We start from the raw sequence: 57,671 nt of genomic DNA on the forward strand, positions 1-57,671 counted from the left end.
TGGAAGATTGCATGTCTCCATGGCAGATTTGCGTTATGCGGCACTACCAGTGTTTAGACATCGAATTTTGCTTAATTTTGAAGGGGAAATTGCGGGCATTACGACTGATCAAATTATGGAAGATATTTTGGAAAAAACATTACGCATTGAAGCAGGGAAGGGAAGATGAAGAACTATCATTCCTTATTAGCAAGAATGAACCGAAAAAGACTGCAAGTTTCGACGAAGGGTGCAGGAATGCAGAATGGTCGAAGAAAATCTCATATTCACGGAACCTCCTTGGATTTTGCTGATTATAAAATCTATCATCCTGGTGATGATATTCGCCAAATCGATTGGAATGTATATGGCCGAACTAATAAGCCATATATTAAAAGGTTTCAAGATGAAAAGGAGATATCAGTTAGTATCTTCCTTGATGGGACTGCCTCAATGAAACAAATACCTTCCAAGTGGGAGCTAGCAAGAGAATTAGCAGCAAGCTTAGCTTATATCACATTATCCCATGAAGATAGACTGAGTTTTTCTGTTGTTTCTACAAAGCATTCCTTTCATCGCAAAGGTTCAGTTCATAATAAACGAACCTTTTATGAGATTGTTGATGTAAAGGAGCAGACGATTAATGAAAGCTTCACACAATCATTAAGCAGTTCTATAAAAGCGCCGACACAAATGATTATTTTGATAACAGACGGTTTAGAGGCTTTGCCATTATTTGAGGAAAGTTTTAAACGATTAAAATACCGCAATCAGCAAATATGGCTGATTCAATTACTAAGTGAGAGCGAGATTCATCCGAATCTATCTGGTGACATACAATTAGTCGATAGTGAAAATGGAAAAACCGTGGATGTAAGTCTAAATAGCTCGATTAAAACACTTTATAGAAAAAGACTCGATCAGCATAATCAAGAACTAGAAGTTCTTTGTGCTACAAATGGTATCCGTTATTGCCAAATCAGCGATAAACTGGATATCCAAACGATTATTTTACGAGAACTGGCGTTTGCTGGATTGGTTCAATAATTCTTTTTCATTACGAGCCAAAAGGAGAGACAAAATGCATTTAGCACAACCCTATTATTTTTTGCTGCTAATTTTTATTGGATTATTCATCCTAATATATTTTTTTCGCAAAAAATATACAAAACAAACTATCCCCTCCAATTTACTTTGGGAGGAAGTTCTTAAGGAAATGAGGGCATCCTCCTGGTTTCATAAATGGCAAAATAATGTTCTATTCTGGCTGCAGCTTCTATGCTTGCTACTCTTGATGTTTGCATTAGTAGGACCATATTTTGCTAAAGAAACGATGAAAGGGGAGCAAATCATATTCTTATTTGATACCTCGGCTTCGATGGCCGCGAATGGTAGTAGCTCTAACCGTTTAGAAGATAGTAAAAAAGAAGCACTCGAAATGATGAAAGGTCTTCAGAAAAATCAAGCCGTTACGATTTTAGAGGTAAATGATCGTCCTCAAATACTTCTGCATAATGAGTCAGAGCGAGATAAAATAAGTGCCGCAATCAAAGGGCTAGAACTTTCCTATACACATGAAGACTGGCAAAGTGCAACAGAGCTGACGGCAAGTCTAGCGAAAGAGGGTAAAACGGCCATTCATATTTTTTCGGATGGGGTAGAGAAGGAAAGAATAAAAAATATCGATTCTTTTTATGTAAAAGTACATAATCAAGAGCAGGAAAAAGCAGAAAATGTTTCAATTTTATCTTTTGGTGTATCAAAAAATGCCGATAAAATAGCGGGAATTGCGATGGTGGAAAACCAAACAGATTCCCAAAAAACAATACCTTTTCAAGTTGAAAGTGAAAAAACAGTGCTTTATCAACAAGATATTGAATTAGAGCCAAAGGAAAGAAAAGTAATTGCGATAAACGATCTTCCTGAGAAATCTTATTACAGTGCCCAACTTAATGTAACAGATGATTTTTTAGTTGATAATATGCAAACCGCTGTATTAAATAAACAGGCAACAACTATGTATACTGATAATGAAATGAATCCTTTTTTGGTAAAAGGATTTGAGGCGATCGGTCTTCAAGTTATCCAAATGGAGAATAAAGAAGATTTTCTCACAAAACAGGATGGTATTTTCCTATTATCTGGTTCTGCGTTACCCGAACATATCGAAGGCCCATTTGTTTTCTTCTTTACAGGTGGAAAAAAAGAAGAAGTGCAAACAGTGATAGAACCAAGTGAGGATGAACTACTTTTACATGTCGATATGAAGGATGTTTTTATCACAAGTGCAACGAAGCAGACAATGAAAACGATGAAACCCATTGTTAAAAGTGGAGAACTGCCGTTAATTCAAAAAGGTGAATGGAATAATCAGCCCGCTATAGCTATTCAATTTGACTTAAAAGATAGTGATTGGCCATTACATCCAAGTTTTCCGATCTTTTTATATAATATGTATCAATGGCTTTCTTCTCAATCCAATTATGTTGGTGATTTTCAGCCATTAGAATCGCGGACCATTCATTTAACAAGCAAAGAAACAGAGTGGGATATTTATAATGAAAGCGACCAATTAGTGAGAACCTTCTCATTGGATGATGGTTTCCAAGCACCAAAGCTGCCTGGTGTTTATCAATTGACAAATGGCTCTGAAATTCTTTATTTTTCAGTAAATCTAGATGATCGAGAGAAGACGACTGCTACGCAAAAGTCGTTTGTTCTAAATGAAGATAAACTAATAGGCAATGAAATGACAAAAACGCAGAATGATTGGTTATGGTATATTTTATGTTTGCTTGCGCTGATCACTTTATGTATGGAATGGGAGGTGTATCGACGTGCAGATAGAGTTTAAATACCCATTCATTCTATTAATTTTTCTTCCTATTGTCTTTCTTCTTTATCGGTACTGGAAACAATCAAGGATGATGTCAAATAGAAAAGAAAGACAAGTTATTCTCTTTTTAAGAAGCTTGATTTTTTCTCTATTAATTCTTGCGCTTGCCATTCCACAAATAGTTCTGCCGCAAAAAGAAAACCAAGTTGTTTTTCTGATGGATCGCAGTGCAAGTGTACAAGATGCAGGAGAGCAGCAGCTTGAATGGCTGGAAAAAAGCTTGCGATATAAAAAAGAAAAAGATCTCTATAGTGTTCTTTCCTTCGGAGAAAAAACAAATATAGAGCAAATGATGGGCAAAGATGAACTTCGTTTTCCGAAATGGAATGAGGAGTTAGGCAAAGACCACACAAATATTGAAGGGGCGCTTAACCTTGCCAGCAGTGTTTTTTCCAATAATAGCGGCGGTAGGATTATACTGTTTACCGACGGGAACGAAACGATGGGAAATCTTACTGAAGCGGCAAAATTATTAAAAAACCGCTCCATTGAATTAGACACTGTGCTGCTTGAGCCCTCTTTATATGAAGATACTGCTGTTACAGATGTAGAAGTGCCGTCCACTTTATTTGAAGGGGAACAAGCAAATGTTTCTGTAACAATTGAAAGTAATAAGGCGAAAACGGGATTACTACATTTTTATGAAAATAATCATAAAATTGTCTCAAAGTCTATCAAAGTGAAAGAAGGTACAAATGTAATCCCTATTCAGTTTCCTGTAAAACAGACTGGCTTGGTAACATATAAAGCAGAAGTTGAACTTATGAATGATGCCTATGCTGAAAATAACAAGCTTCAGGTTGTCAATATGGTTAAAACCATTCCGAAAATTTTAGTAGTGCAAAATAGTCCCAATGAAGCATTTGTTCAAGCATTAGAAGCTGCTGGGTATAAAGTAGAGGTTCGTTCCTCTATTCAGCTTCCTACTGTGCTTTCTGGCTATTTAAACTATCAGTCGATTATTTTTAATAATATTGCAGCAACAGATATTACGGAAAAGCAAATGAGTCTTATTGAAAAAAGCGTTAAAGACTTTGGTGTCGGTTTTCTCATGACGGGTGGAGAAAACAGTTTCGGGTTAGGAGGATATTTTCAAACCCCTATCGAAAAATTATTGCCTGTTGATATGGATATAAAAGGGAAAAAGGAAATGCCCTCACTGGCATTAATGATTGTTTTGGACCGTTCGGGAAGCATGGACGGATCGAAATTTTCGTTAGCAAAAGAAGCAGCAGCTCGGACTGTAGAATTGCTTCAAGAGACTGATACATTAGGATTTATAGCTTTTGATGATAAACCGTGGGTTATTGTAGAACCTGAACCTTTGAAAAATAAAGAGGAAGTTGTAGAGAAGATTCGTTCTGTCCCAGTTGGCGGCGGAACCGAAATTTATGGGTCATTACTGGAAGCCTATGAGCAAATCAGTGATTTAGATGTAAAAAGAAAACATATTATTTTGCTAACAGATGGACAATCTGCAACGAATAATAATTATGAAGAGTTAATTAATAATGGCAGCAAGAAAAACGTTACAATTTCAACAGTGGCTTTGGGGGCGGATGCAGATCGGAATTTATTAGAAGAATTAGCGGAAATGGGAGCTGGACGTTTTTATGATGTACAGGATTCTTCGGTAATTCCTTCGATTCTATCAAGAGAAACTGTTATGGCGACAAGAACTTATATTGAGGATAATCCGTTTTATCCTCAAATAAAGTCTGGCTACGGATGGGATTCCTTGTTTAGTAAAGGGGTACCAAAAATGAATGCCTATATCGCAACAACGCCAAAATCAGAAAGCACCGTTCCAATTGAGAGTACAAAAAAAGATCCTGTTCTAGCGGAATGGCAATACGGTTTAGGTAAGGCAATAGCTTTCACTTCTGATGTAAATGGTATGTGGGCAGGAGATTGGGCGCGTTGGAACCAATGGAGTAGTTTTATGACAAAAATGGTCGCAAATACCCTGCCACAGTACGATTCGGAAGCATATTCTTTATCCGTTGAAAAAGCGAAAGACCGAACCTATCTATCGATAACCGCTGATCATTTATCGATGCTTCCGATTGAAACAACCATTATTTCCGAAAGAGGAGATACGGTGGAAGGAAATACAAAAATGATTGCTCCAGGAAAATATGAAGTGGATGTTGACGATGATCCAGGTCTTTATTTTATTCATGTTAAACAAACAGATGAGGACGGAAACGTTACTGTTTACCAATCAGGATTTACCGTTCCCTATTCAGACGAATATTTAATTACCGGAGCAAATAAAGAAAAGCTTGCTGAGCTTCTGGCGATAACTAACGGATCTCAGCTGGAGAAAGAATCACAAGCGTTTCGTCCGTTAAAGGATCCAGTTAAACAAAAGCAGGAAATTACCGAAATCTTGCTGCTGATTAGCTTCCTGCTTCTATTTTTCGAAATTGCTATTAGAAGACTTGGATTACCAGTGAAATTTTTCCCTGTCTTTGAAAAGAGAAAAAGAGGTAAGCGTCAAAAGAATCGAATATCTTCTATAGAGAAGAAAAAAAGTGGAGCACCTAAAGAAAGACCAGTTGCTTTAAAGAAAGATGTTTCAAGCAGAGAACCGAAACAAAAGCAAGAAAAACCGCGAGAGAAGATAAAGACGGAAAAGGTAGACAGCGAAAATCATTTGGAACAATTATTACAAATGAAGCGGAAGAAAAAGCGATGAATCAGATTGGTATGAAACTGCAGACAAACTTTATTGATTGTCTGCAGTTTTTTGAGGTGGAAAAGGTAATAGAGAAGTACCATCTGTGACCGAGCAAGGGGCAAGAAGTCAAGTCCGAAATAATGTGTTAAATTCCTTAACTACAATGTTACAACTTAATTTAGATTCTTTTAATTCTAGGGTATAATAAACTAATATTGTAATATTTTGGAATAGAGGAAATGGTCAAAAAAAAGGAGAGAGACATGAGCAACAAACTACTATAGTTTATTTGGAGTTATCTAACTTATTCCTTCGAAGAGGCTATTGATGGAGCAGATTTGATAGCGGAAGTAAAAATAATGGTAGAACTACTGCAAAAAAACACCGTAACGGCTACACATGAACTAGGAAATGCAATTGGTATAGGCGATTTATATAGTGTAGTTAATAAAAACAAACTAATGTATGGGATAGAAAACAGAACTGAAATGCACCACAAACTGCTGATAAAACAGATGCAAAAGAGGCTACGAGATCATTGAAATTCTAGAATTATGAATCTAGCAATTTTTTAGAAATATTAATTTTAATATTCAAAGATAGAGTCCTCTAGAAAAGAGATATATGAAACGTTTGATTAGGCAGCTTTTATAAGGTGTCTTTTTTCTGGCTCATAATAGCCTTTAAGGTAATCACGTCGGTCGGCAGAACGTTCATAAGAATTGGCATTTAGATAGAGGTCACGCTCTTTTTCCATAAGTTCATTTAATACTAAAACGATAGAAGATTTCGTAATCGCTTCTATATCAAAATTAATTACGGATTCTTTTTACACAATTATATGGACTTAATCGGGAAAGAGGAGAAAAAGGTAACAGAGAAGCTTAGTAAAACCTATGTGTATTTTATGTCAAAAAAACTTATCTCATTTATAGATGCTCAGTAAGACAATTACCAGTTTGTACAACGATAACCAAGTCGCTTCCGCTTTTCGATTTGTCCGGCTCCGAGTGTCCAGGGGCTGATGGGCTTCCCGCCGCTTCCCTACGATAAGTCAACATCAGTTCACTGTCTTTCGCTGTGTTTCCTTTATCTCAGTAAGACACCTACCAGTTTGTACAACGATAACCAAGGCGCTTCCGCTTTTCGATTTGTAAAGATATTTTCTTGACATCTTTTTTGGGGGTGTGTAAAATAGTCGATGTAAAGGCTTTTGACTTAACACGGGGGTATTATTCGATGCTTGAGAAAACAACGAGAATGAATTATTTATTTGATTTTTATCAGTCGTTGTTAACACCGAAGCAACGAAGCTATATGTCTCTTTACTATTTGGATGATTACTCTCTTGGGGAGATTGCTGCGGAGTACAATGTAAGCCGGCAAGCGGTGTATGACAACATTAAACGTACGGAAGCAATGCTAGAAGAATATGAGAATAAGTTAGTGTTACTTCAGAAATTTCAGGAACGTCAAGTTCTTTTTGAAAAGATGAAAAAAATGCTAGAACATGATACCTTATCTATATCTGCGTTGCGAGAAGCAGTAGAGGAACTAGAGAAATTAGATTAAGGAGGCTGACGTATGGCATTTGAAGGTTTAGCTGACCGACTGCAGAACACGATGCAAAAAATCCGCGGAAAAGGGAAAGTAAATGAAGCGGATGTTAAAGAAATGATGCGTGAAGTTCGTCTTGCACTCCTTGAAGCGGACGTTAACTTTAAAGTGGTAAAAGACTTTGTCAAAAAAGTAAGTGAGCGTGCAGTTGGACAGGAAGTGCTAAAAAGCTTAACTCCTGGACAACAAGTTATTAAAGTAGTAAAAGAAGAACTTACTGAATTAATGGGTGGAGAAGAAAGTAAAATTGGCGTTAGTAAGCGCCCTCCAACTGTTGTTATGATGGTCGGACTACAAGGGGCAGGTAAAACAACAACTACTGGTAAGCTTGCGAATTTATTGCGTAAAAAACATAATCGTAATCCGTTATTGGTAGCTGCAGATATTTATCGTCCTGCTGCGATTAAGCAATTGCAAACTTTAGGAAAGCAGCTTGATTTTCCGGTATTTTCACTAGGAGATCAAGTTAGTCCAGTTGAAATTGCAAAACAAGCAATTGAAAAAGCAAAAGAAGATCATCATGATTATGTTTTAATTGATACAGCTGGTCGCCTTCATGTAGACGAAGCACTAATGGATGAATTAAAGCAGATCAAAGAACTTGCAAACCCAGAAGAAATATTACTCGTTGTCGATGCAATGACAGGGCAGGATGCTGTTAACGTAGCTGGCAGTTTTAACGAGCAGTTAGGATTAACGGGAGTTGTTTTAACAAAACTTGATGGGGATACACGCGGGGGAGCAGCACTTTCTATTCGTTCTGTTACAAATACACCAATTAAATTTGTTGGTTTGGGAGAAAAAATGGATGCGCTTGAAGCGTTTCACCCTGAGAGAATGGCTTCCAGAATCTTAGGAATGGGCGATGTCCTAAGCTTAATCGAAAAAGCACAAATTAATGTAGATGAAGAAAAAGCAAGAGAGTTAGAAAAGAAAATGAAGTCTGATTCATTTACCTTTGATGATTTTCTTGATTCCTTAAGCCAAGTTAGAAGTATGGGGCCGCTGGACGAATTATTAAAAATGATGCCAGGTGCGAACAAAATCAAAGGCTTAAATAATATGAAGGTGGATGAAAAGCAAATTGCCCATGTTGAGGCAATCATTAAGTCCATGACAAAGCAAGAAAAAGAGCATCCTGAAATTATCAATTCTGGCAGAAGAAAGCGTATTGCGAAAGGAAGCGGAAGAACGGTTCCAGAAGTAAATCGACTTTTAAAACAGTTTGATGATATGAAAAAAATGATGAAGCAAATGACCAATATGGGTCAAAAAGGCAAGAAAAAAGGTAAATTTAAATTACCATTTAACCCTTTTTAACAGCGATTATTTGTAAAAAAGAGGATCTGTTTGTCCATTGGAATGGCGCGGAGACTGCCTGTGAGAGGGCTTAAATAAAGATTTTTAACACTGACAAGAAAAAACACTTTACAAAGTGTTGGAGTATCTGATAATATACTATCTTGTGTGAAACTATTCGGAGGTGCAATATTAAATGGCAGTAAAAATTCGTTTAAAAAGAATGGGAGCAAAAAAATCTCCTTTTTATCGTATCGTAGTAGCAGATTCTCGTTCACCACGTGATGGACGTTTCATTGAAACAGTAGGAACTTACAATCCAGTAGCAAACCCTGCTATCGTGGAAATCAACGAAGATAAAGCTCTACAATGGTTACAAAATGGTGCAAAACCATCTGATACAGTACGTAACCTATTCTCTAACCAAGGTATTATGGAGAAATTCCACAATATCAAAAACGGTAAATAATATTTGATGCAATGAAAGAGCTTATAGAAACGATTGTTAAGCCCCTTGTTGATTTTCCAGAGGAAGTTGCTGTAACTGTAACAGAAGAGGATAATCGTATCACTTACTTGCTTTCTGTCAACGAGAATGACATTGGAAAGGTAATAGGGAAGCAAGGGCGAGTTGCTAGAGCAATTCGAACGATTGTTTATGCAGCAGGATCATTACAACAAAAGAAAATTATTGTTGATATTAGAGATTAAATGAAAAGGAAGGAGGGGGAACCCTCCTTCCTTTATTTTTTAGGGGAAATAGTAGCTTTGGCTGATAAAATGGAAATTTGGCTGAAAAGAGAGCGTGTTTGGCTGATAAATCGGAAATTTGGCTGATAAGAAAGCAGGATTGGCTGATAAATCGAGATTTTGGGCTGATGATCGCACTATAAATAGCTAATATAACTTCATTACCCTAAAAGGCAGAAACAAACGGCAGCTTTTCTGAAAAATAGTTGTAATTACGTTCGGAAAATTGATTCCCCCCTTTGTTTTTAGACGAAAACAGTAATCTGTGTTACTTTGTTAGTAGTAAGGACTAAAGTTGTCATCTGTTAGGAGGAAGTGAATGAAGATTCTTCAGTCTGTAACAGTAAAACAAGTATTAACCGAAACTACCAAAAAGTCGATTTCCGATCGATATAGGCAAGAAATACAGCAGTTAGAAAAAGAAATACAGCAGCTTCAATTTGAAGAAAGAAAACAATTGAAAAATAATCCTTCTATTTCGGAAATAAAAACTTTTTTTCGTAAGGAAGTTACAAATAAATTAGAGAAACAAAAAACGATAGAGTTTCAATTAAAGCAATTACATATACTACCGTTAGGGACAGAGATTAAAGAACAGGAAGTAATGGGACTTGTTGATGTTCAAGTGGGACAGGCTTGGGAAAGTACTAAGAAGACGATTGTTGTCAAAGATGGAATAGTGGTTGATATTCGATAGAGGTGAAGGTAATGGAAAAATGGTTTAATGTTGGAAAAGTTGTAAATACCCATGGGATAAGAGGAGAAATCCGCGTCATTTCTCGTACTGATTTTCCAGAAGAACGATATAAAATTGGAAACACCATTTATTTTTTTCAAAACGATAAAGCAAATCCCCTAGAACTGAAAATTAAAAGTCATCGTGAGCATAAGAACTTCAATCTACTTACATTTGAAGGCTATGATAATGTAAATGATGTAGAATTTATGAAGGGTGGTCTCCTGAAGGTTCCAGAGAGTTTTTTAGGTGAGCTTGCGGAGAATGAATATTACTTCCATGAAATTATTGGCTGTAAAGTAGTGACAGTTAAAGGAGAAGAACTTGGAGAAATCACAGAAATTTTAACACCAGGTGCAAATGATGTTTGGGTGGTAAAGGGTAAAGATAAGAGTGAAATTTTAATTCCTTATATTGAAGAGGTAGTCATGAAAGTAGATGTAGAAGAAAAAGTAGTTGTCATAGAGCCGATGGAAGGGCTGTTGTCTTAATGAAAATTGACGTATTGACTTTATTTCCTGAGATGTTTGAAGGCGTCCTTCATAGCTCCATTTTAAAAAAAGCACAAGAAGCGGAAAAAGTAGCTTATAAGATCGTCAATTTTCGCGATTATGCCGATAATAAACATCAAACCGTTGATGATTATCCATATGGAGGAGGTGCGGGAATGGTGTTGAAGCCACAGCCTATATTTGACGCTGTGGACGCTCTAAAACCAAAAGATAACAGAAAGCCTCGTGTCATCTTGATGTGCCCTCAAGGCGAAAGATACAGTCAAGCAAAAGCAGAGGAATTAGCACAAGAAGAGCATTTGATTTTCATTTGCGGACATTATGAAGGCTATGATGAGAGAATTAGAGAACATTTAGTGACAGATGAAATCTCTATTGGTGATTATGTCCTTACAGGCGGCGAATTAGGGGCTATGGTCGTTATTGATAGTGTAGTACGTTTATTACCAGGCGTGCTTGGAAAAGAAGCATCCCATGTTAATGACTCTTTTAGCACTGGTTTGTTGGAGCATCCTCATTACACTCGTCCAGCCGATTTTCGAGGAATGAAGGTACCAGACACGCTGCTTTCTGGAAATCATGCACATATTGATGAATGGAGAGAAAAGGAATCCTTCCGAAGAACGATTGAAAGACGACCAGATTTACTCGAAAATTATCCGCTGACTGAGAAGCAGAAAAAGTTGGTAAAAGAGCTAACAAATCAGCATCATCCAAGCTAATGGGGGATGGAATTGTTGATGATTTGATGAAGGAATCTATTAAGGAGCAAGGTAATACTATTATTTTCAGAAAAAATATTGCTGTTATGCTCCTTTTATGTTAAGATAACACTTGTGACTTAAACAGATGAATTTCTGTGAAGGGTCTTATAACGATGTTCCGCTGCAAGTGGTCTCTATCTATGAGTGCAAGAGCGTCTGTTGGAAGGAGTTGAAAACGATGCAAAAATTAATAGAAGAAATTACAAAAGAACAACTTCGTTCTGATCTTCCTGCGTTCCGTCCTGGTGACACTGTACGTGTACACGTGAAAGTTGTTGAGGGTACTCGTGAGCGTATTCAGTTATTTGAAGGTGTTGTAATTAAGCGTCGTGGTGGTGGAATCAGCGAAACTTTTACAGTACGTAAAGTTTCTTACGGAGTTGGCGTTGAGCGTACATTCCCTGTTCACACACCTAAAATTGCGAAGCTAGAAGTTATCCGTCGCGGTAAAGTACGCCGTGCGAAACTTTACTACCTACGTAACCTGCGTGGTAAAAAAGCTCGTATTAAAGAAATTCGATAATTGTTACCAAAAAAGAGCCTGTTCTTGTAACAAGCTCTTTTTTATATCCTTAAATGCTGCTTATAGAAAACTCGCATATTAGAAATAATAGTCCTATAATTCATCCAAAAATGAGGGGGATGCTGAGAAAGGAAACTGAAGTGGTCTTTAAATGGAATCACAACTTAGCAAATCTATTTCTAATCTATATGCGAATAATTGGAGTAATCTGGAACAAAAGTCCAACTGCAATCTTTCCAATTTTACTTCATCCGGAAATTCCGCTAAAATATTATCATGGTAGAGAACTTTTAACCATACATAAAAAAATACCTATATTGTTCAGTTAAGGATTGGTGAAAGGTATGGCAACTGAAAAGAAGAAGAAAAATGAAATTTGGGAATGGAGTAAAGCATTAATAATTGCTGTTTTACTTGCTGTTGTTATTCGCTATTTTTTATTTGCTCCAATTGTAGTTGATGGTGAGTCCATGCAGTCTACATTGCTAGATCAAGATCGAATGATTGTCAATAAGATAAATTACAAAGTAAGTGAACCGAAGCGTTTTGATATTGTTGTGTTCCACGCTCCAGAAGGTAAGGACTATATAAAAAGAGTAATTGGTCTACCCGGAGATACAATTGAATATCGCGATGATGTTTTATATGTGAACGGACAAGCTTATGAAGAACCTTATTTAGAACATAATAAAGAAGGCGTAATAGGCCCTCTAACAGAAGACTTTACAGCAACTGTGCCAAAAGGAGAATTATTTGTGATGGGAGATAACCGTCGCAATAGTAAAGACAGTCGTCATATCGGTACAATTGGCTTTGATAAAATTATTGGTACTACGAGTGTGGTATATTGGCCAATAGCTGATTGGAAAATAGTAGAATAATGTTAGTGGGAGAAATAGAGGTGCATGCATGACTATACAATGGTTTCCAGGGCATATGGCAAAAGCCAGAAGGCAAGTAACGGAAAAATTAAAGCTAGTTGATATTATTTTTGAATTAGTGGATGCGAGAATTCCGCAATCTTCACGAAATCCAATGATTGATGAAATTATCCAGCATAAGCCAAGAATTGTTTTGTTAAATAAAGCAGATATGGCAGATAAAGAACGAACGAAAGAATGGATTCGTTATTTTCAAAGTCAAGGGATAAGAGCACTTGCGATTAACTCTCAAGCAGGTGTTGGAATGAAAGAAATTACTGCTTTAGCAAAAGAAGTACTAGCAGAAAAATTTGATCGGATGAAAGCGAAAGGGATTAGACCTCGAGCCATTCGAGCGATGATTGTTGGAATTCCTAATGCAGGTAAATCTACTTTAATTAATCGGTTGGCAAAGAAAAACATTGCCAAAACGGGGAATACACCTGGTGTGACGAAAGCGCAGCAATGGATTAAAGTAGGGAAAGAACTGGAGTTATTAGATACACCTGGAATACTATGGCCGAAATTTGAAGATCAGGAAGTAGGCTTAAAGCTTGCATTAACAGGTGCGATAAAGGATACAATTTTGAATTTGCAGGACATTGCTATATTCGGACTTCGTTTTTTGGAAAAAGAGTATCCGCAACGTTTAAAAGAAAGGTACCAATTAGAAATAATTCCAGAAGATACAGTAGAGCTGTTTGATCGTATCGGTGAGATAAGAGGAGCTCTGTCGGGTGGCGGTATCGTTAACTATGATAAAGTAACGGAACTAATTATTCGTGACATTAGAGGTGAAAAGTTTGGTCCGCTAACTTTTGAAAGAGCAGACGAAATGTAAGGGAAAAACTGCAAGGAGAAGTGGCTAAAAACAGACACTTCTCTTTTTTATGTAATATATATTTACCTATAAATGATTAGGTCCAGCGCTTTGAATCATATGGGAGATAAGAAATGATATGAAGCATCCCACACGGAATAATAGGACCATTTATAGGACCGGTCTCTTGGAAGGGAATGTGATCGGGGCTATAAAAAAGGAAGCGATTGAACCGATATAACTACTGAGGTGTAAACAATGAAATTAGCAACAATGAAAGATATCAAAGAGGCGCTAGAAGCAATAAGGGAAGTAAATGACCCATTTATCCTTGAATTAGAAAAAGACGAGAGGAAAGGGGCTCAGAAGCTTTTAGAAGCGTGGAAGAAGCGGATAGAGAAGGAAGAAAAGCTCCATCATCACTTTCTATCAATGAACCACTATGAACAAATTATCAGAAAGCAAGGTTATACATATATAGCAGGAATCGATGAGGTTGGCAGAGGACCGCTTGCAGGGCCTGTTGTTACAGCAGCTGTCATCCTGCCAGAAGATTTCTATTTACCAGGTATCGATGACTCAAAAAAATTATCTGAGAAAAAAAGAGAATTATTTTACGAGATAATCCAAAAAGAAGCAATTGCCATTGGCGTGGGAATTATTTCACCTGCTGAAATTGATCGTATAAATATTTATCAAGCAACAAAAAAAGGGATGCTTCTAGCAATTAATGAACTTTCACAAACGCCAGACTACTTACTAATTGACGCAATGAAATTAACGACACCATATCCAAGTCAATCTCTTATTAAAGGAGACAGTAAAAGTGTCTCTATTGCTGCAGCTAGTATAATAGCAAAAGTGACAAGAGATCGTATGATGAAAGAGCTGCATCAAGAATATCCAGAATACCATTTTGCGACAAACATGGGCTATGGGACACAGGAACATTTAGCTGCTCTTAAAGAGTACGGAATTACCATTCATCATCGTAAAAGTTTTTCCCCTGTGAAAGAGATGGTAGAAAATAACTAGCTGAATCTGTAAGGAAGGAGGAAGAGAAAGATGAATGTGAACCATATTGTCCAAACTTTATTTCAAGAAAACCTTATGAGTAATAAAAGTCTGGAATTACGAGATGGACAACTAGTTTATGGGAAATTAACGAAACTTTTTCCTCAACAAATGGCAGAGGTACAAATAGGCTCACAAAAAATGCTTGCAAACCTAACGATTCCGTTAACTCTTGATAAAAGTTATTGGTTTCAAGTTTCCATTACAGATAACAAACCAGTTCTAAAAGTATTGCCGCAGTCATCAGAAGTTCCAGCTGCAAAGGGGAATATCAATGGATTACTTCAGCAGCTGCATCTTACCGATACGAAAGAAAATAAACTGCTTCTTCATTTTTTACTATCTAATAATCTACCAATTTCGAAAGAAGCGATAAGATCTATAGGTGAATGGCTGCCAAAATCAATAGGGAAACAGGAGCTTGCTACTATCGGTCTTATGATGGAAAGAGAGCTCCCTCTGACAAAGGAAGTATTTGCAAGTATTTCCGCCTTGCAATCCAATAAAGGAGTTAGTGTGCTGCTAAATGAACTTCAGCAGCAGTTGTCTACCTATCATATTAAAGAACCAAAGGTAGCGGATGTCCTTTCGGGGATTAGTGAGAGTGGAAAGGTTGCTCAAGATAATATCGTTGCTTCACTAAAAGCTGTTCTGCATAAAATGGGCTATTCGTTTGAAGCGGGATTGTTACAGCATACGCAAATAGAGGAGCAAACAACTAAAGAAATATTAAAACCATTGCTGCTAGGATTGATGGGAAAAGATATCCCTGATGTTGTGAAAGAAACTGCAGGTCAATTAATTGATAAAGTGACAGGGTATCAGCTTATCAGTCAGCAAACAGGTCCAATGATGCAAATGATAACAGAAATTCCTCTTCGTTTTTTTAATCAACAAGTGGATGTGACAATGCAATATAATGGCAGAAAAACAGCAGATGGAAAAGTCGATAGTAATTATTGTCGCATTCTTTTTTACTTAGAACTGGCTAATTTAAAAGATACAGTTATTGATATCCATATTCAAAATAGAATCATGAACATGATTATATTAAATGATCAGTCAACAAAAATAATGCCCTTAATTAAACAGGCAGAGGAGCCCTTAAAAGAAAAACTACGGGAATTAGATTATACCTTACTGTCTATTCATGTGAAAGACTTGTCAAAAGAAAACAAACCCATATGGAGTTCCCAACAAGCAGTGAAAGGAAATGCCTACAGAGGGGTGGATATAAAAATATGAATAAACACCATTCTTTAAAAAGGAAAGAAGCAATAGCATTAACTTATGAACAGCAAAAACACGCTTCCCCTACCGTTATTGCAAAAGGCAAAGGCGTGATCGCAGAACAAATTCTGGAACGTGCCAAAAAAGAGAACATTCCAATTCAAGAAGATCCCTCTCTTGTAGAGCTTTTAAGTAAATTAAATATAAATGAACAAATTCCTGAAGATTTATACATGACAGTGGCAGAAGTGTTTGCATTTATTTATGCTTTAGAGAAGGAAGTAACGGAAAAAGAGGGGGAAAAAGCAAAATAAGAAAGAAAAAATATTTTTAATTGTAAAATATTTAAAGATAAAAGCCTTTTTTATAGACAAAGAAAGGTTTTTTCCTTTAAAATGAAAGCGTGAACATATTTTTGTCTTTTCTAAATACATAAAATAATCGTAATTTGCTCTCGAAAAGAATATTAATACAGTGATAACGATACTTATGTTTTGGAAAAAACAAATGAATGGATGGGAAAAAGTTATTCATTCACGAAAGTCATCATGCAGTTGTCTCCAATTTTACACAAAAAGGGAAAATAAGGGGTGTGGAAGCTTGAATATTCATGAATATCAGGGGAAAGAGATTTTAGAATTAAATGGCGTCGCAGTACCAAAAGGAAAAGTAGCTTTTACAGTAGAAGAGGCAGTGCGAGCTGCAGAAACATTAAATAGTGATGTATGGGTAGTGAAAGCGCAAATCCATGCAGGTGGTCGCGGTAAGGCTGGAGGAGTAAAAGTTGCCAAAAGCTTAGATGAAGTACAAACATATGCTTCTGACATTCTAGGGAGCACATTAGTAACTCACCAAACAGGTCCCGAAGGAAAAGTTGTAAAACGATTATTAATTGAAGAAGGTTGCCGGATCAAGAAGGAATATTACATAGGTTTTGTTGTGGATCGAGCAACATCTAGAATCGTATTGATGGCTTCTGAAGAAGGCGGTACAGAAATTGAGGAAATTGCAGAAAAGTACCCAGAGAAGATTGTAAAAGAAGTTATTGATCCAGTGACTGGCTTAACACCATTTCAAGCACGTCGAGTTGCTTTCTCTATTAACATTCCGAGCAAGCAAGTTAATAAAGCGGTTGCCTTTATGACTGGATTATATAAAGTATTTGTTGAAAAAGACTGCTCTATTGCTGAAATTAATCCCTTAGTTTTAACGGAAGATGGAAATATTATCGCATTGGATGCAAAATTAAATTTTGATTCAAATGCATTGTATAGACATAAAGATATTGTTGCCTATAGAGATTTAGATGAAGAAAACGAAAAAGAATTAGAAGCTTCTAAATATGATTTAAGCTATATTGCCTTAAATGGAAATATTGGCTGTATGGTCAATGGTGCTGGACTTGCTATGGCAACAATGGATATTGTTAAGCATTATGGCGGAGAACCGGCCAATTTCTTAGATGTTGGGGGCGGTGCGACAGCAGAAAAAGTAACGGAAGCATTTAAAATCATTCTATCTGATTCTAATGTGAAGGGGATTTTTGTCAATATTTTTGGAGGCATCATGAAATGTGATGTTATTGCGACTGGAATTGTAGAAGCCGCAAAGCAAGTTAGTCTTCATGTACCATTAGTTGTTCGCTTGGAAGGAACAAATGTGGAGCTTGGCAAAAAAATTCTTCGTGAATCTGGAGTAGATATTGTCGCAGCAGAATCAATGGCTGATGGTGCTGAGAAAATTGTAACCCTAGTAGAACAAGGAGGGAATGCATAATGAGTGTTTTTATTAATAAAGATACAAAAGTCCTTGTCCAAGGAATCACAGGTGCAACAGCACTATTTCATACTAAACAAATGCTTGAATATGGAACTAAAATAGTTGGCGGGGTAACACCAGGGAAAGGTGGTACAACGGTAGAAGGAGTGCCGGTATTTAATACCGTTAAAGATGCAGTGGATGTAACCGAAGCAAATGCATCCGTAATTTATGTACCAGCTCCATTTGCAGCAGACGCTATTTTAGAAGCAGTTGATGCCGAATTAGACTTAGTAATCTGTATTACCGAACATATTCCTGTTCTGGACATGGTGAAAGTTAAGCGCTATTTGGAAGGGAAAAAGACTAGATTAATAGGACCAAACTGTCCAGGTGTAATTACCCCAGAAGAATGTAAAATTGGCATTATGCCAGGTTATATCCATAAGAAAGGGCATGTAGGCGTTGTTTCTCGTTCTGGTACTTTAACATATGAGGCTGTTCATCAGCTTTCTCAAGCTGGGATTGGTCAGTCAACAGCTGTAGGAATTGGTGGAGATCCAGTTAATGGAACAGATTTTATTGATACACTAAAAGCATTTAATGAAGATGAAGATACGTATGCAGTTATCATGATTGGGGAAATTGGTGGGACGGCTGAAGAAGAAGCAGCCCGCTGGGTGAAAGAAAACATGACGAAGCCAGTTGTTGGATTTATCGGCGGTCGTACAGCTCCTCCAGGAAAGCGTATGGGCCATGCGGGGGCGATAATCTCTGGCGGTAAAGGAACAGCAGATGAGAAAATTAGTGTTCTAACGGAATGTGGCATTAAAGTAGCCCCAACACCATCTGATATGGGGGCAACACTTATTGAGGTGTTAAAAGAGCAGTCGTTATACGAAAAATGTAAGACACATGAAGTGGTAGCAAAATAGAGAAAAGCTTAATCTAGCCTTATTCCACTAAATAAGGCTAGGTTTTTTCTTGATTTTTTTAAAGAGGATGGCATATGTAGCTAATCTATTAATTTACAATAGAAACAGTACCTCAATACTAGGAATTTTCAGAAAAACTAATTATAATGAAGGAAGATAATCCTTATTTAATTTATGTTTCTCTTTCTTTTGTATTTTTAGCTGATTTCTTTGTGAAAAGTAGAAAGCGAAAGGAAGAAAAGATGGAAATAATAAATAAATTATTAGTGAAATTACATCATTGTCAAGGAATCAGCTGGAAAATGATCGATCGTCTTCTAAAAGAAGATCCCACTCTTCAGTTGGAGAAAATCCCTTCCTTTATATCCTCGATGTCACCTACTATGGAAAAGGAAATAGTAGAAACAATCCATTCTCATCATGTTGAAGAACAATTAAACCAATATTGGTATAATCAAATTCATCCAATTACATTTTTTGATCCGTTATATCCGCCGTTTTTAAAAGAAATATATCAACCACCTTGGGTTCTTTATGCAAAAGGAGATCTTGAGCTGCTGCAATCGAAGAGAAAGCTTGCAATTGTAGGTTCGCGTTTAGCTACCAATTATAGTACCAAAGTAATAACAAGGTTGATGAAAGAACTAGTAGAGGAGAAAATCACCATAGTAAGTGGACTTGCACATGGGGTTGATTCGATTGCCCATAAGCTGGCAATCGAAAATGGCGGCAAAACCATCGGTGTTATTGCTGGAGGTATTTTTCATATCTATCCAAAAGAAAGCATAGAGTTAGCAGGAGAAATGATGAAACATCATTTAGTCATTTCCGAATATCCTCCGTTAACTAAGCCTCTAAAATGGCAATTTCCAATGAGAAATCGAATTATAAGCGGTTTAAGCAATGGAACACTTGTCGTAGAAGCAAAGAAAAAAAGCGGCTCCTTAATAACTGCTAATTTCGCTGTAAATGAAGGGCGGGATGTATTTGCTGTTCCTGGCAATATATTTAGTCCTTATTCAGACGGTCCAAATGAATTAATTCAACAAGGAGCAAAGCCGGTGCTTGAAGCAAAAGATATACTAGAAGAATGGAAGCATTTATCGAAGTAGGAAAAAGTAAACTAGAAATAGCTTTGCAGACAAATTTATTAAATAAAATAATCATTTTCACAGATAGTAAAATGAAAATAGTTTGCAATACAAAAGGAAAGTGATACGCTATAAGCAGCAAATTATTTAAGGAATTATCTTTTTTTAGTTCGGTCAGTGTGACTAACATCTCTGCCAATGAGAATTCACCGGAGGGGATTTAGCTGCAGTTAAGAAAGTAAAAACGCTATTCCAAACCAATGAGCAAGAAAAGTTGTTTCCATAAATTTGGAGTTTTTCATGAAAATTCAAAAAAAGTGTTGCTATTTTTATCATTTTGTTATACATTTTGCAACGTATAGATATTTCAAAGATAAAATTATGTAAATAAAGAGAGTGAAAACGTTTGCTAGTTATCGGAATGTTTGACAAATCAAAACATAGTATACAATAATAGTGAATATTTAAATCCCTCTTAAGGAGGACAGTTGATGTCAGATTTTTTAGTAATCGTTGAGTCACCAGCTAAAGCAAAGACAATAGAACGATATTTAGGAAAAAAATATAAAGTGAAAGCATCGATGGGGCATATTAGGGATTTGCCTAAAAGCCAAATGGGTGTTGATATAGAAAAACAATTTGAGCCGAAGTACATAACTATCCGTGGAAAAGGTCCAGTATTAAAAGAACTTAAAACAGCAGCAAAAAAAGCCAAAAAAATCTATTTAGCAGCTGACCCGGATCGCGAAGGAGAGGCAATTGCCTGGCATTTGGCAAATAGCTTAAATGTTGATATCGAATCAGATTGTCGCGTTGTTTTCAATGAGATAACAAAAGATGCTATCAAAGAATCATTTAAGCATCCTCGTGCGATTAATATGGATTTAGTAGATTCTCAGCAGGCTAGAAGAGTTTTAGACCGTTTAGTGGGTTATAATATCAGTCCATTATTATGGAAAAAAGTAAAAAAAGGGCTTAGTGCAGGAAGAGTACAATCAGTTGCAGTACGTCTCATTATTGAAAGAGAACAAGAAATTAAAGAATTTGTACCAGAAGAATACTGGTCCATTGAAGGAAGTTTTATAAAAGGAAAAAATAATTTCGAAGCATCCTTTTACGGTGTAAATGGAAAAAAAGTTGAGTTGCATTCAGAAGATGAAGTAAAAAAAATTACTAGTCAGTTAAAAGATAATAAGTTTACTGTCGATAAAGTGAGTAAAAAAGAGCGGAAGAGAAATCCTGCTGTTCCATTTACAACATCTTCTTTACAACAGGAAGCTGCCCGCAAATTGAATTTCCGAGCAAAGAAAACAATGATGTTAGCACAGCAATTATATGAAGGAATAGATCTTGGAAAAGAAGGAACAGTGGGTTTGATAACCTATATGAGAACGGATTCCACTAGAATATCAGAGGTTGCACAAAGTGAAGCATATGACTATATAAACAGTCAATATGGCAAAGAGTATACACGTGAAGAGAAGAAACAAGAGAAGAAAAATCCAAAGGTTCAAGATGCCCATGAAGCAGTACGTCCAACTAGTATAGGTCGTGAGCCTAGCAAGATGAAGGAATATTTATCCCGAGATCAATTTAGATTGTATAAGCTTGTGTGGGAAAGATTTATTGCCAGCCAAATGGCGCCAGCTGTTATGGATACGATGAGTGTGGATTTATCAAATGGTAACGTCCTTTTTCGTGCTAATGGTTCAAAAATTAAGTTCCCAGGTTTTATGAAGGTATATGTGGAGGGCACAGATGACAACGTTGATGAGAAAGATCGACAGCTCCCAGATTTAAAAGAAGGAGATGTTGTCTTAAATAAGGATATTGATACAAAACAGCATTTCACTCAGCCGCCTCCACGTTATACAGAAGCAAGATTAGTTAGAACACTAGAGGAATTGGGGATAGGAAGACCATCTACATTCGCACCAACTTTAGATACAATTCAAAAAAGAGGTTATGTGGCTCTTGATAACAAACGATTTATTCCAACGGAGCTTGGGGAAATTGTTTTAGAGTTAATTTTAGAATTTTTCCCAGAAATATTAAATATTGAGTTTACAGCCAATATGGAACAAGACTTGGATAATATTGAGGCGGGCAAGGTCAATTGGGTAAAGGTTATCGACGATTTTTATAAAACGTTTGAGAAAAGACTTGAAGTTGCAGAACAAGAGATGCAAACTATTGAAATCAAAGATGAGCCAGCTGGAGAGGACTGCGAAGAATGTGGTCATCCGATGGTATTTAAAATGGGACGTTATGGAAAATTTATGGCATGTAGTAATTTTCCAGAATGCAGAAATACGAAAGCAATCGTCAAGGATATTGGTGTGAAATGTCCGAAGTGTCATGAAGGGAATATAATTGAAAGAAAAAGTAAAAAACGCAGAATTTTTTATGGCTGTGATCGATTCCCAGAATGTGACTTCATTTCATGGGATAAACCACTACAAAGACCATGTCCAAAATGTGAAAATATGTTAGTGGAGAAAAAATTAAAAAAAGGCGTTCAAGTACAGTGCGTAAACTGCGACTATAAAGAAGAACCACAAAGTTAAAATAGCTAGAATAAATAAATTTATTTGAGGGTGAGCAAAAGCTCACTCTCTTGTCACGTTACTGCCCAAGTATTCTTTTTCAAGTATCCCCTAAATTAGATATATAATGGAAGAAAAATAGATATTTTGCGAAAAAATTATTAATTCGCTTAAAGTAGAAACTTTTCATTCTTTCAATCGTATAGTAAAATGCTATGAGTGAACATCATCCATACATTTTAGCAGAAATAAAAAATGACAATTTTTTTACATTTGTAGCTGATTCTAATTCTTCTGTGTTTAAAGCGATATACTCTAGAAGGAAAGTTCCATAATCATTTAGGATTATCTTAATCTCAAAAGGGAAGAGTGTAGAAACAATAGGTTGTGAAAGAAATGATGCGAACAATTCGGAACTTTGTGAAAAATATGTAAATTGATTGATTGTAGCTAAAAAGTATGATAATATGATGAAGCCATTGTGAGGTGAGGTTATGAAACAGGAATTAAACAATCATGTTCACGCATTTATTGCCTATTTGCAGATTGAAAAAAATTACTCACCATATACAATAGAATTTTATACACAAGATATTAACCAATTCTTTCACTTTATGAAAGATCAAGTAATAGACAAGTTAGAAGACGTAAGTCCATCTGATGTAAGAATATACTTAACAGAGCTGTTTTCAAAGCAATTAGCAAGAAAAACAATTGCTCGGAAAATCTCTAGTTTGAGAAGTTTTTATCGTTTTTTGCTTAGGGAAAAAATAGTAGAAAATAACCCATTTTCTGCTGTATCGATCCCAAAGCTAGAAAAGAGATTACCTGATTTTTTCTACGAGGAAGAATTGCAGCAACTCTTTTTATCATGTGATACGAACACGCCCCTAGGACTAAGAAATAAAGCATTGCTGGAATTATTGTATGCAACCGGCATTCGTGTTGGTGAATGTACAAAAATTCAGTTGAGCGATATTGATTTCAGTGTCTCTACTGTGTTAGTTAGGGGGAAGGGCCAGAAGGAAAGATATGTTCCGTTTGGTAGTTTTGCTCATAATGCTCTTGAAGCGTACATAAAAGCGGGTAGGAATCAGTTGATGAAAAATTCAACAGATCATTCTTATCTGTTTGTTAATTATCGCGGAGGAATGTTAACAGATAACGGAGTTCGTGATATCTTAAATAAAATGATGAATACTTCATCCTCACAAGGAAAAATTCATCCCCATAAATTGAGACATTCATTTGCCACGCATTTACTGGCAAATGGTGCAGATATGAGAACGGTTCAGGAATTATTAGGTCATGCATTTTTAACATCAACACAAATATATACACATGTCACAAATGAGTATCTAAAAAAGACGTATATGTCTTATCATCCTAGGGCATAGTCAATTGGTAGAAGGAGGAAGTAACATGTCTGAAATGCCACAATTTCATGCAACAACTATTTTTGCAGTTAAACATAAAGGGAAATCAGCAATGTCCGGTGATGGGCAAGTCACACTTGGAAATGCTGTTGTGATGAAACATACAGCCCGTAAGGTTAGAAAGCTTTTTAACGGGAAAGTAATTGCAGGATTTGCGGGATCAGTTGCGGATGCCTTTACTCTTTTTGAACTATTTGAAGGGAAATTAGATGAGTATAATGGGAACCTACAGCGCGCTTCAGTAGAGCTTGCGAAGCTGTGGCGCAGTGATAAAGTTCTTAGAAAACTTGAAGCGATGCTGATCGTAATGAATGAAACGGATCTATTATTGGTATCTGGAACAGGAGAAGTAATTGAACCAGATGATGGTATACTTGCAATTGGATCTGGCGGAAACTATGCTTTAGCAGCTGGCAGAGCACTAAAAACTTACTCAGGAGATAATCTTTCTGCATACGATATCGCTAAAGCAGCTCTAGAGATTGCTGGTGAGATTTGTGTCTATACAAATAATAATATCATCGTAGAAGAATTATAGGGGAGGATTTTTAATATGCAAAAAAGTGCTAGTTTAACACCTCGGCAAATTGTAGAACGACTTGATCAATATATAGTCGGACAAAAAGATGCAAAAAAAGCGGTGGCTGTTGCATTAAGAAACCGTTTTCGCAGAAGCCTTCTTGATGAAAAGCTAAGAGATGAGATTAGTCCGAAAAATATTTTGATGATTGGTCCTACTGGTGTCGGAAAAACAGAAATAGCTAGAAGAATTGCGAAAATTGTTAATGCGCCATTTGTTAAGGTAGAAGCTACTAAATTCACAGAGGTAGGATATGTTGGCCGCGATGTAGAATCAATGGTTCGTGATCTTGTCGAAACATCTGTACGCTTAGTAAAGGAAGAGAAGATGTTTCAAGTAAGAGAAAGAGCGGAAGTTGCGGCAAATAATCGTCTCGTTGAATTGTTAGTTCCGTCTGCTGCAAAGAAATCATCCAGTTATAAAAATCCTCTGGAAATGCTTTTTGGCGGCGGTGGGGCAGACACAGAGGAAGATGAGCCTACTGTAGAAGAAACTAGTAAATCAGAAAAGAGAAAAATAGTAAAAGAAAAGCTTGCTCTAGGTGAACTGGAAGATGAAGTGGTTTCTGTAGAAGTGGAAGAACAACAGCCTTCTATGTTTGACATGCTCCAAGGTTCTGGTATGGAACAAATGGGTATGAATATGCAGGATGCTTTAAGTAGTTTTATGCCGAAAAAAAAGAAAAAGCGCAAATTAACAGTTAGGGAAGCACGTACAATATTAACGAACGAGGAAGCTCAAAAATTAATCGATATGGATGAGGTTACCCAAGAAGCAGTCGTTCGTGCTGAGCAAATGGGAATGATATTTATCGATGAAATTGATAAAATTGCCAGCAAATCAAACAGCAGCTCTTCAGCGGATGTTTCTAGAGAAGGGGTGCAGCGAGATATTTTACCTGTAGTAGAAGGATCTACGGTTGTGACAAAATATGGATCAGTTAAAACAGACCATGTATTGTTTATTGCTGCTGGAGCATTTCATATGTCTAAGCCTTCTGATTTAATACCAGAGCTACAAGGAAGATTCCCGATTCGTGTAGAACTTACTAAATTAACAGTGGATGATTTTTATCGCATTCTTGTGGAACCAGATAATGCGTTGATTAAGCAATATCAAGCATTATTGCATACAGAAGGTATAGAAATTGAATTTTCTGACGAAGCTATTCGTAAGATAGCTGAAGTGGCTTATGAAGTCAATCAAAATACAGACAATATCGGTGCGCGAAGACTGCATACTATTCTCGAAAAATTATTGGAAGATCTTTCTTTCGAAGCACCAGAAATAACAATGGAAAAAATAACGATTACTCCAAAGTATGTGGAGGAGAAGTTAGGAGCCATCTCAAGAAATAAGGATTTAAGTCAATTTATACTCTAATGAAAGCCAATTGGAATTTAAACTCCTGCATTGAAAGGTATAAGTAGACATAGATTTATTTCAAGTGTTGGTTTTAGTTAACAGGAGGAATAAAAAATGGATTTATTAACAAAAACGAGAAAAATAAACGCAATGTTACAAAGAGCTGCTGGAAAACCAGTTAATTTCAAAGAAATGTCTGAAACTTTAAGCGATGTTATCGAAGCAAATATCTTTGTTGTTAGCAGAAGAGGAAAATTATTAGGTTTTGCAGTTAACCAGCAAATTGAAAATGATCGTATGAAAAAAATGCTTGAAGATCGTCAATTCCCTGAGGAATACACAAATAGCTTGTTTAATATTCAAACAACTTCTAGTAATTTAGAAATTGAAAGTGAATATACTGCTTTCCCAGTTGAAAATAAAGAATTATTTGCAAAAGGGTTAACAACTATCGTACCAATTATTGGTGGAGGAGAAAGATTAGGAACATTAATTCTTGCAAGATTACAAGAACAATTCCACGATGATGATTTGATTCTTGCTGAATATGGTGCTACTGTTGTTGGAATGGAAATTCTTCGAGAAAAAGCAGAAGAAATTGAAGAAGAAGCAAGAAGTAAAGCGGTTGTTCAAATGGCAATCAGTTCACTATCCTATAGTGAATTAGAAGCTATTGAGCATATTTTTGAAGAATTAAACGGAAGTGAAGGCTTGCTAGTCGCTTCTAAAATTGCAGACCGAGTTGGAATTACAAGATCTGTAATTGTTAACGCATTACGTAAATTAGAAAGTGCTGGTGTTATTGAGTCTCGTTCATTAGGAATGAAAGGTACTTATATTAAAGTACTTAACGATAAATTCTTATTAGAACTTGAAAAGTTAAAAACAAATAAGTAAGGATAAATTATTATCCATTGTAAAAAACCTTTTCCTTTTATAGAAAAGGTTTTTTTTACGTGACGAAAAATGAGAGTTTTTTTTAACCATCAATCGATAGCTAATAAGTTATGTACATATTATTCGACATAAACCGCATATTTTCCATTTATTTTTCATTTACATTACAGTATGACAAAAGGTATATTAAATCAGATAGAAGAAAAAGGGTAACGTTTAGTAAGTTATGACTATGAAAATAGTAACAATGATCCAGTGAAAAATAGCTTTTTATCCTTTTTTAAGAGGATTAAAACCAAATATTAACTAAAATAGGTAAAAAGAATCACTAAAATTCTCCTCTTTTCCATGGACATATTATTACAAATTAATTAAAATAAAAGCTATCATGTAAAAAAAACGTCATCAAAAAACAAAATTCAACAATTTTTTCTCAAAATGATTGCTCGAGGTGTGATGAAGTGAAACTTTTCTCAAATACAATAACTACTTTAGAAAATGCAATAAATTATTCGAATCAAAAGCAAAAAGTAATCTCACAAAATATTGCAAATGTTGACACGCCTAATTATAAAGCAAAGACTGTAACTTTTAAAGATTCGTTATCTAGTGCATTGAATGCTAATGTAACGAATAGTAAGCATATTCCTTTTTCTGCTGCTAATACTGCTTCATCAGCTGTCGTTACAAAGAATGGAGTTACTTACAATAACAGTGGGAATAGTGTCGATATGGAAAAAGAGATGGCAGACCTTGCGACAAACCAAATCTATTACAACGCATTAATAGATCGAATTAGCGGAAAATTTAGTTCCCTTGAAAATGTAATTAGAGGAGGTAAGTAATAAAATGACCATTTTTGCTAGTATAAATACTACTGCCTCTGCTTTAACCGCTCAACGGCTAAGAATGGATGTTATTTCATCTAATATGGCAAATGTTGATACAACAAGAGGCAGATTAGTAAATGGTGAGTGGGAGCCATATAAAAGAAAACAGGTAGTGTTTCAAGAACAAGAAGGATCATTTGCCTCTCATTTAAATGCTGCAAGAGGGAATAGCGGGAACCCTGCAGGTGGTGTGAAGGTATCACGTATTGTAGAAGATGATACACCGTTTGAAATGGTGTATGATCCGGAGAACCCAGAAGCGGACGCAACAGGATATGTTCGTATGCCCAATGTGGACCCTTTACGAGAGACGGTTGATTTAATGAGTGCTTCAAGATCGTATGAAGCTAATGTGACTGTTTTAAATGCATCAAAAAGTATGTTAATGAAAACATTAGAAATCGGTAAATAAAACAAAAAGGAGTACTTAAATGGAACCAATTAATTTTTCACCTGTATCATCTGCATTACCGTTAACAAATACGGCAACAAGTAATAAGACCTCTGCAGCAGATACGCAAAAAAGTTTTGCTTCGTTTCTAAAAGAATCAATTAACAATGTGAATCAAGCGCAAAATGAATCAGATGTGCTAACAAATAAGTTAGCAAGAGGAGAAAACGTTGATTTATCTCAGGTGATGATTGCCTCGCAAAAAGCAAGCATTACCATGCAAGCTACGTTAGAAATCCGCAATAAGGCAGTAGAAGCTTATCAGGAAATTATGCGAATGCCAGTTTAATGTAAGGCTGTTTTCTATAATGGTTACTTTTTACAAGAAAACGAAGGTGCTTCTCTGCTTTAGGCAATTAAGTGTCCATGCCGTTAAAGAGAAGACAGTTAATATAAAAGATGGGCGGTTTATACCTAAACAAATTACGGTAGCCGGGGGAAGAAAATGAAAGAGAATCTAAATAAAATATTTAATCCTTTAAAAGAGTTTTGGCAAAGTCGTTCTAAAAAGCAAAAGACTGTTATAACGGGCAGCGGACTTTTGCTTATTCTATTTGCTGTGTTTGCGACTTATTTTTTCACAAGAGTAACGTTAGTGCCGCTATACAGTAATTTAACACCTTCTGAAACGGGAGCTATTAAAGAGAGTCTAGATAGTAAAGGGGTAACTTCTGAAATATCAGGTGGCGGTACCGTGATTAGTGTTCCAGAGGAAGTAGTCGATACATTAAAAGTACAACTTGCAGCAGAAGGAATTCCAAAGTCCGGTAGCATTGATTATTCCTTTTTTAGTCAGAATGCGAGCTTTGGTATGACAGATAACGAATTTAATGTCTTAAAATTAGATGCCCTGCAGACAGAAATTGCTAATTTAATAAAGAGTGTGGAAGGAATTAATGATGCCAATGTTGTTATTACATTACCAGAAGAAAGTGTATTTGTTTCAGATCAAGGGGGAGAAGCTACAGCATCGATTGTATTAAATACAAAGCCTGGCTATAACTTCTCTGAAAATCAAATAAAAGGGTTATATACACTCGTGTCCAAAAGTGTACCAAACCTTCCTACAGATAATATCGTCATTACTAATCAAGATTTTGAGTATTTTGACTTAAATTCTTCAGATAATTCTGCGACAGATACTTTTACTGCGCAAAACAATGTGAAAAAGCAGATTGAACGTGATATTCAAAGACAGGTTCAAACAATGCTAGGGACGTTAATGGGACCAGATAAAGTTGTAGTGTCAGTTACTGCTGATATAGACTTTACCCAAGAAAACCGAGAAGAAAACCTAGTTACGCCAGTTGATGAAGAAAATATGGCGGGAATTGAAATAAGTGCACAAAATATTACAGAAACATATACCGGTGAAAATGCTGCCGGTGGAGTTGTACAGGCAGAAGACGATGCCGATGTAACTACTTATAATACAGAAACAGGATCGGGAAATGGCGACTATGAAAAAGTCGAACAAACCGTTAATAGTGAAGTTAATCGTATAAAAAAACAAATTGTGGAAAGTCCCTATAAAATTCGTGATTTAGGTATTCAAGTAATGGTAGAGCCGCCTGATGCAAATGATACTACTTCCTTACCACAGGAAAGTATTGATGATATCTCTAACATATTGGGGACAATTGTTAGAACTTCGATAGATAAAACATCAACAGGCGGAGAACTAACAGATGAGGATATCCAAAGTAAGATTGCTGTGTCTGTTCAACCATTTAAAGGTAAAAAACAAGCAACAGAGGTTGCTCAAACATCAATCCCGTGGTGGATTTATGCCGTTGGAGGAGGTTTACTTGCAGTTATTATTCTATTAATCTTCTTCGTTATGAGAGCGAGAAAGAAAAAACAGGAAGAAGAAGTAGAAGAAATTATTCAGCCAGTTACTTCAGTAGCAGATATTAATGAGGAACAACAAGAATCAGAAGGAACAATAAGACGAAAACAGCTTGAAAAAATGGCTAAAGAAAAACCAGAGGAATTTGCAAAATTACTTCGTACATGGATTACGGAAGATTAAGGGGTGATGTAGATGGCAAGAAAAGAATCAAATGAGTTAACTGGAAAACAGAAAGCTGCCATTCTCCTTATATCGCTAGGTCCTGATGTTGCAGCTTCGGTTTATAAGCATTTAAGTGAGGAAGAAATTGAGAAACTATCTTTAGAAATATCAGGAGTTAGAAAGGTAGAGAATACTTCTAAAGAAAGTGTTTTAGAAGAATTTCATAATATCGCACTTGCTCAAGACTATATTTCTCAAGGTGGTATAGGATATGCAAAAACGGTCTTAGAAAAGGCTCTTGGAGCAGAACAAGCATCCATTATTTTAAATAGGCTTACTTCTTCCCTGCAAGTAAGACCTTTTGATTTTGCCAGAAAAGCAGAGCCGAACCAAATATTAAATTTTATTCAAAATGAACATCCACAGACAATTGCTCTAATTTTATCTTACTTGGATCCCACTCAGGCAGGTCTCATCTTGTCTGAGCTTCCACAGGAAGTGCAAGCTGATATTGCAAGAAGAATTGCTGTAATGGACAGTACTTCACCAGAAATTATTAACGAAGTCGAGCAAATATTAGAAAGAAAATTATCGAGCACTGTTACGCAAGATTATACACAAACTGGTGGTATTGAAGCGGTAGTTGAAGTACTAAATGGAGTCGATAGAGCAACAGAACGCACTATTTTAGACGCACTCGAAATCCAAGATCCAGAATTAGCAGAAGAAATTAAAAAGAGAATGTTTGTCTTTGAAGATATCGTTACATTGGATAATAGAGCAATTCAAAGAATTATTCGTGATTGTGAAAATGAAGATCTTATGCTTGCACTTAAGGTATCTGGAGATGAAGTGAAAGAGATTGTTTATGGCAACATGTCTACTAGAATGGCTGAGTCCTTTAAAGAAGAGATGGAATTTATGGGACCTGTACGCTTGAAGGATGTAGAAGAAGCACAATCAAGAATTGTTGGGATTATCAGACGTCTTGAGGACGCTGGCGAAATCGTAGTTGCCCGTGGCGGAGGAGATGATATCATTGTCTAGATTAATAAAGTCAAGATACTCAAAGCCAGAGACTGCTACAGAGAAGGTTATTTCGATTAAATATATAGATACCTTCAATACGGAGATGGATCTTTCTAGGGAAGTTACACAAGCCGAGTACAACAGGATAGTAGAGTCAGCATGGGAAGAAGCAGAAGAGTTGAAAGCCCAAGCATTGGAAGAAGCCGAACTTATACGCATACAGCTTTCGGAAGAAAGACAGAACTGGGATATAGAAAAAGCAAGTTTAATAGAAGAAGCGAGGAAAAATGGTTTTCAAGCAGGTTACGAAGAAGGTCAAAATGTTGGATATAACGAAATGCTAAGTTTTATTCAACAAGCGAAAGACACAGTAACAGCATCAAAAGAGGATTACGAAAAATACTTACAATCTGCCGAAACTACTATTTTGGAGCTCGCGATTGAAGTTGCTGAAAAAATTATGAATAACAAGATAAAGGAAGAGGAAGAAAATTTCCTTTATCTTGTACAAAATGCTTTAAAAGAAGTAAGGAAACAGAAGGAAATACAGTTACATGTTAGTCCTATCCATTATGAAATGCTAGTAGCAGAAAAAGAGGAATTGTTACAACTATTCCCGATAAAGCCAAATCTTTTCATTTTTCCTGATGAAACGATTGATGAAAATGCTTGTATTATCGAAACGGCAAATGGGCGTTTAGATGCAAGTGTTGATACGCAATTGCTTATGATTAAAAGTAAGTTACTTGAAATATTGGAGAGTGAAGAAGGGTGAAAGCACGAGAGTTACTAAGCTCGATTTCGTCCATTGACACTTATAAGCAATATGGCCGTGTGAAAAAAGTTGTAGGGTTAATGATTGAATCACAAGGACCTGAAAGCTCTATCGGTGATGTATGTAATATCCACATTGGTACAAAGCATAAACGAATTATCAAGGCAGAAGTTGTAGGATTTAACGAGGGAAATATCATTTTAATGCCATATACAACTGTCCAAGATATATCACCAGGCTGTTTAGTAGAAGCGTCTTCTGAGCCATTAGAAATTAAGGTGGGTCCAGGATTAATAGGCACTGCTGTGGATGCATTAGGAATGCCTTTAGACGGATCGATGTTACCAAAAGGGTTAAAGTCTGTTCCAATTGACCAAGAGCCTCCTAATCCAATGACAAGACCACCAATTTCCCAGTCGATGGAAGTAGGAGTTCGATTAATTGATGGACTTTTAACAGTTGGCACTGGACAAAGACTTGGGATTTTTGCAGGTAGTGGTGTTGGGAAAAGTACATTGCTAGGGATGATTGCAAGAAATACGAAAGCAGATTTAAATGTGATTGCCCTGATAGGGGAACGCGGTAGAGAAGTACGAGAATTTATTGAACGGGACTTAGGGCCAGAGGGGCTGAAGCGATCGATAGTTGTTGTTGCAACATCTGATCAGCCAGCTTTAATGAGAATCAAGGGTGCATATACAGCTACTGCTATTGCTGAATATTTTCGAGACAAAGGATTAAATGTCATGTTAATGATGGATTCTGTTACTCGGGTTGCAATGGCACAAAGAGAAGTAGGACTAGCTATTGGCGAACCGCCGACGACAAAAGGATATACCCCTTCTGTATTTGCTATCTTACCAAAACTCCTAGAAAGAACGGGAACGAACGAATTTGGAAGTATAACAGCCTTTTATACCGTGTTGGTTGATGGGGATGATATGAATGAACCGATTGCAGATACCGTACGCGGGATTTTAGATGGGCATTATGTCTTAGACCGAGCACTTGCCAATAAAGGGCAATATCCTGCTGTGAATGTCTTAAAAAGTGTAAGCCGTGTGATGAATCATATTGTCTCAAAAGAACATGTAAAAGCAGCCGAGCGATTACGAGATCTTTTGAGTACTTATATGAATTCGGAAGATTTAATCAATATAGGTGCTTATAAAAAGGGTTCTTCTAAAGAGATTGATACAGCAATGAGGTTATATCCTAGCATCCTATCTTATATAAAGCAGGAAACAGACGAAAAGGTTTCAATTGAGGAGAGCCTTCATTCCTTATTAACTTTAGTTGGAACAGAGGGATAAAAGATGAGCTATCAATTTAAATTCGAAAAAATTTTAACGATTCGCGAAAGAGAAAAAGAAGAAGCAAGCTCTGCTTATAATCAATCAGTAAACAGATTTGAAGAGGCAGCTGAAAATCTTTATGAGCTGTTGAAAAGAAAGGAAGATCTGGAAGCATATCAAGCAGAAAAAATGATGTCCGGATTATCGGTTCAAGAGATTAGACACCATCAGCATTTCGTGGGCAATTTAGAAAAAACAATTGAACATGCACAAAAGATGGTGCACAATGCCCGAAATTCAATGGTCTATTTTCAAGAGAAAATGCTTGAAAAAAACATGGAAGTAAAAAAATTTGTGAAAATAAAGGAAAAAGACCATTCGAATTATTTGGCAATAGCAAGAGCAGAAGAGGCCAAGCAAATGGATGATATTTCCCTTCAACAATACATGCAACATGAAAAGGTAGGTGGCTAAATGGAAAATTCATGGGAAGAAAAAAAGAAGCCATTTAATTTTTTTCAACGAATTCTTATGGTTGCAGTTATTCCGACAATATTTGCAATTATTGTTCTTGTTCTTTTGCTTATGTATTCAGGAGCAGATGTTGCAGAGAAAGGAAAAGAGTTATTAAATGCAATTCCTTTTCTGAGTGAAGAAAAAAAATCTACCGATAAATTACTAGAAAATAATAAAAATACAATTAGCTCTTTACAAACAAAGCTAAAAGAACGAGATAAAGAAATAAAGTCACTGGAGTCACAATTAGAAAATAGTGAAAATAGATTTCAATCTGCTAATTCAGAAAAAGAAAAGCTGCAGAGCGAGCTACAGTCGCTCCAATCAGCCCAAGAGGAAACAAAGAAAGCGGTAGATGAGATTGTCAAAACATATGAAACAATGTCCCCGAAAAATGCAGCAGCTATTTTATCAGAAATGAGCGAAAAGGAAGCAATGAAAATTTTAGGTGAACTTAAACCAGCAAAACTTGCTTCGGTATTAGAGAAAATGGAGCCTTCTGTCGCTTCAAAATATACAGAGCTGCTATCGAAATCAGCAACAGCAAATCATTAAAATTTAAATTCGCTTGAAAGGGGGTGAAAAATTGCAACTAGAGCTGACTAATTCATTAAAGAAAATCGAATCGACAAGCGGCGCTCAAGGGAAAGTAAGAGGAAAAGTAGATGGAAAGTTTTTATCTTTGATAAATGACTTAAAAACGACTTATCAGCACAGTAGTCCTGCGCAAACAAATACTAACTATAAAGAAGATATAAATCAGCTTTTAGCCATATTGTCCAGCTCTTCTGAAGATGGAAATCTCCAACAAAAGATTGATACAGAAACAATGGTTACGGGAATAGATGCTGATCAAATCCAAATAAATCTTGAATATTTATTGGCTAATTACCAACAATTTTCTCAAGGCGAAGGGATAGTAGATATAGATGAATCCAATATGGCTGCTAAGTTAGCTGAGTTATTTGTGAATCTAGAGAATAAGATAGCTCACGAATTAAAGATAGCAATTAATATGAAATTAGAGCCTGATATGTTTAAGGATACTGAATTATCTACCTTGCTTACTGATTTGAAATTACTGGAACGGACAGTAAAGGAATTACCGGATAAGTCTATTGAAGAAAAAGTTACTGAATCCATAGAATATTTGCAAGGGTTTATGATTTCATTAAAGCAGTTCTTAGAGCAGGACGGCTCTAATATGATGAAAAATGATTCACAAAAGATGGAAAAATTGTGGGGCGAAAGAGAGAAATACAGATTTCCTGCAGTTGATACAAAACAAACTGCAATGCAAAATTTTGCATCACAAGAAAATAAAAATATTCTTTTTAGAGAAGCTAACACGATTGAAATTAATTCGGAATTGAAATCTATTATTTCTTCTATTCTATCAAAAATAGATATGCAGACTAATGAGAAAAAAACAGTAGCTGTACAAAAAGTAATCAATCCAGTAATGGTTAGTTTCTTAAGAAAATCTGAGGAAAATACCCTTTCAAGTACAGAAGTAAAAAAAACTGCCCAAGTAAGTCATGGAGATACTGATTCAAAAGTAATTTCAACTATACAAAATAACATCTTTAAGCAGCACCCACTCACGTTATTAACTGATTCTGGTGAGCTGGCCGCTCCTAAAAATGTTGAAGATCAATTTGCTAAATTATTAGCTAAAAGTACGTTTATAAAAACTGGAGACATACAGAAGCTTTCCATGCGGTTGGCACCTGATCATTTAGGATCTATTCGAATTGAGATTACTCAAAATGAAGGAAATATGATTGCCCGAATTATTACTGCAAATACTGAGGCGAAAGACGTATTAGACAAACAACTTACTAGTTTGAAACATGGATTATCCGCACAGAATTTGCAAGTAGATAAAATAGATATTGTTGTTTCTTCACACCCACAAGAGAGGCTGCAAAGAGAACAGCAACAGCAGCAAGAACAACAGCAGCCACATCCGCAAAGAGACAAGAAAGATGCAGATGATGAAGAGGATAAACGAAAAGCTTCTTTTTTTGAGGAGTTATTAAATTTTGAAGTATAGAGGAGCAAGTACCGATGGCAAATACAATAAATGACCCTTCTCTCTCTTTATCAGAATACCAGAAAACGAAATCTAATACTTCCACAGGCAGCTCATCGCTAGGAAAAGATGATTTCTTGAAAATTTTAATTACACAACTACAAAACCAAGATCCAACAAGTCCGATGGATGATAAAGAGTTTATCGCACAAATGGCACAGTTTTCAAGCTTGGAACAAATGCAAAATTTAAATACTGCGATGACTAATTTAATCTCGCTGCAAACTCAGTCGAACCTTATCTCATACGGACAATTTATTGGTCAAGAAGTAAATTGGAGCAAAGTAGAAACTGATAAAGCTGGGAACGACAAAACATATTCTGGTACTGGAAAAATAAGTTCTATTGCTTATTCTGAAGATAGTGTGATTTTCACATTGGAAGATGGAACAAAGGTTATGCCTGCTAACATCTCAAGTATGAGTAGAAATAATTCGGAAAATAATCTTGTACTAGCAAGCCAATTAATTGGAAAAAAAGTTTCTTATTTGGATGATAAAGAGAAAGAAGTAAGTAATAAAGTTCTATCTGTGTCATTAAAAAATGGACAAATACAACTAACATTAGGTGATGATGCAGAAACGAAAATTACTTCAGGACAAATTATAAAAATTGAATAGGAAGTGATTAAATGGATAAGCAAGTTTATCCTTCCATAAAATCACATGCTGCTATTAAGAACGGTATAGATGCGATTAAATCAAAGGCTGCAGTGCATAAAGCACAAAACATTACATCCTTTTCTACTCATTTACAACAGTCTATTTCTTCTTTAAACACATTGAACATTAGTAAACATGCTAATGAAAGGCTTCAACAACGAGGAATTAAGATAGATGCTGCTAAATGGAAGGCAATCGAGGAAAAGGTTACCGAGGCAAAGAAAATGGGCATAAAGGAATCTCTAGTACTGTTAAATAACGCTGCCTTAATTGTAAGTGCAAAAAATAATACAGTAATCACGGCAATGGATCGTGAAGAAGTGACAGACCATATTTTTACCAATATTAATGGAACAATCATAATGAATTAAGAGGCTGGACCAAAAATGGAGGCCGATAACTGCTGAGTGATAGAGGCAGTTTATTCGAAGGGAGATTATAAACAAATGTTACGTTCATTATATTCAGGGATAAGTGGAATGAAAAACTTTCAAACAAAATTAGATGTTATTGGGAATAATATCTCAAATGTAAATACTTATGGTTTTAAAAAAGGACGAACAACATTCAGTGATTTGATTAGTCAAACAGTTTCTGGTGCAACTGCCCCTGCAAATGGAAATGGAGGGACGAATTCAAAGCAAATCGGGTTAGGATCTCAGCTAGCTTCAATTGATACAGTTCATACTCAAGGACCTACACAATATACAGGCAGAGGGCTTGATTTGGCGATTTCTGGTGAAGGCTATTTTGTAGTAGAAGATGGAGGGGGTAATCCATTTTATACTAGAGCAGGAAACTTTTACTTTGATGAAAACCGAAATATTGTTACGTCGAGTGGACTTAAAGTGTCTGGTGTAGGTACTATTCCAGCCTCAGCAAAAAGCTATAGCATAGGCACGGATGGAACCATTACTTATGTTGATGAAAACGGAGAAACACAAAATGCTGGACAAATCGTACTTGCGAAGTTTAATAATCCAGAAGGGTTAGAGAAAGTAGGCGGGAATATATTTCAGGTTTCTAATAACTCTGGAGATCCTATTTTATCTACTCCAGGTCAAGCAGGTACTGGATCAGTTAATAGTAGTTACCTAGAAATGTCAAATGTTGACCTATCGGAAGAATTCACAGATATGATCGTTTCTCAAAGAGGTTTTCAGGCAAATACAAAAATCATTACAACTTCTGATGAAATTCTTCAAGAATTAGTTAATTTAAAACGATAATTTAATTGGAGGGATAGGGGTTATTCGTAAGGCTAGCCCCTAATAAAAAAATGATACAGTTAACTCGACTAAATGGAAAAAAGTTTTTACTTAATGCTTTATTTATTGAAACAGTCGAATCTTTTCCTGATACAACGATAACTTTAACAAATGGAAATAAATTTGTTGTTAAAGAAAGTGAAGAGGATGTATTAGAGAAAATGAATCATTTTTATCAAAAAGTGAACCTCTTCGGATTACCACATGTGGGAGAGAAAGACGATGAAGAATAATAAAGTTGTTATTATAATGCTCGTTTTATTATTAGTTATTACACTGGCAGGAGCAGGAGCTTTCATTTATATTTGGAAATTTACTGGCGAGCAAAAGACAAATGAACCTTCGATTGACGAAATCTTGGAATCTTCAGTGGATATTGAGGAGATGACGACAAATTTAGCTTCTAATAATTTCATCCGAATATCCTTTAAGATTCAGACAGATAGTAAGGAAGCGAAGGAAGAATTAGAAAAGAGAGATTTTCAAGTTAAGAATATTATTATTCAAGAATTATCTGAGAAAAAAACAGAAGATTTAAAAGGGAAAAATGGTCAAATTAAATTAGAGAATGATCTTAAGGATAAAATTAATGAACTGATGCAAGAAGGCAAAGTAGTCCAAGTTTATATTGTAAACTCTCTACTCCAATAAAATAAAAGAGAATAGATGGAGGTGAGTAATTTTGTCAGCTGATATTTTATCCCAAAATGAAATAGATGCCCTGCTTTCGGCTTTATCATCTGGTGAAATGGATGCAGATGAGCTGAAAAAAGAGCAACAGGAAAAAAAGATTAAGGTATATGATTTTAAAAGAGCATTACGGTTTTCGAAGGATCAAATTCGAAGTTTAACAAGAATTCATGAAAATTATGCTAGATTATTAACAACTTTTTTCTCAGCACAATTAAGGACATATGTGCAAATATCTGTTACATCAGCAGATCAAATTCCATACGAAGAGTTCATTCGTTCGATTCCGAAAATGACTATTTTAAATGTATTCGATGTTCCGCCACTTGAAGGCAGAATCTTGATGGAAGTAAATCCTAATATTGCCTATGCCATGATGGATCGAATGATGGGCGGAAGAGGCAGCAGTATAAATAAAGTGGAAAATTTGACAGAAATTGAAACGAAAATTATGTCAAATACATTCGAAAGTGCCTTTGATCATTTTAGAGAGGCAATGGAAGATTTAGTGGATATTGAACCAAGTCTTGCTGAATTCGAAGTAAATCCACAGTTTTTACAAATGGTTTCTCCTAATGAAACGGTTGTAGTAATTTCCTTAAGTACTACGATTGGGGAAACAAGTGGAATGATAAATATTTGTATTCCGCATGTGGTGCTAGAGCCGATTATTCCGAAGCTATCCGGGCATTACTGGATGCAGGCAGAGAAAAAGGAAAGGTTACCTGAATTTACTGCTCGTTTAGAAGAAAATATTCAGCAATCGATTGTGCCGGTTGTCGCTGAACTTGGTACTTCTGATATTTCCATCCAGGATTTTTTAATGTTGGACATTGGAGATGTTATTGAAATGAATCAAACGATACAACAGCCCTTAATCATTAAAGTTGGAGAGATCCCTAAATTTATTGGACAACCTGGTAAATTAAATAAAAAAATGGCTGTTCAAGTCTTAGGAACTTTAGAGGAGGGGAAGGAAGATGGTGAGTAAGGATATGCTTTCACAAGATGAAATTGATGCTCTCTTAAGGGGAGATAGTGATACAAATGATAGTCCTGAAATGGATGTAGAAAAGTATTTATCAGATATAGAGAAAGATACGTTAGGAGAAATCGGAAATATATCCTTTGGTAGCTCTGCGACAGCTCTGTCTACGTTATTAAATCAGAAAGTAGATATTACGACACCTACCGTAAGCGTAATATCCAAGAATATGCTGTCTGACGAGTTTCCCCAACCTTATGTCGCAATAAGAGTTAATTATACAGAAGGATTTTCGGGTATGAATTTACTTGTTATTGAACAAACAGATGCAGCTGTTATTGCTGATTTGATGCTTGGGGGAGATGGATTAAATGCCAATCCTGAAATGTTAGGAGAAATCCAGCTAAGCGCAGTGCAAGAAGCGATGAACCAAATGATGGGCTCTGCTGCAACTTCCATGTCTACTATTTTTAGCAAAAAAGTAGATATTTCTCCACCAAGTATCGATATTTTAAACATTCATGATGGAGAAGGAACTGAGTCGATTCCGGATGAAGACGTCTTAGCTAAAATTTCTTTTCGAATTAAAATCGGGGATTTAATAGATTCGAAGATCATGCAAGTGTTACAGCTTTCTTTTGCGAAAAAGTTAGTAGAAGGATTAATAAATCCTAATAATAATGAAGAAGAAGTTTCCAATATTTCCGAAGTGGATTATAATTCAGTATATGAGCCAAAAGAACCAATGCAAGAGTCACAAGCGACAGCTAATTATCAAACAGTTTCAAATCCAATGGCAAATAATCCTGTTAATACTAGTTCTCATCCAGCAAATGTGACTCAGCAGCAATATTTTGGTTCAGGAAATCATACACAGGGCCCGCCACCGAATGTGCAGCCTGCAGGTTTTTCTAGTTTTGATACACCGACTTCAACAGTTACAGAAACAAAGAACTTGGATATGCTACTAGACATACCATTACAAGTAACGGTTGAGCTTGGCAGAACGAAGCGATCTGTTAAGGAAATTCTAGAGTTGTCTTCAGGCTCTATTATTGAATTAGACAAGTTAGCAGGAGAACCTGTTGATATTCTTGTAAATAACCGATTGGTTGCACAAGGGGAAGTAGTGGTAATTGATGAGAATTTCGGTGTGCGTGTAACTGATATTGTTAGTCAAAAGGATCGATTAAAGAATTTAAAATAATTTTTGGGGGTTTTGAGGAATATGGCACAGAAAATATTAATCGTTGATGACGCCGCTTTTATGCGAATGATGATTAAGGATATTTTATCGAAGAATGGGTATGAAATCGTAGGAGAAGCTGCCGATGGTATGCAAGCAATTGAAAAATATAAAGAAACACAACCAGATCTAGTAACAATGGATATTACCATGCCAGAAATGGATGGAATTACTGCCTTAAAAGAAATTAAAAATATTAATCCAAATGCGAAAGTTATTATGTGTTCAGCAATGGGACAACAAGCAATGGTTATTGATGCAATCCAAGCTGGTGCAAAAGATTTTATTGTTAAGCCATTCCAGGCAGATCGCGTATTGGAAGCTATCAGTAAAACATTAGGCTAAAAATTAAATTAGAGGGTGCCGAATGTGAATAAAGTAAATTTATTAATTCGTTGTTCACTGCTCATCATTGTTCTGCTAGGCTTTGGAAATCAAGCCTATGCAGAACAAATTGATAAAAGTGTATATGATAATATCTTACAGAACCAATCAGAAAAGAATAAAGCAGAAGATGATACGAAGAAAGATATGAAAACAGAGCAGAATTCTAAAAATGACAATCAAACTAAGGAACAATCTGATTTACTTTTGGAAGAAACAAATTCAGATGAATCACGTTCCCTCGGGGTTACTATTTGGGATTTCGTTAAGATGATTTTTGCAACCATATTTGTTGTTTTCTTAATATATTTTATCTTGCGCTTTATAAACAAAAGAAATCATGGTTATAAAAACTCGCAAATTATTGAAAATATTGGTGGTACAGCGTTAGGTGCAAATCGCTCCATTCAATTAATAAAAGTAGGGAAGCGGTTATTAATAGTAGGTGTGGGAGATAGTATTCAATTAATCAAAGAGATTGAGGATGAACAAGAATATAAAGAAATATTAGAAGAATATAATCGAAAATTAGATCAACTAGTACAACCAAGCGATATTGTGACAAAGGTGAAGAATGTAATATCTTCTAGTCATTCTGCTCCGAAGACAAAAGAATCTTTTTCTATCCGTTTATCAAAAGAATTAGAAAGAATATCAAGTGAACGTAAGGAAAAGATGGACGTACTAGAGAAGAAAAAGAAAGGATCGTCAGAAAAAAATGAATGAGTTTATACAGTTTTTTAATAACAATGACCCAGGTAATGTTTCTACTTCTGTTCAATTGTTATTATTATTAACCGTCCTTTCTTTAGCACCTAGTATCATCATATTACTAACTAGCTTTACAAGAATAGTGATTGTTCTTTCCTTTGTCAGAACAGCGCTTGCAACCCAACAAATGCCCCCTAACCAAGTCATTGTAGGGCTAGCATTATTTTTAACATTTTTTATTATGGCTCCTACTTTTCAGGAAGTAAACGATAAAGCTTTAACACCATTATTTAATGAAGAAATCACATTAGAAGAAGCCTATGATAATGCCTCTCTGCCACTGAAAGAATTTATGAGCAAACATACGAGGCAGAAGGATTTAGCATTATTTTTGAATTATTCAAAAGCAGAAACTCCAGAATCAATTGAGGATATCCCATTAACGACGTTAGTACCTGCTTTTGCAATTAGTGAATTAAAAACAGCTTTTCAAATCGGATTTATGATCTTTATTCCGTTTTTAGTTATTGATATGGTTGTTGCAAGTATTTTAATGTCGATGGGGATGATGATGCTGCCGCCAGTAATGATTTCTTTACCATTTAAGATTTTATTATTCATTATGGTAGATGGTTGGTATTTAGTTGTAAAATCACTGTTAGAAAGTTTTTAAGAAGGTGAAAGAATGTCACAGGAAATGGTTATTTCCATAGCTGAGAAAGGCGTACTTACAGTATTAATTATCAGCGGTCCACTGTTAATTATTGCGTTGGCAGTTGGACTAATCATCAGTATTTTTCAAGCAACAACACAAATCCAAGAGCAGACTTTGGCGTTTGTCCCAAAAATTGTAGCGGTTCTTGTAGGTCTTATTTTTTTTGGATCATGGATGCTGAGTCATATGCTTTCTTATACGAAAGATATATTTTCAAATCTAACAAGGTTTATTGGATAGAAGGATGATGAATGAACTTTTATCAAATTTTCCAGCATTTTTGTTAATCCTTGTTCGAGTTACTTCGTTCTTTTTAATGCTGCCTTTCTTTTCTTATCGGACGATACCTACGACTTTTAAAGTGGGTTTAGGCTTTTTTTTATCGCTAGTTATGTTTTGGGGAATGGATGTACCTGCATTAACCATTGATACAGGTTACTATTTTCTTATTCTCAAAGAAGCTTTAGTTGGGCTTTCGATTGGATTTGTCGCATATATGTTATTTTCTGCTATTCAAATTGCAGGGGGATTTATTGATTTTCAAATGGGATTTGCCATTGCGAATGTGATCGATCCTCAAACAGGAACTCAAAGTCCGCTGACGGGTCAATATTTGACAATTATCGCTATGTTTTTTTTATTAGCATCTAATGGTCATCATTTACTATTAGACGGTATTTATTATAGCTATCAGTTTATACCGCTCGAACAGCCTTGGATTAAGTTTGGAAATGGTGAGTTAGCAGAGTTTCTTATTAAAACATTCAGTTTAATGTTTATGATTGCTTTTCAGATGTCTATTCCTATTGTGGGAAGCATCTTTTTAGTAGATGTCGGATTAGGGATTGTAGCAAGAACTGTCCCTCAATTAAATATTTTTGTTGTTGGTGTTCCTATCAAAATTATTGCAGGACTAATTATTCTCTTTATAGTTATGGGTGTACTAATGACCACTGTATCCCATTTGTTCTCTTCCATTGTTACAACGATGAGAGGGATGATGAACATTATAGGGGGGATTGGTTAAATGAAGCTCCTATCATTAGATATTCAGTTTTTTGCAGGAGAAAAAACGGAAAAGGCTACTCCAAAGAAAAGACAAGACACGAGAAAAAAAGGACAAGTGGCAAAAAGTCAGGATGTTAATACAGCGCTTGTTCTTTTAGTTGTTTTTGGTGTATTAAGTTTCACAGGGGAATACCTTTTAGATGGGTTACTGTCTCTTTTCACCTATACCTTTAGTGATTTTATAAACATTAATCTGTCAATCAATACGATACAAGGTTTGTTTTTAGATATTGTAAAGGAAGTAGCACTTTTATTAAGTCCTATTTTAATTGCTGCTCTTGCCGGGGGACTAATTGCCAATTATATGCAGGTCGGTGTTTTGTTCTCTCCGGAAGCAATTAAGTTTAAATTAGAAAAAATAAATCCAATTTCGGGATTTAAGAGATTGTTTTCACTTCGTTCGATTGTAGAATTGCTGAAGTCATTGTTGAAAATTACAGTGATTGGTATTGTTGTATTTTCCGTTCTATGGGGAAAAATGGATGAAATCCTAATCCTCTCTCATAAATCTATTGGTTCTATTGCTGTTACAATTGCTAAGTTAACCGTGCAGATGGGGCTTTATGCTTCTATTGTGCTGTTAGTGATAGCACTCATGGATTATATGTATCAGCGATATGACTATGAAAAGAATATTCGGATGTCAAAACAAGATATTAAAGACGAATATAAAAACATGGAAGGTGACCCCTTAATAAAGTCCAAAATTAAGCAGAAGCAGAGAGAAATGGCAATGCACAGAATGATGCAGGATGTGCCTACCGCTGATGTTGTCATTACGAATCCAACTCATTATGCGATTTGTCTGAAATATGATGAAGATAAGTATGACGCACCTTATGTTGTCGCAAAAGGGGTCGATTTTGTTGCCCAAAAAATAAAATTAGTAGCAAAAGAAAATAATGTTGTCATGGTAGAGAATCGACCATTGGCAAGGGCAATGTACAGCCAAGTAGAAATAGGCGATTTAGTTCCGGAAGAATTTTATAAGGCTGTTGCAGAAATTCTAGCTTTCGTCTACCAAACTAGAGATAAATAATAGCATTACTCGTAAAGGAATTATTGTAAATATTATAGACATAAATGTGTTTTTTAAGGAGCGGAAGAAATGGCAAGGAGAGACTTAATCGTAGTGATTGGGGTAATCCTCATTATTGCAATGTTGATTATCCCATTTCCAACATGGTTATTAAGTGTGTTAATTTTACTTAATATTACGTTGGCATTACTTATCTTATTATTAACTATGAATATGAGTGAGGCTTTGGAGTTCTCTATTTTCCCTTCACTTTTGTTGTTAACGACCCTATTTCGCCTTGGTCTCAATGTATCCACCACTAGAGCTATATTATCAAAAGGGGATGCAGGAGGGGTAGTACATACCTTTGGAACATTCGTAATTGGCGGCAATATTGTTGTTGGGTTAGTTGTCTTTTTAATTCTTGTCATCATTCAATTTATTGTTATCACCAAAGGGTCTGAGCGTGTATCAGAGGTTGCTGCACGTTTTACATTAGATGCAATGCCAGGTAAGCAGATGAGTATTGATGCTGATTTAAATGCTGGGATTATTTCCGAGCAAGAGGCAAGACAACGTCGTGAAAAAGTTGGTAGAGAAGCAGACTTTTATGGTTCGATGGATGGGGCAAGTAAATTTGTCAAAGGAGATGCCATAGCTGGAATCATTATTGTTTTTATTAACTTGATTTTTGGTATCGTCATCGGGATGACTCAGCTTGGTATGGCAGCTGGGGATGCTGCTCAGCATTTTTCCTTACTATCCGTTGGAGACGGGATTGTCAGTCAAATACCTGCATTACTAATTTCAACAGCAACAGGGATTGTTGTAACAAGAGCTGCTTCAGAAGGAAATCTTGGTTCTGATATCACTTCTCAGTTATTGGCATATCCAAAAATGCTTTATGTAGCAGGAGGAACAATCTTTTTATTAGGACTGTTTACACCAATTGATGACTTTTTGACGATTCCTATTGCAGGACTTTTAATATTTGGAGCTTATTACTTATCGAAAAAGCCAAAGCAAAATTTAGAACAAATGCAGGAGCTTGAGGAAGAGATCCAAACAGATGAGCTAAAAAGTCCTGAAAGTGTAGTTAGTTTACTAAGTGTGGATCCAATTGAATTTGAGTTTGGTTATGGTCTTATTCCTTTAGCCGATGCCAATCAAGGAGGGGACCTATTAGATAGGGTGGTCATGATCAGAAGGCAGCTAGCGATAGAGTTAGGTCTTGTCATTCCTGTTGTTCGGATTCGCGATAATATTCAATTACAGCCAAATGAATACCGATTAAAGATAAAGGGAAATGAGAGAGCAAGCGGGGAACTGCTTCTAGATCATTACTTAGCGATGAGTCCTGGGATGGACGATGATTCCATTGAGGGAATTGATACGATTGAACCATCTTTTGGCCTGCCGGCTAAATGGATAACAGAAAGTACGAAGGAACAAGCCGAAATCTTTGGTTATACCGTGGTTGATCCTCCATCCGTTGTTTCTACACATATTACAGAGGTAATTAAGGCAAATGCCCATGAGTTATTAGGAAGACAAGAAACGAAACAATTAGTGGATCATGTAAAAGAAAGCTATCCGATTTTAATCGAAGAAGTAACACCAAGTCCGTTGTCGATTGGCGAAATTCAAAAAGTTTTAGCAAAACTTTTAAGGGAAAATGTTTCTATTCGCAATTTACCAGTCATTTTCGAAACATTAGCTGATTTTGGAAAAATGACAGCTGATACCGATTTATTAGTTGAATATGTTAGACAATCTTTAGCACGTCAAATAACTACCCAATACACGAATCAAAATGACTCTTTAAAAGTAGTAACTTTGTCAGGAAAAGTGGAAAAACTAATCGCAGATAATATTCAACAAACAGAGCATGGAAACTTCTTAGCGTTAGATCCAAATATTTCCCAATCAATTTTAGAGAGTATTGCTGGGCAAATTGAACAATTATCTGTAATGGAACAGATGCCAATTCTTTTATGTTCGCCAGCTGTTCGTATGTATGTAAGACAATTGACAGAACGTTATTTTCCACAAGTTCCAGTATTATCGTACAATGAATTAGAAGCAAATGTAGAAGTTCAAAGTGTGGGAGTTGTGAATATCGAATGAAAATCCAAAAATACGTAGCACGGGATATGCCAGAAGCAATGAAAAAGATTCGAGCGGAATTAGGGAATGATGCCGTCATTCTTCATTCAAAAGTAATTTATACAGGCGGCTTCTTAGGCTTATTTAAAAAAAGAAATATTGAAGTACTCGCAGCCGTTGATCCGAGTATTTCAGAGACAACAATTTCTAAGCATACAAAAAAGCGAGAAATGCGCAGTCCTGTATTAATTAAAGAACCGGCTTTTAGGGCTGATGCAGATAATTCAGCTAATAATATAAGTTTAAAAGAGGGAGAGAAAATATCTGATTATCCAGAGATAGTAAAGCATTTAAATGAAATTAATCAAAATGTAAAAGCGAATAGAAGTATGACATTTTCTATTCCTGCTCCTATAACTAAAATAGTAAATCAATTAGATAAACAAGGGATAGACGAAGAAATTAAGACAGGATTAGTGAAAGATTTAGTAGCTAAATGGTATGCAGCAGGCGAAGACGTTTTAGAGTCTCAGGTTTCTGAGTGGGCACGGCAATTTCTATTAGCGGAGATTTCCCCTTTTTCGTTTGGGGAAATCTCTTTAGCCAAAAAATATATTAATGTCATTGGCCCAACAGGTGTGGGTAAAACAACAACTTTAGCCAAAATTGCTGCCAATATCATTTTAAGACAGCAAAAATCAGTAGGATTTATTACAACAGATACATATAGGATTGGGGCAATCGAACAACTTAAAACATATGCGAATATTTTAGATGTTCCCTTAGAGGTTTGTTATTCACTGGAAGATTTTGAGCATGCTACGAAAAAACTGGAAGAATGCGATGTTATTTTAATTGATACAGCAGGAAGAAATTTCAGAAATAAAAAATATGTAGAAGATTTAATGCAAGTGGTCGATTATAAAAGAGAAATGGAAACGTTACTTGTTTTATCTATGACAGCAAAGCAAGATGACTTAGAAGAGATTTATCAACAATTTTCCGCAATCAAGATTGATGCTTTCGTGTTCACAAAATTAGATGAAACATCTTCGTACGGGGCAATGATTAATTTAATTGTTGCTTGTAAAAAAGGTGCTGCTTATATTACAACAGGTCAGAATGTCCCAGATGATATAGTTCCAGCAACCCCAGAGGAGTTAGTAAATAAACTATTTGAGGTAGTTGAAGAATGAACGATCAAGCTTCTATCTTACGAAAAAAAATTGAACAATTAAATGCAAACAAAAGGCACTCCAATCACAAAACATTGGCGATTATCAGTGGAAAAGGCGGTGTGGGAAAGTCGAATTTTTCGCTTAACTTTGCACTCACTCTTCAAAAAAGAGGATATCGTACTTTACTGATTGATATGGATATTGGTATGGGGAATATTGATATTCTAATGGGGACACAGTCTCGCTATACGATCGTTGATTTTTTTAGAAATGATATTAATTTTGAGTATATTATTTCGAAAGGATTTGATGGATTAGACTATATTGCAGGTGGTTCTGGACTAAGTGATTTTGTTGATATGGAAGAAGAGAAACTAGAGAGCTTTTTCCAGCATTTTCAAGGGATATTAAATCACTATGACTATATTTTATTTGATATGGGAGCTGGAATTAGTACGGATTCTTTAAAGTTTATTCTATCTGTTGATGATTGTATCGTCATCACAACACCTGAACCTACTTCTATAACAGATGCGTATGCTGCAATGAAATTTATTCATACAAGAAATGCAGTACTTCCGTTATATCTTGTCGTTAATCGAACAATGGAGAAAAAAGATGGGGCAGAAACGTTACAAAAACTTCAGCAAGTTGTAAAAAAATTTTTGCAGCGGGATCTTATTAATCTTGGCTATATACCAGATGACACAAATGTAGCACAAGCTGTACGTAAACAAATTCCTTTTGTTTTTTTTAATGAAAAATCAGAAGCGGCTAAAGCTTTGCGCGAAATTGCCGATAGATATGGTAAACAACAGTTTACAGAACCCTATCCAGTTAATAGACACAATTTCGTGTCTAAATTAAAAAGGTTTTTGTTTGAAAGGTAGTTGAGTTTAAAGTGGAGAAAATAAAGGTTCTTGTTATTGATGATTCTGCATTTATGCGTAAGCTAATTACAGATTTTCTCTCTGAAGACTCGAGAATAACCGTTATTGGTACAGCCAGAAATGGTGAAGACGGAATAAAGAAAATTAAGCAATTAACTCCTGATGTGGTAACGCTTGATGTCGAAATGCCAGTCTTAGACGGTTTAAGTGCTTTAAAGAGAATTATGTTAGAGCATCCTGTACCAGTTCTCATGCTGTCAAGCATAACAAAGGTTGGAGCAGAAAGCACAATTCAGGCAATGCAAGCAGGGGCAATTGACTTTATTACAAAGCCTTCTGGGTCTATTTAACTAGATTTATATAAGGTTAAGCAGGAATTGGTAGAAAAAGTTATTCTAGCTAGTAAAGTAAAACCGAAAACATTATTAAATCTTTCAAATGAAGGAAAAAAGACTATTACTTCACAATCTTCTTATAGTAAAATAGAACCAAGAGAAGAAAATGAAAGAATAGTACAAAAGGCTGGATCAATCAGTAATTGGATGAACACCATGAAAAAGATTGTCATAATTGGAACTTCAACTGGTGGTCCAAGGGCATTACAGAAAGTCCTAACTAATTTACCAAGTGATATAGAAGCGCCTATTTTAATCGTTCAACATATGCCAGCAGGATTTACCCGATCCCTTGCAAATCGTCTTAACACGTTATCCGCCATTACCGTAAAGGAAGCGGAGCATGGGGAGATTATCCGCAATGGAGTTGCCTATATTGCTCCAGGAGGTCAGCATTTAAAGGTGAAAACAGTTGGTGTCCATACAGCAATTGATCTGGATCAAACTGCCCCTATAAATGGTCATAGGCCATCTGTTGATATTATGTTTGAATCTGTCAGCGATTTGAAAGCCTATGCAAAAATAGCAGTTATTATGACTGGGATGGGATCAGATGGCACAGATGGTTTATTAAAATTAGCAAAAAAAGGTAACGTAAAAGCTATTGCTGAGTCACAGGAGACATGTATTGTTTACGGAATGCCTAAAACAGCTATTGCCACGAATTATATTGATGAAATTCAAAAGGTAGATCATATTGCTGAAACTATTATGAAATATGTATAACGTCAAGGGATGTGAAGCAAGTGGAAATGAGTCAGTATTTAGAAGTATTTATTGAAGAGAGTAAAGAACATTTACAAGCATGTAACGAACATTTATTAGAGTTAGAAAAGGATCCTGAAAATTTACAAATAGTAAATGAGATTTTCCGTGCAGCTCATACTTTAAAAGGTATGTCTGCAACAATGGGCTATGAAGATTTAGCTAGTCTAACCCATCAAATGGAAAATGTACTTGATGCTATAAGAAATAAGAAAATTACTTTTTCTCCAGAAATATTGGATGTCATTTTCTTAGCTGTTGATGATCTTGATGCCATGGTAGAGTCAATCGCTAGCGGCGGCGATGGGAAAAGAAATGTAGAAGCAGTAGTTGAGAAGCTTGTACAAATCGAAAAAGGACTTCCTTTAAATCAAAAAACTGCAGAAGCTGAGGTTGCAGCAACAGCCATACAAGATGCTCCTGCAAAGCAAAATCAATATGATGAATTTGAAACAACTGTATTACAGCAATCATCTGATCAAGGTTTTTTTACTTATGAAATCAATATTACATTAAAAAGTGACTGTTTATTAAAAGCAGCGAGAGTTTATATGATATTTGAAGCTTTAGAATCTTTAGGAGAGGTTGTTAAGTCTCTTCCACCGGTGGAAGAGCTTGAAGAAGAAAAGTTCGACTATGACTTTATGGTAACTCTTATATCTAAAGAGGAAGCAGATAAAATTGAAGCGTCTGTTATGAAAGTTTCAGAGGTTGAAAAGGTAGCTGTACGAGAGTTCTTTGCAAATAGTCAATCTCCTAAGCAGCAAACGATAGCAGAAACTCCTGTTGCAGAAGAAGTACAAGCAAAAACGGATAATACATCTGTTACAGAAAATAGTACTCCGGCTGAAACTAAACAGCCTGAGAAGCAAACAGGGACTAAAGTATCTAATAAAACAATTCGTGTTAATATTGAGCGTTTAGATATTCTTATGAATCTATTTGAGGAACTTGTTATCGACAGAGGAAGATTGGAACAAATTTCTTCCACCCTTAAAGATCAAGAGCTTTATGAAACGGTAGAAAGAATGTCAAGAGTTACTGGTGATCTTCAAAATATTATCCTAAATATGCGCATGGTTCCTGTTGAGACAGTATTTAATCGTTTCCCAAGAATGGTCAGACAGCTCGCGCGTGATTTAAATAAGAAAATTGATTTGCAAATTGTTGGTGCAGAAACAGAGCTTGATCGCACAGTTATAGATGAGATTGGTGATCCATTAGTTCATTTAATTCGCAATGCACTTGACCATGGAGTCGAAACACCAGAAGTAAGACGAGCGAATAATAAAAGCGAAGAAGGAACAGTTGTTCTTCGTGCATATCATAGCGGAAACCATGTTTTTATTGAGTTGGAAGATGATGGAGCAGGAATTAATAAAGAAAAAGTCCTTTCTAAAGCAATTAATAAAGGAATTATTTCAAAAGAAGTTGCTAAAACATTAACGAATAATCAAATTGCTGAACTTATTTTTGCTTCTGGTTTTTCTACTGCTGATCAAATTTCTGATATTTCAGGACGTGGAGTAGGGCTGGATGTAGTGAAAAATACAATTGAATCACTAGGTGGTTCGATTACAATCGAATCAGAGGAAGGAAAAGGATCGTTATTTTCTATCCAATTACCATTAACTTTATCGATTATTTCTGTGATGCTAGTTGAAATTCAAGCAGAAAAGTATGCTATTCCATTGTCATCTATTATTGAGACAGCTATTGTCAATAAGAATGATTTAATGCATGCTCATAATCAAACCGTTATCGATTTCCGTGGCAAAGTGGTGCCATTATTATTCCTAAAGGATATTTTTGATGTGCCATCAGCAGGAATCGAGAGTGACTATTATTCTGTCGTTATCGTAAGAAAAGGGGATAAATTAGCTGGTCTTGTTGTGGATGGATTTATCGGTCAGCAAGAAGTGGTTTTAAAATCACTAGGTACTTACCTTTCTAGTGCGTATGCTATATCTGGAGCAACTATCTTAGGAGACGGACAAGTGGCTTTAATTATGGATTGTAATGCTTTAATTAAGTAATCACCTGTACAAGGATTAATAGATGTTAGCGCAAGTGGCTTTACTTAGGAACGAATTCGTTAAGTATAATAACTACTTGTCGTAATTTTGTTTAGAACAAACCGAGGAATAATGATCTTGCGCTTTATGAATTGCAGATAGGTTATGTGAGAGGGATGAAAAGGGAATGAGCGATGCAGTTTCAACAGAACAAAAATTAATAATATTTGAATTGAAGGGAAAAGAGTATGCTATTTCCGTCAATGAAGTAATGTCGATAGAGAAAAACATGCATATTACAAGAATTCCAAATATCGCTCCTTTTGTTAAAGGTGTGATTAACCTTAGAGGAGTAGTAACTCCCATAATTGATTTACGACTTCGTTTTAATTTGGAAGAAATTCCATACACGGATAGTACAAGAATTATCATTATTATGCTTGAAGATATGGAAGTAGGTATAATTGTTGATTCTGCTAATGATGTCGTAGATGTCGATACTGCTCTTTATGAGCCTGCTCCAGAGACAATCAATGGCGATGAAGTCGATTATATAAAAGGTGTAGTAAAGCTTGATAAACGTTTATTAATTCTTGTTGATTTAGAAAAAGTGTTTGATCGAAATATTTTAAGAAATTATTCTAATGGTAAAAGTGATGAGTAAGTATGGGGTATATTAATGATATAAATTCCTTAAAGCTTGATGTACTAAGAGAAATTGGTAATATCGGAGCGGGACATGCTGCCACCTCTTTATCAAAGCTTCTTAATAAAAAGATTGATATGAAGGTTCCAGATGTTCAAATTGTGACATTTGATGAGATGATGGAAATGGCAGGGGGTGCTGACAATATTGTTGCAGGGGTGTTTTTACGAATTGAAGGAGATGTTCCAGGAAGTATGTTTTTTATACTTCCTTTAGAGCAAGCAGCTAAATTGGTTCAAGATATGATTGGTGACCCTTCTATTACCTTAGCTGAACCGCCATATGATGAGTTATCTATGTCTGCATTACAAGAACTAGGCAATATATTATCCGGTTCTTATTTGTCCTCTTTATCTGATTTTACGAAGTTATCTTTATATCCTTCCGTACCAGCACTTGCAATTGATATGGTTGGTGCAATTGTTACATATGGATTAGTTGAACATTCTCAAGTAAGTGATTATGCAATTGTCATCAATACGGAGTTAAATGGAGAAGAAATCACATTAGCTGACACTGTAAATGGCCATTTCTTTTTGCTGCCTGATCCTGATTCTTTTGCCCCTTTATTTCAGTCTTTGGGAGTGAAGGATGGTGACTGACCAAATTACAGTAATAAAAGTAGGAATTGCTGATATGAATGTGGTAGAGTCTCCTAATACAATTCGTACTTCTGGACTTGGTTCATGTGTGGGTATTGTATTATATAGCTCCCTAAAACCAATTGCTGGCTTAGCACATATTATGCTACCAGAAGCATCCATATCTAAATCCGGAACGCTCAATAAAGCTAAATTCGCAGATACAGCCATTGTAGAACTAGTAGAGCGTTTAGAAGGATTAGGATTAAAAAGAAGTACGTTGTTAGCGAAAATTGCCGGAGGGGCACAAATGTTTCAGTTTACTGGAACAAGCGATGTTATGAGAATAGGACCTCGAAATGTTGAAGCGGTTAAGAATACACTACAATCGTTAAGAATTAAATTGGTTAGTGAAGATGTTGGTGGAAATAGTGGTAGAACAATTGAGTTTTGTCCTGCTACCCATGAATTAACAATTCGAACGGTGAATAAAGGGATTCATATTATATAGTGTATAGTAATACTTTTAAAAGCAGAGAAATAAGACTACCTCTAATTTAAAGAATCCATGGTTTGGACTTTGGAATGTATTCTTTTATTAGGAGATAGTCTTTTTATTTTCATTTTCTCGGAAATTTCAGCAAAAAAAGAACTGAAAATTATAGTTGTTAGTTCTTATTACCTAATTTTAAATGGGATATTTAGAAAGGATAGCTAATAATTCACGTCTTCTGCTAAAATCAATAGTGAAATATATACATAAACAAATGATAGGTATATCTTCCTTTCCTATTCATTCTATTTTTAAATGGAATGGATAAGATTATAAATGATAAAAATAAAATATGCAGACAAGCTCCTTATTATAGTAATTATAAATAATATACTTATGTATCATTGCACGAATACAAAAATATTGATTTTTTTGCTGAATTTAAGGGATATAGATAGGGAAGAAATGTACTTATATCCTTTTCAAGTTGTTACTTATATAGATAGAACTAGTTATATGCGTGTATGGTGTTCATTGTTTATAGAGGAGGGAAATTATTTAATGGCAAAGGAATCAACTACAGAAGAGAAGCAAGTATGGGAAATGTGGACTAGTACGAGAGATCAAGAAGCAGGTAATCAATTAATTAAAAAATATATGCCCTTAGTAAGTTTTCATGTTCAAAGAATTTCGATAGGGTTACCAAAAAGTGTTTCCCGAGATGAGCTAACAAGTCTTGGAATGATGGGACTATATGATGCCTTACAACGTTTTGATCCAAATAGGGATTTAAAGTTTGATACATATGCTTCCTTTCGGATTAGAGGCAGTATTATTGATGGACTTCGTAAAGAAGACTGGTTATCTAGAGGCACGAGGGAAAAGTCAAAAAAAATTGAGGCGGCCATTGAAAAACTCGAACAAAAATTAATGAGAAATATTACTGTTCAAGAAATTGCTGATGAGCTAGAGACTAGTGTTGACGAAGTATATGCAACAATGAATGAACATTTTTTTGCAAATATACTATCTATTGATGAGCAGATGAATGAAGGGGAAGAGAAAGAAGCACAAAGTTTCTCGATTCGTGATGATAAAACGGTTATTCCAGAGGAAAAAGTCGTAAGGGATGAATTGGTTCAAGAGATGGCCGCAAAAATTAAGGAGCTTAATGATAAGGAACAGCTGGTGATTAGTTTGTTTTATAAGGAAGAATTAACATTAACGGAAATTGGACAAGTTATGAATTTATCTACTTCTCGCATATCGCAAATTCACTCCAAAGCTATTTTTAAATTAAGACATTCATTAGAAAAAGTAATATAACGAAAAGGATGAGTGCACATGAGTTTAAAAGCATTAGAAATGCAAGTTGCATTACCACGAACTTATGATGCAGGGAAGCTTCAAGAACAACAGGACCAAAAACATCAGCAAATGTACACCTTCGCTGCTCAAGAAACCGGTAAGGAAGAAGAACGAAAGCGAACAACGGTTATTAAGGGGGAAGGGAACGGTAAAGTTACTACCAAGAAAAAAAGGGATAAGCAGTTTTTTGAACAAGAGATGAGGAAAGAAGAAAAGGAATTAGAAGATTTAGAGAGAATACAAACGATACACCCTTATAAAGGCCTAAGTATCGACTATAGTGGATAGAGGGATGAAATGGTTAATTTTTTACTTTTTTTAAGTATTACTTTAAATTTAATCGCAATACTTTGCATTGTGATTTTGTATGTTAGACAAAATCGCGTTGTAAATTTAGAAAAGGAACAGAGAGAGAATTTAGAAGAAATAGAAGAAGTGATTGCCACTTTTATTACAGAAATAAAAGAAGAAAATGAACAGTTTTTAAATAGACTTACTAGCTTTGAAGCTGATGAGAATCCACTAGATAAAAAAGAAGACAGTAAGGATAAAGCTGAAAGGATGGAATATAAGCCAAGAGAGATAAAAGGCAATAAAGCGATGCTGGATGCTTATAAAAATGTGACTGCTTCTGTACAAGAAAATAGCCTAAAAGAGGATCGGTTGGAGAAGGAAGATGTCAATGAACTATTAAATTTAATCTTGCCACCAGAAAAAAAACAGAAAGAAAAGTCAATAGTAGAAGTAGCAAAAGAGATGCAGGCGGAAGGGAAGAGCATCGAAGAAATAGCAAAAGCATTAAATAAAGGAAAGACAGAGATGGAACTATTACTTAAATTTAGACAAAATTCGTAAATGTACTTGATTGTACACAATACATATGCTATATTAACAAATGGTGTTAATACACACGCTTTTGGATTTAATCATTGGTGCTGTAATTTTTACAGTTTTGATTAAAAATGATAAAAGCGGAGGAAATCAAAACCATTAGGAGGAAAAAACATGTCAGTTATTTCAATGAAACAATTACTTGAAGCTGGTGTACATTTCGGTCACCAAACTCGCCGTTGGAACCCAAAAATGAAAAAATATATTTTCACAGAGCGTAACGGCATCTACATCATCGACCTTCAAAAAACAGTTAAAAAGGTTGAAGAAGCTTATAACTATGTGAAAGAATTAGCTGGAAACGGCGGTACAGTTCTTTTCGTTGGTACTAAAAAGCAAGCACAAGATTCAGTTAAAGAGGAAGCTATCCGTTCTGGTCAATACTATGTTAACCAACGCTGGTTAGGTGGAACTTTAACTAACTTTGAAACAATTCAAAAACGTATTGCTCGTTTGAAAGATATTGAAAGAATGGCTGAAGACGGTACATTCGACGTACTTCCTAAAAAAGAAGTAGTTCAATTAAACAAAGAGCTTGAGCGTTTAGAAAAATTCCTAGGCGGAATTAAAGATATGAAAAAAATTCCTGACTGCCTATTCATCGTAGATCCACGTAAAGAACGTATTGCAGTAGCAGAAGCTCATAAATTAAATATTCCAATCGTTGGTATTGTTGATACTAACTGTGATCCAGACGAAATTGACGTTGTTATTCCTGCGAATGATGATGCAATCCGTGCTGTTAAATTATTAACTGCAAAAATGGCAGATGCTATTCTTGAAGCTAAACAAGGCGAAGAAGTAACAACTGCTTAATTAGAACCGAATGACTTGTTATACAAAATAGTTTTGGATCAATCGATAAACTAAAATGGATAATAAGTAATTGTTAGGGACTTGTGGAAAAGGTGATAAAGAGCATCCCTCTTATCACCTTTTTTTCAAGCGTCCTGCTTAAAAGTGAGATAAATTGGATAAAAAAATAATACATAAACCTTAAGGAGGCAAATTACTATGGCTGTTACAGCTCAAATGGTAAAAGAACTACGTGAAAAAACTGGTGCTGGAATGATGGATTGTAAAAAAGCACTTACTGAAACAAATGGTGATTTAGATAAAGCGATTGACTTCTTACGTGAAAAAGGGATTTCAAGTGCTGCGAAAAAAGCAGATCGTGTAGCAGCTGAAGGTTCAACTTTTATCGCGGTAGAAGGTAATGAAGCAGTAATTCTTGAAGTTAACTCTGAAACAGATTTCGTTGCGAAAAACGAAGGTTTCCAAACTTTGGTTAAAGAACTTGCTTCCCATATCTTAGCCACTAAACCTGCAACTGTTGAAGAAGCACATACTTCCAACATTACAGAAGGAACTACTGTTGAAGCACACATCAATGCTGCAATTGCTAAAATTGGTGAAAAATTATCTTTACGTCGTTTTGAAATCAAAACAAAAACTGATAATGATGCTTTCGGTGCTTATCTTCATATGGGTGGACGCATTGGTGTTTTAACTGTATTAGAAGGTACTACTGATGAATCAGCTGCTAAAGATGTTGCAATGCACATTGCTGCATTAAACCCTAAATATGTTTCTCGTGACCAAGTTTCTCAAGAAGAAGTGGCACATGAGAGAGAAGTATTAACACAACAAGCACTTAACGAAGGTAAACCAGCTAACATCGTTGAAAAAATGGTTGAAGGCCGCTTAGGTAAATATTTTGAAGATGTTTGTGCACTTGATCAATCATTTGTTAAAAAACCAGATCAAAAAGTTCGCCAATTCGTAGAATCTAAGGGTGCAACTTTACGTGAATTCGTTCGTTACGAAGTAGGAGAAGGAATCGAAAAACGTGAAGATAACTTTGCTGAAGAAGTTATGAACCAAGTTAACAAGAAATAATAAATGATCGATTAATGTTTTCATAGGGGGCACCATGGTGTTCCCTATTTTTCAAGATATTACAAATAAAGCGGAGGTTTCCATGAGTAGTAATCCAAAATATAAACGTGTTGTTCTGAAATTAAGTGGCGAAGCATTAGCTGGTGAAGCTGGATTTGGTA

At 35.6% G+C, this 57,671-nt stretch carries 62 protein-coding genes and 2 pseudogenes (2 of these 64 running past the window's edge); 63 read left to right on the forward strand and 1 reads right to left on the reverse strand.

Going from position 1 to position 57,671, the window contains the following annotated elements:
• The 5 genes from MHH96_RS14835 to MHH96_RS14855 all read left to right on the forward strand — a co-directional run.
• On the forward strand, window positions 1-169 hold the final stretch of the coding sequence (locus tag MHH96_RS14835; RefSeq protein WP_047939975.1) for an AAA family ATPase. 842 nt of this gene lie to the left of the window's left edge; the window shows 169 of its 1,011 coding nt (coding positions 843-1,011); its start codon lies beyond the left edge, outside the window; its stop codon occupies window positions 167-169.
• A complete protein-coding gene (locus MHH96_RS14840; RefSeq protein WP_047939976.1) occupies window positions 166-1,026 on the forward strand; it encodes a DUF58 domain-containing protein in 861 nt (286 codons plus the stop codon). Before MHH96_RS14835 ends, MHH96_RS14840 begins: the two co-directional genes overlap by 4 nt.
• A gap of 34 nt (window positions 1,027-1,060) precedes the next feature.
• Window positions 1,061-2,833 (forward strand): vWA domain-containing protein, encoded by a 1,773-nt coding sequence (locus MHH96_RS14845; RefSeq protein WP_061796716.1) that lies wholly within the window; start codon window positions 1,061-1,063, stop codon window positions 2,831-2,833.
• A complete protein-coding gene (locus MHH96_RS14850; RefSeq protein WP_341117620.1) occupies window positions 2,817-5,576 on the forward strand; it encodes a VWA domain-containing protein in 2,760 nt (919 codons plus the stop codon). Before MHH96_RS14845 ends, MHH96_RS14850 begins: the two co-directional genes overlap by 17 nt.
• Window positions 5,577-5,917: 341 nt before the next feature.
• The gene (locus MHH96_RS14855) at window positions 5,918-6,100 is read left to right on the forward strand and encodes a hypothetical protein (protein WP_144544195.1); all 183 of its coding nucleotides are present in this window, start codon (window positions 5,918-5,920) and stop codon (window positions 6,098-6,100) included.
• Window positions 6,101-6,222: 122 nt separating this feature from the next.
• Here the strand turns inward: MHH96_RS14855 and MHH96_RS25650 are convergent.
• A pseudogene (locus MHH96_RS25650) lies at window positions 6,223-6,375 on the reverse strand (IS256 family transposase); the annotation flags it as partial.
• Window positions 6,376-6,797: 422 nt separating this feature from the next.
• On the opposite strand from MHH96_RS25650, the gene MHH96_RS14860 reads away from it, so the two are divergent.
• The 58 genes and pseudogenes from MHH96_RS14860 to pyrH all read left to right on the forward strand — a co-directional run.
• Window positions 6,798-7,130, forward strand: coding sequence for a putative DNA-binding protein (locus MHH96_RS14860; RefSeq protein ID WP_047939979.1), 333 nt, complete (start codon window positions 6,798-6,800; stop codon window positions 7,128-7,130).
• Window positions 7,131-7,142: 12 nt separating this feature from the next.
• The gene (ffh, locus tag MHH96_RS14865) at window positions 7,143-8,495 is read left to right on the forward strand and encodes a signal recognition particle protein (RefSeq protein WP_047939980.1); all 1,353 of its coding nucleotides are present in this window, start codon (window positions 7,143-7,145) and stop codon (window positions 8,493-8,495) included.
• Window positions 8,496-8,670: 175 nt separating this feature from the next.
• Window positions 8,671-8,943: a 30S ribosomal protein S16 gene (gene rpsP / locus MHH96_RS14870; protein WP_016201097.1), complete on the forward strand. Its 273-nt coding sequence runs from the start codon at window positions 8,671-8,673 to the stop codon at window positions 8,941-8,943.
• Window positions 8,944-8,954: 11 nt separating this feature from the next.
• Window positions 8,955-9,185 (forward strand): KH domain-containing protein, encoded by a 231-nt coding sequence (locus MHH96_RS14875; protein WP_031534442.1) that lies wholly within the window; start codon window positions 8,955-8,957, stop codon window positions 9,183-9,185.
• Window positions 9,186-9,543: 358 nt separating this feature from the next.
• Complete coding sequence (locus MHH96_RS14880) at window positions 9,544-9,921, forward strand: YlqD family protein (RefSeq protein WP_047939981.1); 378 nt, start codon at window positions 9,544-9,546, stop codon at window positions 9,919-9,921.
• A gap of 11 nt (window positions 9,922-9,932) precedes the next feature.
• On the forward strand, window positions 9,933-10,451 hold the full coding sequence (gene rimM, locus MHH96_RS14885) for a ribosome maturation factor RimM (RefSeq protein ID WP_144579777.1): 519 nt from the start codon (window positions 9,933-9,935) through the stop codon (window positions 10,449-10,451).
• Complete coding sequence (trmD, locus tag MHH96_RS14890; RefSeq protein ID WP_095321290.1) at window positions 10,451-11,194, forward strand: tRNA (guanosine(37)-N1)-methyltransferase TrmD; 744 nt, start codon at window positions 10,451-10,453, stop codon at window positions 11,192-11,194. Before rimM ends, trmD begins: the two co-directional genes overlap by 1 nt.
• Before the next feature lie 220 nt (window positions 11,195-11,414).
• Entirely contained in the window at window positions 11,415-11,759 is a 345-nt protein-coding gene (gene rplS / locus MHH96_RS14895) for a 50S ribosomal protein L19 (RefSeq protein ID WP_047939984.1), read from the forward strand.
• A 344-nt stretch (window positions 11,760-12,103) separates the two neighbouring features.
• The gene (gene lepB, locus MHH96_RS14900; protein ID WP_047939986.1) at window positions 12,104-12,640 is read left to right on the forward strand and encodes a signal peptidase I; all 537 of its coding nucleotides are present in this window, start codon (window positions 12,104-12,106) and stop codon (window positions 12,638-12,640) included.
• A gap of 28 nt (window positions 12,641-12,668) precedes the next feature.
• Complete coding sequence (gene ylqF / locus MHH96_RS14905) at window positions 12,669-13,520, forward strand: ribosome biogenesis GTPase YlqF (RefSeq protein ID WP_047939987.1); 852 nt, start codon at window positions 12,669-12,671, stop codon at window positions 13,518-13,520.
• 237 nt (window positions 13,521-13,757) lie between these two features.
• Entirely contained in the window at window positions 13,758-14,534 is a 777-nt protein-coding gene (locus MHH96_RS14910) for a ribonuclease HII (RefSeq protein WP_095257551.1), read from the forward strand.
• Window positions 14,535-14,564: 30 nt separating this feature from the next.
• The gene (locus tag MHH96_RS14915; RefSeq protein WP_061796710.1) at window positions 14,565-15,818 is read left to right on the forward strand and encodes a hypothetical protein; all 1,254 of its coding nucleotides are present in this window, start codon (window positions 14,565-14,567) and stop codon (window positions 15,816-15,818) included.
• The gene (locus MHH96_RS14920; protein ID WP_061796708.1) at window positions 15,815-16,117 is read left to right on the forward strand and encodes an EscU/YscU/HrcU family type III secretion system export apparatus switch protein; all 303 of its coding nucleotides are present in this window, start codon (window positions 15,815-15,817) and stop codon (window positions 16,115-16,117) included. The genes MHH96_RS14915 and MHH96_RS14920 overlap by 4 nt, the downstream gene beginning before the upstream one ends.
• Before the next feature lie 286 nt (window positions 16,118-16,403).
• A complete protein-coding gene (gene sucC / locus MHH96_RS14925) occupies window positions 16,404-17,579 on the forward strand; it encodes an ADP-forming succinate--CoA ligase subunit beta (RefSeq protein ID WP_047939991.1) in 1,176 nt (391 codons plus the stop codon).
• On the forward strand, window positions 17,579-18,496 hold the full coding sequence (gene sucD / locus MHH96_RS14930) for a succinate--CoA ligase subunit alpha (protein ID WP_047939992.1): 918 nt from the start codon (window positions 17,579-17,581) through the stop codon (window positions 18,494-18,496). Before sucC ends, sucD begins: the two co-directional genes overlap by 1 nt.
• Window positions 18,497-18,738: 242 nt before the next feature.
• The gene (gene dprA / locus MHH96_RS14935; RefSeq protein WP_047940271.1) at window positions 18,739-19,608 is read left to right on the forward strand and encodes a DNA-processing protein DprA; all 870 of its coding nucleotides are present in this window, start codon (window positions 18,739-18,741) and stop codon (window positions 19,606-19,608) included.
• Between the two features lie 470 nt (window positions 19,609-20,078).
• A complete protein-coding gene (topA, locus tag MHH96_RS14940; RefSeq protein WP_095257550.1) occupies window positions 20,079-22,154 on the forward strand; it encodes a type I DNA topoisomerase in 2,076 nt (691 codons plus the stop codon).
• 473 nt (window positions 22,155-22,627) lie between these two features.
• Window positions 22,628-23,530, forward strand: coding sequence for a tyrosine recombinase XerC (gene xerC / locus MHH96_RS14945; protein ID WP_047939994.1), 903 nt, complete (start codon window positions 22,628-22,630; stop codon window positions 23,528-23,530).
• Window positions 23,531-23,564: 34 nt separating this feature from the next.
• Window positions 23,565-24,107 (forward strand): ATP-dependent protease subunit HslV, encoded by a 543-nt coding sequence (hslV, locus tag MHH96_RS14950; protein ID WP_016201113.1) that lies wholly within the window; start codon window positions 23,565-23,567, stop codon window positions 24,105-24,107.
• Between the two features lie 15 nt (window positions 24,108-24,122).
• Window positions 24,123-25,532: an HslU--HslV peptidase ATPase subunit gene (gene hslU, locus MHH96_RS14955; RefSeq protein ID WP_047939995.1), complete on the forward strand. Its 1,410-nt coding sequence runs from the start codon at window positions 24,123-24,125 to the stop codon at window positions 25,530-25,532.
• Between the two features lie 96 nt (window positions 25,533-25,628).
• Window positions 25,629-26,411: a GTP-sensing pleiotropic transcriptional regulator CodY gene (gene codY, locus MHH96_RS14960; RefSeq protein WP_047939996.1), complete on the forward strand. Its 783-nt coding sequence runs from the start codon at window positions 25,629-25,631 to the stop codon at window positions 26,409-26,411.
• A gap of 461 nt (window positions 26,412-26,872) precedes the next feature.
• Window positions 26,873-27,256, forward strand: a complete 384-nt coding sequence (flgB, locus tag MHH96_RS14965; RefSeq protein ID WP_061796702.1) for a flagellar basal body rod protein FlgB — start codon at window positions 26,873-26,875, stop codon at window positions 27,254-27,256.
• A 4-nt stretch (window positions 27,257-27,260) separates the two neighbouring features.
• Window positions 27,261-27,713, forward strand: a complete 453-nt coding sequence (gene flgC / locus MHH96_RS14970) for a flagellar basal body rod protein FlgC (RefSeq protein ID WP_047939998.1) — start codon at window positions 27,261-27,263, stop codon at window positions 27,711-27,713.
• Between the two features lie 19 nt (window positions 27,714-27,732).
• Window positions 27,733-28,041 (forward strand): flagellar hook-basal body complex protein FliE, encoded by a 309-nt coding sequence (gene fliE / locus MHH96_RS14975; RefSeq protein WP_047939999.1) that lies wholly within the window; start codon window positions 27,733-27,735, stop codon window positions 28,039-28,041.
• A 156-nt stretch (window positions 28,042-28,197) separates the two neighbouring features.
• On the forward strand, window positions 28,198-29,784 hold the full coding sequence (fliF, locus tag MHH96_RS14980; RefSeq protein ID WP_047940000.1) for a flagellar basal-body MS-ring/collar protein FliF: 1,587 nt from the start codon (window positions 28,198-28,200) through the stop codon (window positions 29,782-29,784).
• A 12-nt stretch (window positions 29,785-29,796) separates the two neighbouring features.
• Window positions 29,797-30,813, forward strand: a complete 1,017-nt coding sequence (gene fliG, locus MHH96_RS14985; RefSeq protein ID WP_047940001.1) for a flagellar motor switch protein FliG — start codon at window positions 29,797-29,799, stop codon at window positions 30,811-30,813.
• On the forward strand, window positions 30,806-31,570 hold the full coding sequence (gene fliH / locus MHH96_RS14990; protein ID WP_047940002.1) for a flagellar assembly protein FliH: 765 nt from the start codon (window positions 30,806-30,808) through the stop codon (window positions 31,568-31,570). Before fliG ends, fliH begins: the two co-directional genes overlap by 8 nt.
• Window positions 31,567-32,883 (forward strand): flagellar protein export ATPase FliI, encoded by a 1,317-nt coding sequence (gene fliI, locus MHH96_RS14995; protein WP_095257548.1) that lies wholly within the window; start codon window positions 31,567-31,569, stop codon window positions 32,881-32,883. Before fliH ends, fliI begins: the two co-directional genes overlap by 4 nt.
• A 3-nt stretch (window positions 32,884-32,886) precedes the next feature.
• Window positions 32,887-33,339 carry a flagellar export protein FliJ gene (fliJ, locus tag MHH96_RS15000; protein ID WP_047940004.1) on the forward strand — a complete coding sequence of 151 codons (453 nt, stop codon included), beginning with the start codon at window positions 32,887-32,889 and terminating at the stop codon, window positions 33,337-33,339.
• Window positions 33,340-33,936, forward strand: coding sequence for a MotE family protein (locus MHH96_RS15005; RefSeq protein WP_047940005.1), 597 nt, complete (start codon window positions 33,340-33,342; stop codon window positions 33,934-33,936).
• Window positions 33,937-33,967: 31 nt separating this feature from the next.
• Window positions 33,968-35,437, forward strand: coding sequence for a flagellar hook-length control protein FliK (locus MHH96_RS15010; protein ID WP_061796689.1), 1,470 nt, complete (start codon window positions 33,968-33,970; stop codon window positions 35,435-35,437).
• Between the two features lie 14 nt (window positions 35,438-35,451).
• A complete protein-coding gene (gene flgD, locus MHH96_RS15015) occupies window positions 35,452-36,096 on the forward strand; it encodes a flagellar hook assembly protein FlgD (protein WP_047940007.1) in 645 nt (214 codons plus the stop codon).
• Window positions 36,097-36,107: 11 nt separating this feature from the next.
• On the forward strand, window positions 36,108-36,509 hold the full coding sequence (locus tag MHH96_RS15020) for a TIGR02530 family flagellar biosynthesis protein (protein WP_047940008.1): 402 nt from the start codon (window positions 36,108-36,110) through the stop codon (window positions 36,507-36,509).
• Between the two features lie 75 nt (window positions 36,510-36,584).
• Complete coding sequence (gene flgG / locus MHH96_RS15025; RefSeq protein ID WP_047940272.1) at window positions 36,585-37,367, forward strand: flagellar basal body rod protein FlgG; 783 nt, start codon at window positions 36,585-36,587, stop codon at window positions 37,365-37,367.
• 50 nt (window positions 37,368-37,417) lie between these two features.
• Window positions 37,418-37,639 carry a flagellar FlbD family protein gene (locus MHH96_RS15030; RefSeq protein ID WP_047940009.1) on the forward strand — a complete coding sequence of 74 codons (222 nt, stop codon included), beginning with the start codon at window positions 37,418-37,420 and terminating at the stop codon, window positions 37,637-37,639.
• On the forward strand, window positions 37,629-38,057 hold the full coding sequence (fliL, locus tag MHH96_RS15035; protein ID WP_047940010.1) for a flagellar basal body-associated protein FliL: 429 nt from the start codon (window positions 37,629-37,631) through the stop codon (window positions 38,055-38,057). The genes MHH96_RS15030 and fliL overlap by 11 nt, the downstream gene beginning before the upstream one ends.
• A 31-nt stretch (window positions 38,058-38,088) precedes the next feature.
• Complete coding sequence (gene fliM, locus MHH96_RS15040) at window positions 38,089-39,087, forward strand: flagellar motor switch protein FliM (protein WP_047940011.1); 999 nt, start codon at window positions 38,089-38,091, stop codon at window positions 39,085-39,087.
• Window positions 39,077-40,288 (forward strand): flagellar motor switch phosphatase FliY, encoded by a 1,212-nt coding sequence (gene fliY / locus MHH96_RS15045; RefSeq protein ID WP_047940012.1) that lies wholly within the window; start codon window positions 39,077-39,079, stop codon window positions 40,286-40,288. The genes fliM and fliY overlap by 11 nt, the downstream gene beginning before the upstream one ends.
• 21 nt (window positions 40,289-40,309) lie before the next feature.
• Window positions 40,310-40,672 carry a response regulator gene (locus MHH96_RS15050; RefSeq protein WP_016201134.1) on the forward strand — a complete coding sequence of 121 codons (363 nt, stop codon included), beginning with the start codon at window positions 40,310-40,312 and terminating at the stop codon, window positions 40,670-40,672.
• Between the two features lie 24 nt (window positions 40,673-40,696).
• Complete coding sequence (locus tag MHH96_RS15055) at window positions 40,697-41,437, forward strand: flagellar biosynthetic protein FliO (protein ID WP_053215546.1); 741 nt, start codon at window positions 40,697-40,699, stop codon at window positions 41,435-41,437.
• Window positions 41,430-42,095 carry a flagellar type III secretion system pore protein FliP gene (gene fliP, locus MHH96_RS15060; protein WP_047940013.1) on the forward strand — a complete coding sequence of 222 codons (666 nt, stop codon included), beginning with the start codon at window positions 41,430-41,432 and terminating at the stop codon, window positions 42,093-42,095. Before MHH96_RS15055 ends, fliP begins: the two co-directional genes overlap by 8 nt.
• Before the next feature lie 12 nt (window positions 42,096-42,107).
• On the forward strand, window positions 42,108-42,377 hold the full coding sequence (gene fliQ, locus MHH96_RS15065; RefSeq protein ID WP_047940014.1) for a flagellar biosynthesis protein FliQ: 270 nt from the start codon (window positions 42,108-42,110) through the stop codon (window positions 42,375-42,377).
• 7 nt (window positions 42,378-42,384) lie between these two features.
• Window positions 42,385-43,164, forward strand: a complete 780-nt coding sequence (gene fliR / locus MHH96_RS15070) for a flagellar biosynthetic protein FliR (protein WP_047940015.1) — start codon at window positions 42,385-42,387, stop codon at window positions 43,162-43,164.
• Window positions 43,165-44,244, forward strand: a complete 1,080-nt coding sequence (flhB, locus tag MHH96_RS15075) for a flagellar biosynthesis protein FlhB (RefSeq protein WP_047940016.1) — start codon at window positions 43,165-43,167, stop codon at window positions 44,242-44,244.
• Window positions 44,245-44,313: 69 nt separating this feature from the next.
• Complete coding sequence (flhA, locus tag MHH96_RS15080) at window positions 44,314-46,350, forward strand: flagellar biosynthesis protein FlhA (protein ID WP_061796680.1); 2,037 nt, start codon at window positions 44,314-44,316, stop codon at window positions 46,348-46,350.
• Window positions 46,347-47,525 (forward strand): flagellar biosynthesis protein FlhF, encoded by a 1,179-nt coding sequence (flhF, locus tag MHH96_RS15085; protein WP_251686941.1) that lies wholly within the window; start codon window positions 46,347-46,349, stop codon window positions 47,523-47,525. Before flhA ends, flhF begins: the two co-directional genes overlap by 4 nt.
• Window positions 47,522-48,397 (forward strand): MinD/ParA family protein, encoded by an 876-nt coding sequence (locus MHH96_RS15090; protein ID WP_047940019.1) that lies wholly within the window; start codon window positions 47,522-47,524, stop codon window positions 48,395-48,397. The genes flhF and MHH96_RS15090 overlap by 4 nt, the downstream gene beginning before the upstream one ends.
• A gap of 11 nt (window positions 48,398-48,408) precedes the next feature.
• Window positions 48,409-49,518 (forward strand): annotated as a pseudogene (locus MHH96_RS15095) (protein-glutamate methylesterase/protein-glutamine glutaminase).
• A 20-nt stretch (window positions 49,519-49,538) separates the two neighbouring features.
• Entirely contained in the window at window positions 49,539-51,593 is a 2,055-nt protein-coding gene (locus MHH96_RS15100) for a chemotaxis protein CheA (protein ID WP_061796672.1), read from the forward strand.
• 166 nt (window positions 51,594-51,759) lie between these two features.
• Window positions 51,760-52,236 (forward strand): chemotaxis protein CheW, encoded by a 477-nt coding sequence (locus tag MHH96_RS15105; RefSeq protein ID WP_047940022.1) that lies wholly within the window; start codon window positions 51,760-51,762, stop codon window positions 52,234-52,236.
• Between the two features lie 2 nt (window positions 52,237-52,238).
• The gene (locus MHH96_RS15110; RefSeq protein WP_061796670.1) at window positions 52,239-52,880 is read left to right on the forward strand and encodes a chemotaxis protein CheC; all 642 of its coding nucleotides are present in this window, start codon (window positions 52,239-52,241) and stop codon (window positions 52,878-52,880) included.
• On the forward strand, window positions 52,873-53,370 hold the full coding sequence (locus MHH96_RS15115) for a chemotaxis protein CheD (RefSeq protein ID WP_047940274.1): 498 nt from the start codon (window positions 52,873-52,875) through the stop codon (window positions 53,368-53,370). The genes MHH96_RS15110 and MHH96_RS15115 overlap by 8 nt, the downstream gene beginning before the upstream one ends.
• A 543-nt stretch (window positions 53,371-53,913) precedes the next feature.
• Window positions 53,914-54,678: a FliA/WhiG family RNA polymerase sigma factor gene (locus MHH96_RS15120; protein WP_047940024.1), complete on the forward strand. Its 765-nt coding sequence runs from the start codon at window positions 53,914-53,916 to the stop codon at window positions 54,676-54,678.
• An 18-nt stretch (window positions 54,679-54,696) separates the two neighbouring features.
• Complete coding sequence (locus MHH96_RS15125) at window positions 54,697-55,008, forward strand: hypothetical protein (RefSeq protein ID WP_061796667.1); 312 nt, start codon at window positions 54,697-54,699, stop codon at window positions 55,006-55,008.
• Between the two features lie 9 nt (window positions 55,009-55,017).
• Window positions 55,018-55,575 (forward strand): hypothetical protein, encoded by a 558-nt coding sequence (locus MHH96_RS15130; RefSeq protein WP_328283421.1) that lies wholly within the window; start codon window positions 55,018-55,020, stop codon window positions 55,573-55,575.
• Window positions 55,576-55,725: 150 nt separating this feature from the next.
• Window positions 55,726-56,427 carry a 30S ribosomal protein S2 gene (rpsB, locus tag MHH96_RS15135; protein ID WP_016201151.1) on the forward strand — a complete coding sequence of 234 codons (702 nt, stop codon included), beginning with the start codon at window positions 55,726-55,728 and terminating at the stop codon, window positions 56,425-56,427.
• Between the two features lie 198 nt (window positions 56,428-56,625).
• Window positions 56,626-57,510 (forward strand): translation elongation factor Ts, encoded by an 885-nt coding sequence (gene tsf, locus MHH96_RS15140; RefSeq protein ID WP_341117629.1) that lies wholly within the window; start codon window positions 56,626-56,628, stop codon window positions 57,508-57,510.
• A gap of 82 nt (window positions 57,511-57,592) precedes the next feature.
• Window positions 57,593-57,671, forward strand: partial view of a UMP kinase gene (pyrH, locus tag MHH96_RS15145; protein ID WP_047940275.1) — the 5' end (the start) only. Its footprint extends 656 nt past the window's final position; only the first 79 of its 735 coding nucleotides appear in the window; its start codon is at window positions 57,593-57,595; its stop codon lies beyond the right edge, outside the window.

Source organism: Niallia sp. FSL K6-0212 (assembly GCF_038007605.1).
GTDB lineage: Bacteria > Bacillota > Bacilli > Bacillales > Cytobacillaceae > Niallia > Niallia circulans.

What these genes read in the sequence shown, in the direction of transcription:
- MHH96_RS15005 (WP_047940005.1), top strand. Translation starts at nt 33,340, where the DNA reads ATGGAAAATTCATGGGAAGAAAAAAAGAAGCCATTTAATTTTTTTCAA.
- ffh (WP_047939980.1), top strand. Translation starts at nt 7,143, where the DNA reads ATGGCATTTGAAGGTTTAGCTGACCGACTGCAGAACACGATGCAAAAA.
- MHH96_RS15110 (WP_061796670.1), top strand. Translation starts at nt 52,239, where the DNA reads ATGGGGTATATTAATGATATAAATTCCTTAAAGCTTGATGTACTAAGA.
- MHH96_RS14880 (WP_047939981.1), top strand. Translation starts at nt 9,544, where the DNA reads ATGAAGATTCTTCAGTCTGTAACAGTAAAACAAGTATTAACCGAAACT.
- topA (WP_095257550.1), top strand. Translation starts at nt 20,079, where the DNA reads ATGTCAGATTTTTTAGTAATCGTTGAGTCACCAGCTAAAGCAAAGACA.
- MHH96_RS15120 (WP_047940024.1), top strand. Translation starts at nt 53,914, where the DNA reads ATGGCAAAGGAATCAACTACAGAAGAGAAGCAAGTATGGGAAATGTGG.
- sucD (WP_047939992.1), top strand. Translation starts at nt 17,579, where the DNA reads ATGAGTGTTTTTATTAATAAAGATACAAAAGTCCTTGTCCAAGGAATC.
- fliR (WP_047940015.1), top strand. Translation starts at nt 42,385, where the DNA reads ATGAATGAACTTTTATCAAATTTTCCAGCATTTTTGTTAATCCTTGTT.
- MHH96_RS14920 (WP_061796708.1), top strand. Translation starts at nt 15,815, where the DNA reads ATGAATAAACACCATTCTTTAAAAAGGAAAGAAGCAATAGCATTAACT.
- MHH96_RS15130 (WP_328283421.1), top strand. Translation starts at nt 55,018, where the DNA reads ATGGTTAATTTTTTACTTTTTTTAAGTATTACTTTAAATTTAATCGCA.
- fliE (WP_047939999.1), top strand. Translation starts at nt 27,733, where the DNA reads ATGGAACCAATTAATTTTTCACCTGTATCATCTGCATTACCGTTAACA.
- fliG (WP_047940001.1), top strand. Translation starts at nt 29,797, where the DNA reads ATGGCAAGAAAAGAATCAAATGAGTTAACTGGAAAACAGAAAGCTGCC.
- fliP (WP_047940013.1), top strand. Translation starts at nt 41,430, where the DNA reads ATGAATGAGTTTATACAGTTTTTTAATAACAATGACCCAGGTAATGTT.
- MHH96_RS14860 (WP_047939979.1), top strand. Translation starts at nt 6,798, where the DNA reads ATGCTTGAGAAAACAACGAGAATGAATTATTTATTTGATTTTTATCAG.
- rplS (WP_047939984.1), top strand. Translation starts at nt 11,415, where the DNA reads ATGCAAAAATTAATAGAAGAAATTACAAAAGAACAACTTCGTTCTGAT.
- rimM (WP_144579777.1), top strand. Translation starts at nt 9,933, where the DNA reads ATGGAAAAATGGTTTAATGTTGGAAAAGTTGTAAATACCCATGGGATA.
- flgG (WP_047940272.1), top strand. Translation starts at nt 36,585, where the DNA reads ATGTTACGTTCATTATATTCAGGGATAAGTGGAATGAAAAACTTTCAA.
- rpsP (WP_016201097.1), top strand. Translation starts at nt 8,671, where the DNA reads ATGGCAGTAAAAATTCGTTTAAAAAGAATGGGAGCAAAAAAATCTCCT.
- MHH96_RS14845 (WP_061796716.1), top strand. Translation starts at nt 1,061, where the DNA reads ATGCATTTAGCACAACCCTATTATTTTTTGCTGCTAATTTTTATTGGA.
- flhF (WP_251686941.1), top strand. Translation starts at nt 46,347, where the DNA reads ATGAAAATCCAAAAATACGTAGCACGGGATATGCCAGAAGCAATGAAA.
- flhB (WP_047940016.1), top strand. Translation starts at nt 43,165, where the DNA reads ATGAAGCTCCTATCATTAGATATTCAGTTTTTTGCAGGAGAAAAAACG.
- MHH96_RS14875 (WP_031534442.1), top strand. Translation starts at nt 8,955, where the DNA reads ATGAAAGAGCTTATAGAAACGATTGTTAAGCCCCTTGTTGATTTTCCA.
- dprA (WP_047940271.1), top strand. Translation starts at nt 18,739, where the DNA reads ATGGAAATAATAAATAAATTATTAGTGAAATTACATCATTGTCAAGGA.
- MHH96_RS14915 (WP_061796710.1), top strand. Translation starts at nt 14,565, where the DNA reads ATGAATGTGAACCATATTGTCCAAACTTTATTTCAAGAAAACCTTATG.
- MHH96_RS15020 (WP_047940008.1), top strand. Translation starts at nt 36,108, where the DNA reads ATGGATAAGCAAGTTTATCCTTCCATAAAATCACATGCTGCTATTAAG.
- MHH96_RS15050 (WP_016201134.1), top strand. Translation starts at nt 40,310, where the DNA reads ATGGCACAGAAAATATTAATCGTTGATGACGCCGCTTTTATGCGAATG.
- MHH96_RS15125 (WP_061796667.1), top strand. Translation starts at nt 54,697, where the DNA reads ATGAGTTTAAAAGCATTAGAAATGCAAGTTGCATTACCACGAACTTAT.
- flgC (WP_047939998.1), top strand. Translation starts at nt 27,261, where the DNA reads ATGACCATTTTTGCTAGTATAAATACTACTGCCTCTGCTTTAACCGCT.
- flgD (WP_047940007.1), top strand. Translation starts at nt 35,452, where the DNA reads ATGGCAAATACAATAAATGACCCTTCTCTCTCTTTATCAGAATACCAG.
- fliL (WP_047940010.1), top strand. Translation starts at nt 37,629, where the DNA reads ATGAAGAATAATAAAGTTGTTATTATAATGCTCGTTTTATTATTAGTT.
- ylqF (WP_047939987.1), top strand. Translation starts at nt 12,669, where the DNA reads ATGACTATACAATGGTTTCCAGGGCATATGGCAAAAGCCAGAAGGCAA.
- lepB (WP_047939986.1), top strand. Translation starts at nt 12,104, where the DNA reads ATGGCAACTGAAAAGAAGAAGAAAAATGAAATTTGGGAATGGAGTAAA.
- fliJ (WP_047940004.1), top strand. Translation starts at nt 32,887, where the DNA reads ATGAGCTATCAATTTAAATTCGAAAAAATTTTAACGATTCGCGAAAGA.
- MHH96_RS14840 (WP_047939976.1), top strand. Translation starts at nt 166, where the DNA reads ATGAAGAACTATCATTCCTTATTAGCAAGAATGAACCGAAAAAGACTG.
- fliF (WP_047940000.1), top strand. Translation starts at nt 28,198, where the DNA reads ATGAAAGAGAATCTAAATAAAATATTTAATCCTTTAAAAGAGTTTTGG.
- MHH96_RS15030 (WP_047940009.1), top strand. Translation starts at nt 37,418, where the DNA reads ATGATACAGTTAACTCGACTAAATGGAAAAAAGTTTTTACTTAATGCT.
- MHH96_RS15090 (WP_047940019.1), top strand. Translation starts at nt 47,522, where the DNA reads ATGAACGATCAAGCTTCTATCTTACGAAAAAAAATTGAACAATTAAAT.
- hslV (WP_016201113.1), top strand. Translation starts at nt 23,565, where the DNA reads ATGCCACAATTTCATGCAACAACTATTTTTGCAGTTAAACATAAAGGG.
- rpsB (WP_016201151.1), top strand. Translation starts at nt 55,726, where the DNA reads ATGTCAGTTATTTCAATGAAACAATTACTTGAAGCTGGTGTACATTTC.
- codY (WP_047939996.1), top strand. Translation starts at nt 25,629, where the DNA reads ATGGATTTATTAACAAAAACGAGAAAAATAAACGCAATGTTACAAAGA.
- hslU (WP_047939995.1), top strand. Translation starts at nt 24,123, where the DNA reads ATGCAAAAAAGTGCTAGTTTAACACCTCGGCAAATTGTAGAACGACTT.
- flhA (WP_061796680.1), top strand. Translation starts at nt 44,314, where the DNA reads ATGGCAAGGAGAGACTTAATCGTAGTGATTGGGGTAATCCTCATTATT.
- MHH96_RS14855 (WP_144544195.1), top strand. Translation starts at nt 5,918, where the DNA reads ATGGTAGAACTACTGCAAAAAAACACCGTAACGGCTACACATGAACTA.
- xerC (WP_047939994.1), top strand. Translation starts at nt 22,628, where the DNA reads ATGAAACAGGAATTAAACAATCATGTTCACGCATTTATTGCCTATTTG.
- fliY (WP_047940012.1), top strand. Translation starts at nt 39,077, where the DNA reads ATGGTGAGTAAGGATATGCTTTCACAAGATGAAATTGATGCTCTCTTA.
- fliQ (WP_047940014.1), top strand. Translation starts at nt 42,108, where the DNA reads ATGTCACAGGAAATGGTTATTTCCATAGCTGAGAAAGGCGTACTTACA.
- MHH96_RS14910 (WP_095257551.1), top strand. Translation starts at nt 13,758, where the DNA reads ATGAAATTAGCAACAATGAAAGATATCAAAGAGGCGCTAGAAGCAATA.
- tsf (WP_341117629.1), top strand. Translation starts at nt 56,626, where the DNA reads ATGGCTGTTACAGCTCAAATGGTAAAAGAACTACGTGAAAAAACTGGT.
- trmD (WP_095321290.1), top strand. Translation starts at nt 10,451, where the DNA reads ATGAAAATTGACGTATTGACTTTATTTCCTGAGATGTTTGAAGGCGTC.
- MHH96_RS15105 (WP_047940022.1), top strand. Translation starts at nt 51,760, where the DNA reads ATGAGCGATGCAGTTTCAACAGAACAAAAATTAATAATATTTGAATTG.